The organism is Cumulibacter manganitolerans (assembly GCF_009602465.1).
GTDB lineage: Bacteria > Actinomycetota > Actinomycetes > Mycobacteriales > Antricoccaceae > Cumulibacter > Cumulibacter manganitolerans.
Map to the genome: position 1 here is coordinate 1 of NZ_WBKP01000015.1, position 56,454 is coordinate 56,454.

The 56,454-nt window shown below is 71.8% G+C and carries 51 protein-coding genes (1 of these 51 only partly in view); 26 read left to right on the forward strand and 25 right to left on the reverse strand.

All coding sequences use genetic code 11. From position 1 onward, the window contains the following. The first annotated feature begins 231 nt into the window (after positions 1 to 231). Positions 232 to 1,653 carry a sugar porter family MFS transporter gene (locus F8A92_RS07625; RefSeq protein WP_153504571.1) on the forward strand — a complete coding sequence of 474 codons (1,422 nt, stop codon included), beginning with the start codon at positions 232 to 234 and terminating at the stop codon, positions 1,651 to 1,653. Positions 1,654 to 1,725: 72 nt separating this feature from the next. Here the strand turns inward: F8A92_RS07625 and F8A92_RS07630 are convergent, their stop codons facing one another. Together F8A92_RS07630 and F8A92_RS07635 are read right to left on the reverse strand one after the other, a co-directional pair. Continuing rightward, positions 1,726 to 2,493 (reverse strand): enoyl-CoA hydratase-related protein, encoded by a 768-nt coding sequence (locus tag F8A92_RS07630; RefSeq protein ID WP_153504572.1) that lies wholly within the window; start codon positions 2,491 to 2,493, stop codon positions 1,726 to 1,728. Between the two features lie 9 nt (positions 2,494 to 2,502). Then, complete coding sequence (locus F8A92_RS07635) at positions 2,503 to 2,946, reverse strand: hypothetical protein (RefSeq protein ID WP_153504573.1); 444 nt, start codon at positions 2,944 to 2,946, stop codon at positions 2,503 to 2,505. Positions 2,947 to 3,195: 249 nt separating this feature from the next. On the opposite strand from F8A92_RS07635, the gene F8A92_RS07640 reads away from it, so the two are divergent. Next, complete coding sequence (locus tag F8A92_RS07640; RefSeq protein WP_153504574.1) at positions 3,196 to 5,028, forward strand: phosphoenolpyruvate carboxykinase (GTP); 1,833 nt, start codon at positions 3,196 to 3,198, stop codon at positions 5,026 to 5,028. Positions 5,029 to 5,133: 105 nt separating this feature from the next. On the opposite strand, the gene F8A92_RS07645 is transcribed toward F8A92_RS07640, so the two are convergent. Beyond that, positions 5,134 to 5,670 (reverse strand): MarR family winged helix-turn-helix transcriptional regulator, encoded by a 537-nt coding sequence (locus tag F8A92_RS07645; RefSeq protein ID WP_153504575.1) that lies wholly within the window; start codon positions 5,668 to 5,670, stop codon positions 5,134 to 5,136. Between the two features lie 95 nt (positions 5,671 to 5,765). Between F8A92_RS07645 and F8A92_RS07650 the strand changes: the two genes are divergently transcribed. The 5 genes from F8A92_RS07650 to fahA are packed head-to-tail and all read left to right on the forward strand — an operon-like array spanning position 5,766 to position 11,489. Then, a complete protein-coding gene (locus F8A92_RS07650) occupies positions 5,766 to 6,725 on the forward strand; it encodes an MBL fold metallo-hydrolase (RefSeq protein ID WP_153504576.1) in 960 nt (319 codons plus the stop codon). 3 nt (positions 6,726 to 6,728) lie between these two features. After that, positions 6,729 to 8,279 carry an FAD-dependent monooxygenase gene (locus F8A92_RS07655; RefSeq protein ID WP_153504577.1) on the forward strand — a complete coding sequence of 517 codons (1,551 nt, stop codon included), beginning with the start codon at positions 6,729 to 6,731 and terminating at the stop codon, positions 8,277 to 8,279. 16 nt (positions 8,280 to 8,295) lie between these two features. After that, the gene (locus tag F8A92_RS07660; protein WP_153504578.1) at positions 8,296 to 9,486 is read left to right on the forward strand and encodes a homogentisate 1,2-dioxygenase; all 1,191 of its coding nucleotides are present in this window, start codon (positions 8,296 to 8,298) and stop codon (positions 9,484 to 9,486) included. 16 nt (positions 9,487 to 9,502) lie between these two features. Continuing rightward, positions 9,503 to 10,291 carry a hypothetical protein gene (locus tag F8A92_RS07665; protein WP_153504579.1) on the forward strand — a complete coding sequence of 263 codons (789 nt, stop codon included), beginning with the start codon at positions 9,503 to 9,505 and terminating at the stop codon, positions 10,289 to 10,291. 43 nt (positions 10,292 to 10,334) lie between these two features. Continuing rightward, positions 10,335 to 11,489 (forward strand): fumarylacetoacetase, encoded by a 1,155-nt coding sequence (gene fahA, locus F8A92_RS07670; protein ID WP_153504580.1) that lies wholly within the window; start codon positions 10,335 to 10,337, stop codon positions 11,487 to 11,489. 30 nt (positions 11,490 to 11,519) lie between these two features. Here fahA and F8A92_RS07675 read toward each other — a convergent pair whose 3' ends face one another. Then, entirely contained in the window at positions 11,520 to 12,989 is a 1,470-nt protein-coding gene (locus tag F8A92_RS07675) for an MFS transporter (RefSeq protein WP_228389287.1), read from the reverse strand. Between the two features lie 66 nt (positions 12,990 to 13,055). On the opposite strand from F8A92_RS07675, the gene F8A92_RS07680 reads away from it, so the two are divergent. Next, the gene (locus F8A92_RS07680; protein WP_228389288.1) at positions 13,056 to 13,550 is read left to right on the forward strand and encodes a MarR family winged helix-turn-helix transcriptional regulator; all 495 of its coding nucleotides are present in this window, start codon (positions 13,056 to 13,058) and stop codon (positions 13,548 to 13,550) included. Between the two features lie 3 nt (positions 13,551 to 13,553). Here the strand turns inward: F8A92_RS07680 and F8A92_RS07685 are convergent, their stop codons facing one another. Together F8A92_RS07685 and F8A92_RS07690 are read right to left on the reverse strand one after the other, a co-directional pair. Continuing rightward, positions 13,554 to 14,462, reverse strand: coding sequence for a PAC2 family protein (locus tag F8A92_RS07685; RefSeq protein ID WP_153504581.1), 909 nt, complete (start codon positions 14,460 to 14,462; stop codon positions 13,554 to 13,556). Between the two features lie 61 nt (positions 14,463 to 14,523). Continuing rightward, a complete protein-coding gene (locus F8A92_RS07690; protein ID WP_153504582.1) occupies positions 14,524 to 15,459 on the reverse strand; it encodes a LysR family transcriptional regulator in 936 nt (311 codons plus the stop codon). A gap of 96 nt (positions 15,460 to 15,555) precedes the next feature. Here F8A92_RS07690 and F8A92_RS07695 point away from each other — a divergent pair, with 96 nt between their 5' ends. Beyond that, positions 15,556 to 16,521: an EamA family transporter gene (locus F8A92_RS07695; protein WP_153504583.1), complete on the forward strand. Its 966-nt coding sequence runs from the start codon at positions 15,556 to 15,558 to the stop codon at positions 16,519 to 16,521. Positions 16,522 to 16,644: 123 nt separating this feature from the next. On the opposite strand, the gene F8A92_RS07700 is transcribed toward F8A92_RS07695, so the two are convergent. Continuing rightward, entirely contained in the window at positions 16,645 to 17,556 is a 912-nt protein-coding gene (locus tag F8A92_RS07700; protein WP_153504584.1) for a hypothetical protein, read from the reverse strand. 140 nt (positions 17,557 to 17,696) lie between these two features. Between F8A92_RS07700 and F8A92_RS07705 the strand changes: the two genes are divergently transcribed. After that, complete coding sequence (locus F8A92_RS07705; RefSeq protein ID WP_153504585.1) at positions 17,697 to 18,938, forward strand: MFS transporter; 1,242 nt, start codon at positions 17,697 to 17,699, stop codon at positions 18,936 to 18,938. A 17-nt stretch (positions 18,939 to 18,955) separates the two neighbouring features. After that, the gene (locus F8A92_RS07710) at positions 18,956 to 19,255 is read left to right on the forward strand and encodes a thiamine-binding protein (protein WP_153504586.1); all 300 of its coding nucleotides are present in this window, start codon (positions 18,956 to 18,958) and stop codon (positions 19,253 to 19,255) included. 3 nt (positions 19,256 to 19,258) lie between these two features. Here F8A92_RS07710 and F8A92_RS07715 read toward each other — a convergent pair whose 3' ends face one another. Further along, a complete protein-coding gene (locus F8A92_RS07715; RefSeq protein WP_153504587.1) occupies positions 19,259 to 20,488 on the reverse strand; it encodes an MFS transporter in 1,230 nt (409 codons plus the stop codon). A 205-nt stretch (positions 20,489 to 20,693) separates the two neighbouring features. Here F8A92_RS07715 and F8A92_RS07720 point away from each other — a divergent pair, with 205 nt between their 5' ends. Further along, complete coding sequence (locus F8A92_RS07720; RefSeq protein WP_153504588.1) at positions 20,694 to 21,662, forward strand: asparaginase domain-containing protein; 969 nt, start codon at positions 20,694 to 20,696, stop codon at positions 21,660 to 21,662. Positions 21,663 to 21,759: 97 nt separating this feature from the next. Here the strand turns inward: F8A92_RS07720 and F8A92_RS07725 are convergent, their stop codons facing one another. Further along, entirely contained in the window at positions 21,760 to 23,058 is a 1,299-nt protein-coding gene (locus F8A92_RS07725; protein WP_153504589.1) for an acetyl-CoA hydrolase/transferase family protein, read from the reverse strand. A 198-nt stretch (positions 23,059 to 23,256) separates the two neighbouring features. Here F8A92_RS07725 and F8A92_RS07730 point away from each other — a divergent pair, with 198 nt between their 5' ends. Together F8A92_RS07730 and F8A92_RS07735 are read left to right on the forward strand one after the other, a co-directional pair. Then, entirely contained in the window at positions 23,257 to 25,554 is a 2,298-nt protein-coding gene (locus F8A92_RS07730) for a xanthine dehydrogenase family protein molybdopterin-binding subunit (protein WP_153504590.1), read from the forward strand. Between the two features lie 23 nt (positions 25,555 to 25,577). After that, positions 25,578 to 26,333: a siderophore-interacting protein gene (locus tag F8A92_RS07735; protein WP_153504591.1), complete on the forward strand. Its 756-nt coding sequence runs from the start codon at positions 25,578 to 25,580 to the stop codon at positions 26,331 to 26,333. Between the two features lie 91 nt (positions 26,334 to 26,424). Here F8A92_RS07735 and F8A92_RS07740 read toward each other — a convergent pair whose 3' ends face one another. Next, entirely contained in the window at positions 26,425 to 27,249 is an 825-nt protein-coding gene (locus F8A92_RS07740) for a shikimate 5-dehydrogenase (RefSeq protein WP_153504592.1), read from the reverse strand. A 108-nt stretch (positions 27,250 to 27,357) separates the two neighbouring features. Here F8A92_RS07740 and F8A92_RS07745 point away from each other — a divergent pair, with 108 nt between their 5' ends. The 4 genes from F8A92_RS07745 to pgm all read left to right on the forward strand — a co-directional run bounded on the left by F8A92_RS07745 (position 27,358) and on the right by pgm (position 33,643). Beyond that, positions 27,358 to 28,269 (forward strand): ABC transporter ATP-binding protein, encoded by a 912-nt coding sequence (locus F8A92_RS07745; RefSeq protein WP_153504593.1) that lies wholly within the window; start codon positions 27,358 to 27,360, stop codon positions 28,267 to 28,269. Continuing rightward, complete coding sequence (locus F8A92_RS07750) at positions 28,266 to 29,930, forward strand: ABC transporter permease (RefSeq protein WP_153504594.1); 1,665 nt, start codon at positions 28,266 to 28,268, stop codon at positions 29,928 to 29,930. The genes F8A92_RS07745 and F8A92_RS07750 overlap by 4 nt, the downstream gene beginning before the upstream one ends. Positions 29,931 to 29,999: 69 nt before the next feature. Continuing rightward, on the forward strand, positions 30,000 to 31,892 hold the full coding sequence (locus F8A92_RS07755) for an FAD-binding monooxygenase (RefSeq protein ID WP_153504595.1): 1,893 nt from the start codon (positions 30,000 to 30,002) through the stop codon (positions 31,890 to 31,892). A 110-nt stretch (positions 31,893 to 32,002) separates the two neighbouring features. Continuing rightward, entirely contained in the window at positions 32,003 to 33,643 is a 1,641-nt protein-coding gene (gene pgm, locus F8A92_RS07760) for a phosphoglucomutase (alpha-D-glucose-1,6-bisphosphate-dependent) (RefSeq protein WP_153504596.1), read from the forward strand. A 27-nt stretch (positions 33,644 to 33,670) separates the two neighbouring features. Here the strand turns inward: pgm and F8A92_RS07765 are convergent, their stop codons facing one another. Together F8A92_RS07765 and F8A92_RS07770 are read right to left on the reverse strand one after the other, a co-directional pair. Then, positions 33,671 to 35,197, reverse strand: coding sequence for a SpoIIE family protein phosphatase (locus F8A92_RS07765; RefSeq protein WP_153504597.1), 1,527 nt, complete (start codon positions 35,195 to 35,197; stop codon positions 33,671 to 33,673). A gap of 97 nt (positions 35,198 to 35,294) precedes the next feature. After that, on the reverse strand, positions 35,295 to 36,014 hold the full coding sequence (locus F8A92_RS07770) for a GAF and ANTAR domain-containing protein (RefSeq protein WP_153504598.1): 720 nt from the start codon (positions 36,012 to 36,014) through the stop codon (positions 35,295 to 35,297). A 226-nt stretch (positions 36,015 to 36,240) separates the two neighbouring features. Between F8A92_RS07770 and F8A92_RS07775 the strand changes: the two genes are divergently transcribed. Both F8A92_RS07775 and F8A92_RS07780 read left to right on the forward strand, forming a co-directional pair. Further along, positions 36,241 to 37,212, forward strand: a complete 972-nt coding sequence (locus tag F8A92_RS07775; RefSeq protein WP_153504599.1) for a phosphotriesterase family protein — start codon at positions 36,241 to 36,243, stop codon at positions 37,210 to 37,212. A 31-nt stretch (positions 37,213 to 37,243) separates the two neighbouring features. Then, the gene (locus tag F8A92_RS07780) at positions 37,244 to 38,389 is read left to right on the forward strand and encodes an NDMA-dependent alcohol dehydrogenase (protein ID WP_153504600.1); all 1,146 of its coding nucleotides are present in this window, start codon (positions 37,244 to 37,246) and stop codon (positions 38,387 to 38,389) included. An 83-nt stretch (positions 38,390 to 38,472) separates the two neighbouring features. Here the strand turns inward: F8A92_RS07780 and F8A92_RS07785 are convergent, their stop codons facing one another. Continuing rightward, positions 38,473 to 39,510, reverse strand: coding sequence for a GNAT family N-acetyltransferase (locus tag F8A92_RS07785; protein ID WP_153504601.1), 1,038 nt, complete (start codon positions 39,508 to 39,510; stop codon positions 38,473 to 38,475). Positions 39,511 to 39,629: 119 nt separating this feature from the next. Here F8A92_RS07785 and F8A92_RS07790 point away from each other — a divergent pair, with 119 nt between their 5' ends. Next, entirely contained in the window at positions 39,630 to 40,769 is a 1,140-nt protein-coding gene (locus tag F8A92_RS07790; RefSeq protein ID WP_153504602.1) for an NDMA-dependent alcohol dehydrogenase, read from the forward strand. A 97-nt stretch (positions 40,770 to 40,866) separates the two neighbouring features. Here the strand turns inward: F8A92_RS07790 and F8A92_RS07795 are convergent, their stop codons facing one another. Further along, positions 40,867 to 41,382 (reverse strand): hypothetical protein, encoded by a 516-nt coding sequence (locus tag F8A92_RS07795; protein ID WP_153504603.1) that lies wholly within the window; start codon positions 41,380 to 41,382, stop codon positions 40,867 to 40,869. 173 nt (positions 41,383 to 41,555) lie between these two features. On the opposite strand from F8A92_RS07795, the gene F8A92_RS07800 reads away from it, so the two are divergent. Together F8A92_RS07800 and F8A92_RS07805 are read left to right on the forward strand one after the other, a co-directional pair. Then, complete coding sequence (locus F8A92_RS07800; protein ID WP_153504604.1) at positions 41,556 to 42,746, forward strand: zinc-dependent alcohol dehydrogenase; 1,191 nt, start codon at positions 41,556 to 41,558, stop codon at positions 42,744 to 42,746. 11 nt (positions 42,747 to 42,757) lie between these two features. Next, complete coding sequence (locus tag F8A92_RS07805) at positions 42,758 to 43,828, forward strand: NAD-dependent epimerase/dehydratase family protein (RefSeq protein WP_153504605.1); 1,071 nt, start codon at positions 42,758 to 42,760, stop codon at positions 43,826 to 43,828. Here the strand turns inward: F8A92_RS07805 and F8A92_RS07810 are convergent. Next, positions 43,791 to 44,855, reverse strand: coding sequence for a threonine aldolase family protein (locus F8A92_RS07810; protein WP_194291405.1), 1,065 nt, complete (start codon positions 44,853 to 44,855; stop codon positions 43,791 to 43,793). The two genes, F8A92_RS07805 and F8A92_RS07810, sit on opposite strands and share 38 nt — an antisense overlap. Positions 44,856 to 44,923: 68 nt before the next feature. Here F8A92_RS07810 and F8A92_RS07815 point away from each other — a divergent pair, with 68 nt between their 5' ends. Next, positions 44,924 to 45,712: an arylamine N-acetyltransferase family protein gene (locus F8A92_RS07815; RefSeq protein ID WP_153504607.1), complete on the forward strand. Its 789-nt coding sequence runs from the start codon at positions 44,924 to 44,926 to the stop codon at positions 45,710 to 45,712. Here the strand turns inward: F8A92_RS07815 and F8A92_RS07820 are convergent. From F8A92_RS07820 to F8A92_RS07865, 10 genes are all read right to left on the reverse strand, one after another. After that, the gene (locus tag F8A92_RS07820) at positions 45,641 to 46,186 is read right to left on the reverse strand and encodes an SRPBCC family protein (RefSeq protein WP_153504608.1); all 546 of its coding nucleotides are present in this window, start codon (positions 46,184 to 46,186) and stop codon (positions 45,641 to 45,643) included. The two genes, F8A92_RS07815 and F8A92_RS07820, sit on opposite strands and share 72 nt — an antisense overlap. Before the next feature lie 147 nt (positions 46,187 to 46,333). Beyond that, the gene (gene mnhG / locus F8A92_RS07825; RefSeq protein ID WP_153504609.1) at positions 46,334 to 46,771 is read right to left on the reverse strand and encodes a monovalent cation/H(+) antiporter subunit G; all 438 of its coding nucleotides are present in this window, start codon (positions 46,769 to 46,771) and stop codon (positions 46,334 to 46,336) included. Continuing rightward, complete coding sequence (locus tag F8A92_RS07830; RefSeq protein ID WP_153504610.1) at positions 46,768 to 47,040, reverse strand: monovalent cation/H+ antiporter complex subunit F; 273 nt, start codon at positions 47,038 to 47,040, stop codon at positions 46,768 to 46,770. Before F8A92_RS07830 ends, mnhG begins: the two co-directional genes overlap by 4 nt. Then, positions 47,037 to 47,603 carry a Na+/H+ antiporter subunit E gene (locus tag F8A92_RS07835; protein WP_153504611.1) on the reverse strand — a complete coding sequence of 189 codons (567 nt, stop codon included), beginning with the start codon at positions 47,601 to 47,603 and terminating at the stop codon, positions 47,037 to 47,039. Before F8A92_RS07835 ends, F8A92_RS07830 begins: the two co-directional genes overlap by 4 nt. Beyond that, positions 47,603 to 49,246: a Na+/H+ antiporter subunit D gene (locus tag F8A92_RS07840; RefSeq protein ID WP_153504612.1), complete on the reverse strand. Its 1,644-nt coding sequence runs from the start codon at positions 49,244 to 49,246 to the stop codon at positions 47,603 to 47,605. The genes F8A92_RS07835 and F8A92_RS07840 overlap by 1 nt, the downstream gene beginning before the upstream one ends. Then, a complete protein-coding gene (locus tag F8A92_RS07845; RefSeq protein WP_153504613.1) occupies positions 49,243 to 49,797 on the reverse strand; it encodes a Na(+)/H(+) antiporter subunit C in 555 nt (184 codons plus the stop codon). Before F8A92_RS07845 ends, F8A92_RS07840 begins: the two co-directional genes overlap by 4 nt. Further along, positions 49,794 to 52,550, reverse strand: coding sequence for a Na+/H+ antiporter subunit A (locus tag F8A92_RS07850; protein ID WP_267130038.1), 2,757 nt, complete (start codon positions 52,548 to 52,550; stop codon positions 49,794 to 49,796). Before F8A92_RS07850 ends, F8A92_RS07845 begins: the two co-directional genes overlap by 4 nt. Positions 52,551 to 52,612: 62 nt before the next feature. Next, positions 52,613 to 52,948, reverse strand: a complete 336-nt coding sequence (locus F8A92_RS07855) for an MGMT family protein (RefSeq protein ID WP_153504615.1) — start codon at positions 52,946 to 52,948, stop codon at positions 52,613 to 52,615. Then, complete coding sequence (locus F8A92_RS07860; RefSeq protein WP_228389290.1) at positions 52,932 to 53,489, reverse strand: DUF488 domain-containing protein; 558 nt, start codon at positions 53,487 to 53,489, stop codon at positions 52,932 to 52,934. The genes F8A92_RS07855 and F8A92_RS07860 overlap by 17 nt, the downstream gene beginning before the upstream one ends. 10 nt (positions 53,490 to 53,499) lie before the next feature. After that, entirely contained in the window at positions 53,500 to 53,955 is a 456-nt protein-coding gene (locus F8A92_RS07865) for a universal stress protein (protein ID WP_153504616.1), read from the reverse strand. Positions 53,956 to 54,135: 180 nt separating this feature from the next. On the opposite strand from F8A92_RS07865, the gene F8A92_RS07870 reads away from it, so the two are divergent. Both F8A92_RS07870 and ilvA read left to right on the forward strand, forming a co-directional pair. Then, positions 54,136 to 55,524: a threonine/serine exporter family protein gene (locus F8A92_RS07870; protein ID WP_153504617.1), complete on the forward strand. Its 1,389-nt coding sequence runs from the start codon at positions 54,136 to 54,138 to the stop codon at positions 55,522 to 55,524. 10 nt (positions 55,525 to 55,534) lie between these two features. Continuing rightward, positions 55,535 to 56,454, forward strand: the 5' portion of a protein-coding gene (gene ilvA, locus F8A92_RS07875) for a threonine ammonia-lyase IlvA (protein ID WP_194291406.1). It continues 355 nt past the right edge of the window; the window shows 920 of its 1,275 coding nt (coding positions 1-920); it begins with the start codon at positions 55,535 to 55,537; its stop codon lies off the right edge, out of view.

Consider the following 56,454-nt stretch of genomic DNA (forward strand, 5'->3'; position numbering starts at 1 on the left):
GAGCCCGAGGGAGCGCCATCCGCGTCCCCGGCACCGCCGGCGGATCCGCCGGCACCGACCGGCCCGCCGACGTCGCCGGGCCAGTTCGGCCGGGCCTCCGGCGACGCGGCCGCACGGTTCGGCCGATTTCCCGAGGACGCCGACACCTGAGCCGATCGACCCCGGTCGGGGTGTGACGGGCGTAACATTCACCTTCGATCCGTGACTCACCAGGCGATTCGGGGGACGACGATGACCGCAGCAGCTGCCACCGATTCGCACGAGAGCTCCGGTGTCGTCCGGATCGCCTCGGTCGCCGCGCTGGGCGGCTTGCTGTTCGGCTACGACAGCGCCGTCATCAACGGGGCCGTGAGCGCGGTCCAGAACGAGTTCAAGGCGCAGCCCGGGCCGCTCGGGTTCGCGGTCGCAGCGGCCCTCATCGGCGCTGCGGTCGGCGCCTTCACGGGCGGTCGGGTCGCCGACCGGATCGGGCGCCTCGCCGTCATGAAGATCGCCGCGCTGCTCTTCCTCGTCTCGGCGATCGGCTGTGGCTTCGCGCCCAACCTCGCGCTCTTCGTGACCTTCCGGATCATCGGAGGCCTCGGCGTCGGTGTGGCGTCGGTGATCGCGCCGGCCTACATCGCGGAGATCTCCCCACCGCGGATCCGCGGCCGGCTGGGCTCGCTGCAGCAGCTCGCGATCGTCACCGGCATCTTCGTCTCCCTGCTCGTCGACTTCCTCCTCGCGCGAATCGCCGGCAGCTCGAGCGCGATGCTGTGGTTCGGGATGGAAGCCTGGCGCTGGATGTTCATGATGATGGCCGTCCCGGCGATCGTGTACGGCGCGCTGTCGTTCACCATTCCCGAGTCGCCGCGGTTCCTCGTCGCCCAGGGACAACCCGAGAAAGCGCAGCGCGTGCTCGCCCGGGTGCTCGGCGTCGGCGCCCAGGAAACCGTCGAGCGGATCCAGCAGAGCCTCGCCACCGACCGCAAGCGGTCGATGCGCGACCTGCGCTCGCCGCGTGGCGGAATCTTCCCGATCGTCTGGGTCGGCATCGGCCTGGCGGTCTTCCAGCAGTTCGTCGGCATCAACGTGATCTTCTACTACTCGAACGTGCTGTGGGAGGCGGTCGGCTTCACCGAGTCGAGCTCGTTCGTGATCACGGTGCTCACGTCGGTCACCAACATCCTGACCACCCTGATCGCCATCGCCGCCGTCGACAAGGCCGGCCGCAAGCCGCTGCTGATGATCGGCTCCACCGGCATGTTCGTCTCGCTGGCGGTGATGGCCTACATCTTCCAGACGGCGCCTCTGAAGAACGGCGCCCCGGTCCTCGAGGGCGCGGCCGGCCCGGTCGCGCTGGCCGCCGCCAACATCTTCGTCATCGCGTTCGGCATGTCGTGGGGCCCGGTCATGTGGATCATGCTCGGCGAGATGTTCCCGAACCGGCTGCGCGGTGCGGCGCTCGCCGTCGCCGGCTTCGCGCAGTGGGCCGCCAACTGGATCGTCACCGTGTCGTTCCCGATCCTGAAGGACATCAGCCTCGGCCTCGCCTACGGCCTGTACGCGCTGTGCGCGCTGCTCTCGCTGCTGTTCGTCTGGCGGTTCGTGCACGAGACCAAGGGGCTGGCGCTCGAGGACATGGAGGACGGGTTCGTCCCCGCCGGCCACTGAGCCGTTCTGCGGGGCAGCCGGTGACGCTCCGGGGCGCGCAGCGTTCGTGGCTGCCCCGCAGATCACCGTCCGCTAGGGCTTCGGCGCGTTGAAGGCGGCGACGCGGTCGCGATAGAACTCGCTGGCCGCCGCCCGACGCACGAGATCGCCGAGGTCGACCTCCGGCGCGCCGGCGACCGGCTGGTCGATGACGAGCTTCGCCGCCTCGATCGTGAGCGCCGACCGGTCGATCAGCAGCGCCACCAGCGACTGGACGGCGGCGTCGAGCCGGTCCTCGGGCAGGACGTCGTGCGCCAGACCGATCCGGGCGGCGTGCGCGGCGTCCATCAGCTGCGACGTGAACAGCACGTGCTTGGCCCACGCGGGGCCGACGATCGCGGCCAGCCGCCGCGTCGAGGCGGCGCTGTAGACCAGCCCGAGCTTCGACGCGGTGATCCCGCAGCGGACGGTCTCGCTCATCAGCCGGAAGTCGCACGCCAGCGCGAGCTCGAGACCGCCGCCGATCGTCGATCCGCGCAGCGCGGCGATCGTGGGGACCGCCAGGCCGGCGAGCGCCGCCTCCGCCGAGTCGACGAGCGCGCGGTAGCGCTCGGCCGCCTGCGGCGTCCCGCGGGTCCGCTCGAACTCCGCGATATCGGCACCTGCGCAGAAGTGCGCGCCGCTGCCGCGCAGCACGAGCACCCGCACGTCGTCGCGGGCGGCGATCTCGCCCAGGATCTCGGTCAGCGCCTGCCACATCCGCACCGACATCGCGTTGCGCTTGTGCGGTCGGTCGATCGTCACCGTGGCGAGCCCCGCGTCGATCGACGCGGCGAGCTCACGCACCGGGCTGCGCACCACTGCGCGGCTCTAGAAGTCCTCGACGGGATTGCGCCGGGCGGCGTCCTCGAGGAGGTTGAAGCCGAGCCAGCCCGCGCTGCCCAGGAGGCAGGCGATCAGGAAGGTCGAGCCGAGCGTGCTGTCGACGTACAGCGCCGTCAGCGCGAGCGGGAGGTTCAGCAGCGCCGCCAGCCAGGGAGCCGAGAGGCTGCCGAGGTGCCCGATCACCGTCATCGCGATCGCCAGGAGGGCGACGAAGAACGGGATCCAGAACAGGTAGTACGTGTTGACGAAGAAGTCCGAATGCGCCGCGATGGCGAGGTACGCGTACACCCCCGCCACCATCAGCTGGGTGGCCCCGATCAGATACAGCGCGCGCTGGGTGCCGGCGCCGTGCCGGTCACTGCTCGGGAGCGCCGGCCAGTGTGCCCGCGGGAGGGGAATGCGACGGGACAGCGGACGCGTGGAGACCATGGCGAGACCTTCGAAGCCGGGGAAGAGCTACGGATGCAGTGCGCCTAGAATACGGCCGCCGTCCCGAAGATCACAACTGTTTCAACAGCCCCAACAGTCACAATTGCAACACGTCGTGACACCGCGCGGTGGGCGCCGTAGGGCGCCCTGTGTGAGCACTCTCGCGCCGTTTGCGCATACGCACGCGAACCTCTCAGGCTTATTGTGGATAGACCAGGTGTCATCCCAAAACTCCAAGGAGCACGAGACGTGACTTCGCCAGATTTCCCCGCCCTGCAGGACGCCCCGACCAAGCACAAGGAGCTCCTTGCCTGGGTCGCCGAGGTCGCCAAGCTGACGCAGCCCAAGGACATTCGCTGGGTCGATGGTTCCGATGCGGAGTGGAAGCAGATCACCGACGCGCTCGTCGAGGCCGGCACCATCGTGCGGCTCAACGAGGAGCTTCGCCCCAACTCCTTCTGGGCGATGTCCGACCCGTCCGACGTGGCGCGCGTCGAGGACCAGACCTTCATCTGCTCCGAGAAGGAGGAGGACGCGGGCCCGACCAACAACTGGATGGACCCGGAGAAGATGAAGGAGACCATGAGCGGTCTCTACGCGGGCTGCATGCGCGGCCGCACGATGTACGTCGTGCCGTTCTGCATGGGGCCGATCGACGCCGACGACCCGAAGTTCGGCGTCGAGATCACCGACTCCGAGTACGTCGTCCTCTCGATGCGCATCATGTGCCGCACCGGCCAGAACGTCCTGGACGCCATGGGCTCCGACAAGGCGTTCGTGAAGTGCCTGCACTCGGTCGGCGCCCCGCTGGCCGACGGCCAGGAGGACGTCTCGTGGCCGTGCAACACCACCAAGTACATCAGCCACTTCCCCGAGACCCGTGAGATCTGGTCGTTCGGCTCCGGCTACGGCGGCAACGCGCTGCTGGGCAAGAAGTGCTACGCGCTGCGCATCGGGTCGGTCCTCGGCCGGGACGAGGGCTGGATGGCCGAGCACATGCTCATCCTCAAGCTGACCTCGCCCGAGGGCAAGGTCCACTACATCACCGGCGCGTTCCCGTCGGCGTGCGGCAAGACCAACCTGGCGATGCTCGAGCCCACGGTCGAGGGCTGGAAGGTCGAGACGCTGGGCGACGACATCGCCTGGCTGCGCTTCGGCGAGGACGGCCGGCTGTACGCCGTCAACCCCGAGTTCGGCTTCTTCGGCGTCGCCCCGGGCACCTCGTACCAGACCAACCCCAACGCGATGCGCACGATGGACGCCGGCAACTCGGTCTTCACGAACGTGGCGCGCACCGACGACGGCGACGTGTGGTGGGAGGGCATGACCGAGGAGAAGCCCGCGCACCTGATCGACTGGCACGGCAACGATTGGACGCCGGACTCCGATCGGCTGTCCTCGCACCCCAACAGCCGCTTCTGCACGCCGATCGAGCAGTGCCCGGTGCTGGCCCCCGAGTACAACAGCGAGCCCAACGGCGTGCCGATCTCGGCGATCATCTTCGGCGGCCGCCGCAAGACCACGATCCCGCTGGTGACCGAGTCGCGCGACTGGCAGCACGGCGTGTTCATGGGCGCGACGACGTCGTCGGAGACCACGGCCGCCGCGACCGGCGCGGTCGGCGTCGTCCGCCGCGACCCGATGGCGATGCTGCCGTTCATCGGCTACAACGCCGGCGACTACATCAACCACTGGATCGAGATGGGCAAGAAGTCCGATGCGGCGAAGATGCCGCGGATCTTCTACGTCAACTGGTTCCGTCGTGACGAGGACGGCGGGTTCCTGTGGCCCGGGTTCGGCGACAACAGCCGCGTCCTGAAGTGGATCATCGAGCGCCTCGAGGGCACCGCGGACGCGGTCGACACCCCGATCGGCCTCGTGCCGGCCGAGGGCGCGCTCGACACCGAGGGGCTCAACATCGACGCCGAGCAGCTCGCCAAGGCGTCGGCGGTCAACGTCGACGAATGGCAGGCGGAGGTGCCGCTCATCGAGGAGTGGTTCGCCAAGCTCGGCGACCGGCTGCCGTCGACCATGCACGACGAGCTGGACACCCTGAAGACCAACCTCGAGAACGCCAAGTAGCACGCAGCACGACGACCGCGGCCCGTCACCGGAAGGTGACGGGCCGCGGTCGTTGTGCCCCTGCCCCTCGCGCGCCTGCCCGGCAGGCCGCTCGATGAGCCGGGCCTACCGGTGCGCCACCCAGTCCTGCCGGCCGATCTCGACGAGGCGGCGCAGGAACGCCATGCCGCCGGCGCGTTCGGCGTCGCTGAGCTGGTCCACCCAGCGCACCTCCCGCCGGTTGTGCGCGCGGAAGACCTCCTCGAGCCGTTCCCGCCCGGCGTCGGTGAGCTCGAGCACCCGCCCCCGGGCGTCGCCGGCGAGGTCGGACCGGGTCAGCGAACCCTGCTTCTGCAGCGTGTTCGCCAACGACGTCACCGCCGGCTTGCTCATGCCCGTGCGGCTGGCCGCGGCACGCAGCTCGAGCGGGCCGTCGACCCACAGGGTGAAGCACAACCGGAACGCCGACCAGCTCCAACCGGCGGGCCGGTGGACGGTCGACTCGATGTCGTAGACGATCGCGTTGGACACTCGATACAGCAGCAGGACCAGCTGCATGGCGTCGATGTCGACGTGCGCCATGCGTTCCTGGATGGCCGTGCGCGCATCGGCGATCAGCGACAGGGAGGCGCCCGGCTGCTCGGGGCTCGGATCGTGCGGCATGGCGACCTCCTCGTCCGGACCCTTTACAGACCCGGTGTCGAGTCCTACACTACCTTAAACGTTAAACCTTTAATGACCCATCTAGGGGGCATCACATGGCCAAGGCATTCGCCTCCAGCGCCGATCTGGGACAGAAGACCGAGTCACTGGAGGTTCTCGCCGACGGCGTGTACGCGCTGACGGCCGAGGGTGATCCGAACATGGGCGCGATCGAGGCGGAGGACTTCGTCGTCGCGTTCGAGTCGCGGGCCACTCCCAAGGCGACCCGGGACTGGCTGGAGCAGCTGCGCGAGCACACCGACAAGCCGGTGCGCTACTGCGTGCTGAGCCACTACCACGCGGTGCGGGTGCTGGGCGCGTCGGCGTACGACGCGGAGTCGATCATCACGCACGAGACGACGCGTCGGCTGATCGACGAGCGCGGGCAGGCCGACTGGGACAGCGAGTACGGCCGGATGCCGCGGTTGTTCCGCGAGCCGGAGACGATCCCGGGCCTGACGCATCCGGACCTGACGTTCACCGAGTCGCTGGTCATCCCGTTGGGCGGGGACCGCGGCGACCTCGAGCTGCATTACTGCGGCCGCGGGCACACCGCCGGTGACGTCATCGCCTGGGTACCCAAGCACAGGGTGCTGTTCGCCGGCGATCTCGTCGAGGCGCAGGCCGCGCTGTACACCGGCGACGCGTTCCACTTCGACTGGGCGGACGCGACCCTCGAGCGGGTGAAGTCGTTCGGGGCCGAGGCGCTGGTCGGCGGCCGGGGCGCGGTCGCGCTCGGCCGGGACGCGACGGACGCCGCGATCGAGCAGACCCGGCGGTTCCTGCGCGGCATGATCGAGAACGTCGGTGCCGTGCACGGCCGCGGCGGCTCGCTGAAGGAGGCGTTCGACGCGACGCACGCCGCCCTGGCCCCGGACTTCGGCCAGTGGCCGATCTTCGAGCACTGCCTGCCGTTCGACGTCAAGCGGCTCTGGGACGAGTACGACGGCAAGGACTGGCCGGAGATCTGGACGGCCGAGCTCGACCGGCAGGTCTGGGACCAGCTGCAGGACTGAGTGATGACCATCCCGCTCGACGTCCCCCGGCACGAGGGCCACGCCGACCTTCCGGTCGCCGTCGTCGGCGCCGGGCCCGGCGGCCAGACCGCCGCCCTCGCGCTGGCCCGCTGGGGCCTGGACGTCCGGTTCTTCGACAAGCGGGCCGAGCGCGACCCGATCGGGTCGAAGGCGATCTGCCAGGCGCGCGACGTCCTCGACGTGTGGGGATCCCTCGGCGCCGGCACCGTGCTCGCGGACGAAGGGGTCACCTGGACCACCGCCCGCACCTACTACCGCGGGCGCGAGATCGACTCCTGGCGGTTCGCCGACTCCGGCCGGTCGCCGTACCCGCCGTTCGTGAACATCTCCCAGCAGCGCACCGAGGAGGTGCTCGACGACTGCCTGGCGCGGCTGGGCGTGCGCTGCCGCTGGGGCGTGCGCATCGAGGAGGTCACCCAGGACGCCGCCGGGGTGACGCTGCGGATCGACGGCGAGCCGCAGCGGTTCAGCCACGCGGTCTTCGCGACCGGCGCCCGGGGCGTGATCCGGGAGGTGCTCGGGCTGGCGTTCGAGGGACGGACCTTCGACGACGCGTTCCTCATCTGCGACATCGAGGCGACGCTGCCCGGGTGGGAGACCGAGCGGCGCTTCCACTTCGACCCGGAGTGGAATCCCGGCCGCCAGGTGCTCATCCACGCGTGCCCCGGCTCGCAGTACCGGATCGACTGGCAGGTCCCCGAGGACTACGACCTCGTCGAGGACGAGCGCACCGGCGGCCTCGATCGCCGCATCCGGCAGATCATCGGCGAGCACACGCCCTACCGCATCGTCTGGAAGTCGGTCTACCGCTTCCAGTCCCGGCACGTCGAGCAGATGGCCGTCGGACGGATCCTGCTGGCCGGGGACGTCGCGCACCTGGTCGCGCCGTTCGGCGCGCGCGGGCTGAACACCGGCGTCCTCGACGCCGACAACCTCGGCTGGAAGATCGCCTTCGACGCCTACGGCTGGGGCGGTCCCGGGCTGATCGACTCCTACTCGGTGGAGCGGGTCGCCGCCGCGCGCGAGAACGCCGAGGTCGTGGACGCGACGATGGCCGTGCTCGTCCCGCAGGACGACGCGGCGCGCGCCCGCCGGACGGCGCTCCTGGAGGCGGCCGCGTCCGGGTCGGGAGCGCCGATCGACTCCGGCCGGTTCGCCGAGCCGTTCTGGTACGTCGACTCGCCGCTGACCACCCCCGACGAGAGCCGGCCGTTCGCCGGACGCCCGCCCAAGGGCACGGTGCCGCCGCCCGGCCCGGGCATCATGCTCCCCGACGTCCGGCTCGCCGACGGCTCCCGGCTGCGCGACGCGGCGCGGCTCGCCATCACGGTGATCGGTCCGCGGGAGGTCGCGACCGACGTGCGCTGTCCGGTGGCCCACATCCCCGCGACCGGCCTCGGCGACGAGGCGCGCACGGCACTCGGGTACCGCGACGGCGAGTGGTGGGTGCTCCGACCCGACTGCTACGTCGCGGGCATCGCGACCGCCCCCGGGCAGGTCGCGCCCGTCATCCGCAAGACCCTCGGTTTCTGACACAGGAGGCTACGTCATGGCTTACTACCGCGCCGTCGGCGACATCCCGCACAAGCGGCACACCCAGCACCGCGACGAGAACGGCCGGCTCTACTTCGAGGAGCTGATGGGCGAGGAGGGCTTCAGCTCCGACTCGTCACTGCTCTACCACCGCTACATCCCGTCGACCATCACCGACGCGCGTCCCTGGGAGCTCGGCACGCACAAGACGATGCCGAACCATCCGCTCAAGCCGCTGCACCTGAAGCTGCACAGCCTGTTCACCGACGAGGAGGCCGACAGCATCGACGCCGTACGCGGACGCCGGCTCGTGCTCGGCAACGGCGACGTGCGCATCTACTACGCGATGTCCTCCATCCCGTCGCCGGTCTACCGCAACAGCGTCGGCGACGAGCTCGTCTACATCGAGGCCGGGTCCGGCCGGCTCGAGACCGTCTTCGGCGAGATCGACTACCGGACCGGGGACTACATCGTCATCCCGCGGGCCACGAACCATCGTTACGTCCCGGCCGAGCGGACCCGGTTCTACATCATGGAGGCCAACAGCCATATCGTTCCGGCGCACCGGTACCTCTCGAAGTACGGGCAGCTGCTGGAGCACTCGCCGTTCTGCGAGCGGGACCTCACCGGTCCCAGCGAGACGCTGCTGAAGGACGAGGAGAACGTCGAGATCTACGTCAAGCACCGCACCGCCGACGGCATCGTCGGCACGGTGTTCACGACGCCGTACAGCCCCTTCGACGTCGTGGGGTGGGACGGCTGCCTGTACCCGTACACCTTCAATATCAGCGACTACGAGCCGATCACCGGTCGGGTGCACCAGCCGCCGCCGGCCCACCAGGTCTTCGAGGGCGCCAACTTCGTGGTGTGCAACTTCGTGCCGCGCAAGGTCGACTACCACCCGCTGTCGATCCCGGTCCCGTACTACCACTCCAACGTCGACTCCGACGAGGTCATGTTCTACTGCGGCGGCAACTACGAGGCACGCAAGGGATCCGGCATCGGCAACGGCTCGATCTCGCTGCACCCGGGCGGGCACGCGCACGGACCGCAGCCCGGCGCCTACGAGCGGTCGATCGGCGCGGAGTACTTCGACGAGCTCGCGGTCATGGTCGACACGTTCCGGCCGCTGGAGATCGGCGAGGCGGGCCTGGCCGCCGACGACGAGAGCTACGCCTGGAGCTGGTCGACGAACGCCGGCGCGTGACCCCGGGAGAAGAGCGATGACCGACACCCTGCTGCACGGCCTGGTGGACGACGCGGGGCTGTTCCCGCCGACCGCACTGCCGATGCGCGATGCCCTGGCCCGCAATGCGAAGGACCGCGCGGCACGCGACCCCATGCTCACCCAACGGTTCCTGGTGCCGACCGAGCTGCTCGACGAGCTGCTCGGCCTGCTGCCGGAGGGCTCCGGAATCGAGCTGGGACTGATCCACGCCGGATCCGGCGCGGAGCTCCTCGACGCCCTGGCGCGCGCCGAGGGCCGCGTGCGCCACGTCGAGCTGAAGGGCGCCGCGGCGCTGTCCGACGTACCGGACGACCTGCCGGTGTACGTCGAGCCGCTGCGCTTCGACGCCCTGCCCGGGGTGATCGAGGCGGTGCGCTCCGCGGGGCGGATCGGGCCGACCGGCGTGAAGGTCCGGTGCGGCGGCATCCGCGCCGACCTCTTCCCGACCGTCGATCAGCTCGCCGAGGCACTGCGTGCCGTGGTGTCGGCGAGCCTGCCGATGAAGGCGACCGCCGGGCTGCACAGCGCGATCCGCAACACGAACCCCGAGACCGGTTTCGAGCACCACGGCTTCCTGAACCTGCTGACCGCCATCGACGCGGCGCTGTCCGGCGGCGACGTCGCCGCCGTGCTGGCCGAGCGCGACCCAGCCCGGGTCGCCGAGGCGATCCGCGCGATGGACGAGGACCGGCGCCGCGCCGTCCGCCACGTGCTGGTCAGCTACGGCTCGTGCAGCACGTCGTCGCCGGTGCAGCAGGCCGCCCGTCTCGGGTTGCGCCCCTGACCGAGCACGCATCCACCCCTTCCCCTGTGAGGAGCAAGACCTGATGCCCCAGAACGGCTTCGGACTGGCCAATCTGCCGTACGGCGTGTTCAGCACGCCGGACCGATCGCCCCGAGTCGGCGTCCGCTACGGCGACGGCGTGCTGGACCTCGCCGAGGCCTTCGGCGAGACCTACTTCGCGACCGCGACGTTGAACGAGCTCATGGCGCAGGGCCGGCAGGTGTGGGACCGCGAGCGCGCGCGGATCACCCGGCTGCTGTCCGAACGTGCGCCCTCGCTCGTGCCGATCGAGGACGTCACGATGCACCTGCCGATCAAGGTCGCCGACTACGTCGACTTCTACGCGTCGGAGCACCACGCGAGCAACGTCGGCCGGATCTTCCGGCCGGACGCCGAGCCGCTGCTGCCGAACTGGCGGCACCTGCCGGTCGGCTATCACGGCCGCTCGTCGACGATCGTGGTCTCCGGGACCGACATCGTCCGCCCGTCGGGCCAGACGAAGGGGCCGCAGGACGACGCTCCGACGTACGGCCCGTGCCGACGGTTGGATGTCGAGGTCGAGGTCGGCTACATCGTCGGCGTCGGCGCGCCGATGGGCGGTCGCGTGTCCGGCGCCGAGTTCGCCGACCACGTCTTCGGCTGCGTGCTGCTGAATGACTGGTCCGCGCGTGACATCCAGGCGTGGGAGTACGTGCCGCTCGGGCCGCACCTGGGCAAGTCGTTCGCGACGTCGATCAGCCCGTGGGTGGTGCCGCTCGCGGCGCTGGAGCCCGCCCGGACGGGGCCGCCGGCCCGGACCGTCCCGCTGCTTCCCTACCTGCAGGAGGGCGAGGACTGGGCGCTGCGGCTCGAGCTGGAGCTGGAGCTCAACGGCGAGACCGTCAGCCGGCCGCCGTACGACACGATGTACTTCACCGGCGCGCAGATGCTGGCCCACCTCACCGTCAACGGCGCCGCGCTGTCCACCGGCGACCTGTACGGGTCGGGGACGGTCAGCGGCCCCGAGCCTGACCAGCGTGGCTCGTTCCTCGAGCTGTCGTGGGGCGGCACGGAGCCGCTCACGCTGGCCGACGGCAGCCAGCGCACCTTCCTGCAGGACGGCGACACCGCGACGATCCGCGGCACGTTCACCGGCGCCGGCGGCGAGCTGTGCTCCTTCGGAGAGGTGACCGGCCGGATCCTCCCGGCGGCCGGCTGACGGTCTGCGCCGCAGCTCGCGGCGGTGGAGTCAGCCGACTGGCGTCGGGGTCACCGGCTCCGGGCGCGGGGTGGCGGCGAGCGCCGCGGCGCGGCGCCGGGGCACCAGCAACGCGATGCACGCGCCGGCGATGGCCGCGGCGGCGCCCAGGATGAAGCACAGCCGGAAGGCCCACTCCGTCGGGACCGGCGGATAGCCGTCGGCCATCACCACGGTGCTGCCCGAGAGGACGGCGCCCATGACCGCGCCCGAGACCGTCGTGCCGATCGAGCGCATGAGGCTGTTGACGCCGACACCGGAGGCCGCCTCGGACGCCGGGACGTTGTCCATGATCAGCGACGGCATGGCCGCGTAGCCGATGCCGACCCCCGCCGACGCCACGCAGGAGGCGAGCATCAGCTGCCAGGGCGCGTGCATCAGGAACGCCGCGACGACGTACCCGCCGGCGAGCACCACCGCGCCGATGGCGAGGGTGAGCCGCCCGCCGATCCGGTCGAGCAGCCGGGAGGACACCGGCGCGAACAGCATCATCACGATGCCGCCCGGCGCCATCCACAGCCCGGCCTGCAGGATCGATTGCCCCAGCCCGTACCCGGTCGCCGCCGGCATCTCCAGCAGCTGGGGGACGACGATGGCCTGGGCCATCATGCCGAAGCCGATCAGCAACGCGGCGAGGTTGGTCATCAGCACGGGGCGGCGGGCGCTGACCCGGAGGTCGACCAGCGGGTCGTGGTGGCGCACCTCGTACCGCGCCCACAGGGCCAGCACCGCGGCGCCGCCGATGATCGCGCCGAGGGTGCTCGGCTCGCCCCAGCCCCACGACGACCCCTTCGACACGCCCACGAGAAAGGCGACGAGGCCGACGGCGAGGCCGAGCGCACCGACGATGTCGAAGGACGCCGGATGCTCGTCGCGGACGTGCGGGATGACGACCAGCGTCAGCCCCGCGACGATCGCGGCGAGCACCGCCGACAGCCAGAACAGCATGTGCCAGTCGTAGTTCTGCGCGATGAGCGCCGACAGCGGCAGGCCGATCGCGCCGCCGACGCCGAGGGTCGCCGACACGGCGGCGATGGCGGTGGAGGCCAGCCGCGGCGGGGTGACCTCGCGGACGAGGGCGATCGCCACCGGGATGAAGCCCATCGCCAGGCCCTGCAGCACGCGGCCGCCGAGCATCGGCAGCAGGTTGTCGGAGACCGCGCACAGCAGGGACCCCACCACCAGGACCCCGGCCGAGATCACCAGCACCGGCTTCTTGCCGAAGATGTCGGCGAGCCGGCCGGTCACCGGCATGGCGACGCCGCCGGCCAGCAGGGTGGCCGTGACCACCCAGGACGCGTTCGAGGCCGTGGTGCCCAGCAGGGCGGGCAGCTCGGACTGGATGGGGATGACCAGCGACTGCATGAGCGAGGCGCAGAGGCTGCCGAAGCAGAGCGCTGCGACGATCAGCCCGGGCGGTACGGAGGTGCGCGGCACGCTGCCGCCGGGAACGGTGCTCACAGAGCGTTCTCCTCGAATCGAGAGGATATGTAGCTTACATATCCGCGGTATGTAAACTACATACCCATGAACGCCGAGGTCAACGCGGGACGCCGCCGAGAGACCAGTGACACAGTGCCGCGCGGGCTGCCCCCGGAACGCGAGCTGGCCGCGCTGGTGCTGAAGATGGACGCCGCACGACGGGTCGTGGAGCAGAATGCGCGGCTCGGGACCGCCGATATGCGGCTGCTGTGGATGCTCGCCGACGGCCGGGCCCGCACGCTGCGCGAGATCGGCGACGAGCTCTGCCTGGAGCAGTCGACGGTCAACCGCCAGGTCAACGCGGCCCTGCGGGCCGGGCTGCTCGAGCGGATCCGGGCCGCCGAGCAGCCGGCCGCGCTGATCGCCCCGACCGCCGTCGGACGGACGGCCTTCGAGACGGAGGTCGCGGCGATCCTCGGCTACTTCGAGGACGGGCTGGCCGCGCTCGGGGAGCGTCGCGGCGAGTTCCTCGCGCTCCTCCGCGGCTTCGTCGACGCGTACGACGAGCGGGTGCGGCGAGCGACCGGCCGGCCCGGCTAGGGCCTACTCCTCGTCGAGGGTGCGCAGGAAGGCCTCGGCCTCCGCGGCGATCTCGTCGGCCGTCGGCAGGTCGGTCTCCACCTCGGCGGCCGGCAGCGAACGGCGCTCCTGGGCACCGGCGTACGCGTCGTACTGCTGCTCGAGCGCCGCGACGACCTCGGCGACGTCCTCGCGACCGCTGAGCTCCTCGCGCAGGCCCGCCTCGGCCTGGGCCGCCGCCTGCGCGAGCTCCCGGCGATCGATCCGCAGGCCGGTCGCTCCGGCGATGCGGTCCAGCGCGACGACGGAGGCCTGCGGCATCGGCATCTGCGCGAGGTAGTGCGGCACGTGCACCGAGTAGCCGATGGCGTCCTTGCCGGCCTTGCCCAGCCGCAGCTCGATCAAGCCCTCCAGGCTGCCGGGCACCATGACCTTGCCGAACGGGCTCTGCGCACCGCCGGTCAGGCTGGGGTCCGTGGCGTGCGCGGTGACCCCGATCGGACGGGTGTGCGGCACGCCCATCGGGATCCCGTGCGCGAGCACCGTCAGCGTGACGCCGAGCTCGTCGCCGATCCGCTGCACCGCGGCCACCACCTTCTCCCACTGGTAGTCGGGCTCGACGCCGGTGAGCATCAGGAACGGCGTGCCGTCGAGGTCGTAGACGCGGTGCAGCTCCAGCGAGGGGGCGGCGTACGACGTGTACCGGTCGCTCTCGAAGGTGAGCATCGGACGCCGGCTGCGGTAGTCGATCAGCCCGTCGACATCGAAGCTCGCGATGACCTCGTGGTCGTGCCGGCTCAGGATGTGCTCGACGAGCAGCCGCTGGGTGTGGCCGGCGTCGACGAACCCACCGAGCGCGATGAGCATGACCGACGCCTGGGCATCCTCGGGCGCCAGCCCGTCGCGGTAGCTGTAGATGTCATTTGTCTGCATGAGCGGTCCCTCTGCCGTCGTGGGGAAGGTTGTTCACGCTTCAACGTCCGGCCGGCGCGGACTATTCCGCGCGCAGCTCCGCCGGCACCGACGCCCGCAGCGCCTCGCGCACGGCGCGGATCGCGGGATGGCCGGCGCTGCCTCGGCGTACCGCCGTGACGACCCGCCTGCGCAGCGGCTTGCCGGGGATCGGGAACAACGCCGCCTTCGGCTGGTGGACCAGCCACATCAGGTCCGGCACCACGGCGACGGCGTGCCCGGACTCGACCATCCGCAGCTGCGAGAGCACGTCGACCGACTCGTAGCGCGTATCCGGCATGAAGCCTGCGCGCAGGCACAGGTTCTCCACCCAGGTGCGCGGCGACTCGGGCTTCGGGTCGAGGATCCACGGCTGGTCGGCGAGCAGCGCGAGGTCGCGGATCGTCGTCCGCCCGGACCACGCCTCGCGCACCCGTCCGGCGAGGTGCGGTGGAACCGCGACCGACATGCCGTCGCGGCAGAGCTCCTGGAAGGACAGGCCGGGCGGCGTCGGCAGCGGCTCACCGGGATACTCCTCGCGCAGCGCGAGGTCGACGTCGTGGGTGAGCAGCATCTCGGCGCCGATCGACGGCTCGCGCTCCTCGACCTCGACGCGCAGCTTGGGGTGGGCCGTCTGCAGCGCCTCGAGCGCGTCGGGCAGCAGCGCGTGCAGCGCGCTCTGGAACATCGCGATCCGGACCCGGCCGGAGACCTCGTCGCGTGAGCGGGCGAGGTCGGCCTCCGCCTCGTCGAGCTGGTCCATGATGATGTCGGCATGACCGACGAGCACCTCGCCCTGCCGGGTGAGGCGGACCCGGCGCCCGACCCGCTCGAGCAGCGGCACACCGGCCTCGCGCTCGAGGACGGCGAGCTGCTGGGAGACGGCCGACGGCGTGTAGCTCAGCGCCTGCGCCACGGCCGAGATGGTGCCGCGCAGCCGCAGCTCGCGCAGCAGCCGCAACCGGTGCACGTCGAGCATCCGCCGGCCCCTTCCTCGATGTTTCACAAATCCTAAATGAAAGGGCCTAGAAACATTCGCTGGAATACATCGCTGCGGCGGCGCAGACTGGATGCCATGACCAGCGCCACGCGACCGGCGGCGTCCCCGACCACGACGTCCCCCGGCGGGGCCACCCGGCCGCGCGCGGGGCTGCTGCCGGTGCTGCTGGTGATGGGCTCGATCGTCTCGCTGCAGGTCGGCTCGGGCTACGCCACCACGCTGTTCGACCGGGCCGGGTCGACCGGCGTCACCACGCTGCGGCTCGGGCTGGCCGCGCTCGTCATGCTGCTGGTCACCCGCCCGCGGCTGCGGTCGTGGTCGCGCCCGCAGTGGCGGGTCGTGCTGATGTTCGGGCTGTCGCTGGCCCTCATGAACAGCTTCTTCTACGCCGCCATCGCGCGCATCCCGTTCGGCATCGCGCTGGCCTTCGAGTTCCTCGGGCCCCTCGGGCTCGCCGCGGCGCTGTCGCGCCGGCCCCGCGACTTCCTCTGGGTCGCGCTCGCGCTCGCCGGCGTGGCCACCATCGGGGTGCACAACGCCGACGCCGGATCGCTGGATCTGCTCGGTGTCCTGTTCGCGCTGCTCGCGGCGTCCGCCTGGGCCGCGTACATCGTGCTGGGGGCGCGGGTGTCGACCGTCGTACCGGGCCACCAAGGGCTCGCCGCCGCGCTCGCCACGGCCGCGGTCATGCTGCTGCCGTTCGGCATCGTGACCTCGGGCGGCGCGGTGCTCAGCCTCGGGCTGCTGCTGCCCGGTCTCGCCGTGGCGCTCTTCTCCTCGGTGCTGCCGTACACCTTCGAGATGCAGGCGCTGAAGACGATGCCCAAGAAGATGTTCTCGATCCTGCTGGCGCTCGAGCCCGCGGCCGGCGTCCTCACCGGGGCGCTCATGCTCGGCCAGCACCTGGACCCGCTGACCATCGCGGCGATCGGTGTCGTCGTCGTGGCCGGCATCGGCGCCACCCTCGGGCGCCCCGACCGGCCGGCGCGCCGGGGGCTGCGCCGCCGCCGGGCCAACCCCGGCGACGCCGTCCTCACCTGACGGCCTTCGGCGCGGGGGCGCCGAAGCGGGCTCTGTCGGCAAGAGCGGGGAAGTTTCCCCGCTTTCGCCGTCGAACCCCGCTTTCGGTAGGGGCCGCCTTCGTCGCGGCGCCCCGTCCAGAGGCTAGGGGCAGCTGGTCTCGGTCAGGCCGGCGTCCGCGCTGCCCGCGTACGCCTTGAACTGCACGCCCTGCTGCTGCAGGGTCTTGCCGGCGGCGCAGGCCTCCTGGATCGAGGTGTACGGACCCAGGGCCAGCACGACCTCGTCGCGGACGTCGGAGTTCGCCACGCAGCCGGCCGGGATGGTCGAGAGCTTGCTGCCGGGGAACTTGGCCTCCGCGGCCTTGGGATCGGCGAGCAGCTGCTCGGTCGACTCGCCGGTCTGGACCATCACGTACGAGGACCCCATGCAGAGCACCTGGGGAAGCGACTCGGCGTTCACCGGCGTCGGCTTCGCCGACGTGGACGCCGTCGCCGCCGCCGAGCTCGAGGCCGCGGAGCCGCCCTTCGGTTCGTCGCCGCCGCTCGCGAGCGCGACGACCAGCCAGATGATCAGCCCGAGGACGACGACCCCGGCGACCGCGATCATCCAGCCCGGCACCCGGAACGACGAGCCGGTGGCGGCGTGCCGTCGGCGCTCGGCGGGCGCCGCGGACGCCTCGTCGTCGCGCTGCGCGTCACCCGGCGCGTCGCCGGGCACGGGATCGGACCCCGCGAGCGGGACGCCGTCGGCGGGTGGGTCGCCGTCCAGCGGAGTCGATCCCGCCACCGGGACGCCGTCGACCGGTACGTCGGCACCGAGCGTCGGATCGGCCGGTCGGACGTCGGCGGCCGATCCGGGCCCGCTCTCGCCGTCCGGCTGGGCGGGCAGATCGCCGCTCGGCGGACCCGCGTGCCGGCCCCGTCGCGAGGAGGAGTCGGACGGCGCCGCCGGGGCGGTCTCCTCGTCGTCCGGTGCGGCGTGGCGGCCGAGCCGTTCGCGCGCGGAGTCCGTGTCCGACGGATCGCCCTGCCCCGGCTCGCCAGGTCCTGTCATCGGTGATGGCCTCCCGTGTGCCAGACGACTTCTGCTGAGCCTCCACGGTACCGTGCCGGGGCAGCCGTGCCCGGACGCCGCCGCCGCACCACCGCCGCGCGGACGGCGACCATCGGCTAGCGTGTTTTCGTGGTGATCGCGTGCTAGGCCCCTACCGCGAGGTCCTGCGCACCCCGCGCACCGGCGTCATGGAGCTGTTCGGTTTCATCGGTCGCCTGCCGCTGTCGATGGTCGGTCTCGGTTCGGTCTTCCTCGTCGTCGGCGCGTACCCCGGCTCGTCGTACGGCCTCGGTGGCACGGTGGCCGCCGTCGGCGCCGTCGCCACCGCCTTCCTGGGCCCGGTCCTCGGCCGGCTGGCCGACCGGTTCGGGCAGCGCAAGGTCCTCATCCCGGTGGTCATCCTCTTCGGCTCCGGTGCCGCCATGTTCATCGTCGCGGTGCAGAATCACGCCCCCACCTGGGTGCTGTACGTCGCGGCGGCCATCGCGGGCGGGTTCATCCCGCCGGTCGGCTCGATGCTGCGCGCCCGCTGGTCCTATCTCCTGGAGGGCTCCACCCGGCTGCCGACCGCGCTGGCGATGGAGTCGGTGATCGAGGAGCTCTGCTTCATCCTGGGCCCGGTCCTGGTGACGTTCCTGTCGACGACCGGTCACGCGCCGCTCGGCATGACGGTGGCGGCGGGGCTGGCGGTCGTCGGCAGCGTGCTGCTGGCCTCGCAGACGGCGACCGAGCCGCCCCCGGGCCGCGACGAGGTCCCGCACGGCACCCGCTCGCCGATCCGCATCCCCGGGCTGATGATCCTGTGCGTCGTCGGGCTGGCCATGGGCGTCGTGCTCGGCACGTTCGAGCTGGTGCTCACGGCGTACGCCAGGACGCAGGGCCACAGCGAGATGGCCGGCGTGCTGATCGCCGCGCTCGCCATCGGCTCGATGGTGGCCGGGATCGTGTGGGGCACCATCGACTGGCTGGCGCCGCTGAACCGGCGCCTCGCCCTGCTGCTGTCGGCGCTCACCGTAGCCACCCTCCCCACGCTGATCATCCCGAACGTCTGGTTGATGGCGGTGTTCGTCGCGCTGTGCGGCGTCGCGGTCTCTCCCACGCTGATCACGTCGTTCACGATCTGCGAGATCATCGTGCCCCGCGAGCAGACCAACGAGGGGTTCACCTGGATCGGCACGATGATCGCGCTCGGCGTGGCCGTGGGGACCTCGATGTCCGGCCTGGCGACCGACAGGTACTCCGCGAACCTGGCCTTCGGAGTCGCCACTACCGCTGCCGGCCTCACGGCGCTCGTCGTGTGGGCCGGACGGCGGCACCTGCAGCCGCGCGGCCGGCACGTCACCGCGGACGCGTCGTACGGCTATCCAGAGCTCGACGTCTAGAGATACGGAGTCCCACCATGATCGTCGCCTTCTCGCTGTCACCCATGTCGACCGACCCCGACGGGTCGGTCACCGACGCCGTCGCCGCCGCGGTACGCGTCGTGCGCGAGAGCGGACTGCCGTGCGAGACCAATGCGATGTTCACCAACATCGAAGGTGAGTGGGACGAGGTGATGGCCGTCGTCAAGCGCGCCGTGGACGTCGTCACCGCCGCCTCGCCCCGGGTCGGCCTGGTGCTCAAGGCGGACATCCGCCCGGGCTACACCGGGCAGCTCACCGCGAAGGTCGACCGGATCGACCGCGCGCTCGAGGAGTAGCGGCTACCGGCTGCCGGCCCGCGTCGCCGGCATCCGCTCGTCGCCGGCCGAGCGCCGCAGGATCGCTCGGCCGGGGCCACCGAGGAGCGCCGCGATGACCAGGGCGACGACGCCGTGCACGACGATGGTCGATCCCTTCTCGAGCGACTCCTTGCCGGCGATCAGCGCGAAGATGGTCGGCACCATGAACCCGAAGTACACGACGATGTAGAACATCGACACGAGCGCGCCGCGCCGGTCGGGCGGCGCGAGGAGGTCGGAGACCATCAGCCCGCCGGTCATCGCCAGGCCGCCGGAGAAGCCGATCAGCAGGGACGCCGGGACGAGCCACGGCCATCCGCCGGGCAGCACCGAGAAGTAGCCGCAGAAGCAGCCGAGCGCGCACAGCAGCCCGGCCAGCCAGCCGGACGTCGTGGCACCCCACCGGCGGGCGTAGATCGCCGCGAGCGCGGCGCTGCCCTGCACGAAGAACAGCGAGACCCCGGCGAGCACGTAGATGACCGTCACGCCGGTCTTGGCGATCTGCAGCGGGAAGATGGTCAGCGCCAGCATCGCGGGGGTGTACACCAGCAACGCGATGGGCAGCAGGTAGACGAAGAAGCCCGCCCGCGCGGTGGCCGGCACCCCGATGCGGATCCGTCCCTCCCGACGCTCGGTCACCGTCTCGGGGACCGAGCGCAGGAGCAGCAGCGAGATCATCAGCAGCAGCGCCGGCAGCAGCATCGGGACGATCTTCGGCCAGGGCACCCACTGCACCAGCACGCCGGAGACCAGCGGTCCGCTGGCGAACCCGGCCGCCATCACTCCGCTGGCGACCATCGCGGCCCGCTGCGCGAGATGTGCGCCGGCGAGCTCGCGCAGCCACACGGTGCCGACCGTGAACACCGCGCCGGCGGTCAGGCCCTGGAGGAACCGCGCCAGGATCAGCGCGGTCTCCCCGAAGGCCGCGGCGGCCTCGACCGCACCGACCGCGCACACCACCAGGAAGACCGACGGCAGCACGACCGCCCGTCGTCCGATGCGGTCCGAGTGCGCGCCACCCAGCAGCAGCGCGGGCACCAGCCCCAGCGCGTAGACCGCGAAGAACACGGTGAGCATCGTGCCGGACAGCCGCAGGTCGTTGGTGTAGTACAGCAGCAACGGGGACACCGCCTGCGACGACATGGCGACCGCGAACAGGGTGAACGCCAACCGTGCCGTGGTCGCCGTGATGAGCCGTTCACTCTGCGCCATAAGGGGAGGCTAGTGGATCACGCCGCCGGGCTCGTAAATTGGCGGTGAGGTGTGCTAGATGCCCGCGGGCCTGTGGAGCGGGCGACCCGATGAGGTCTACACTTGGCACGCATTCGAATGCAGCCTCTCGGGCGCTGCACCCCGGACCCCCCGCCGTAGGTGCCCCGTCGCCCGAGAGGCGTTTTCGATTCCTAGGCTATTTCGCATGCCTCGCGTTCACGTGATCTCCCTCGGCGGCACGATCGCCTCCACCGCTCCCCGGCCCGGATCACCCACCGGCGTCAGCCCCGGCCTGACCGGCGCCGACCTCGTGGCGGCAGTCCCGCAGCTCTCCGGGATCGCCGAGATCACGACCGAGCAGCTGGCCCAGGTCGGTTCGTCCAGCCTCACGATCGACCTCGTCGTGGACGTCGCTCGGGCCGCCGCGCGCGCGGTCGCCGACGGCGCCGACGGCGTCGTCGTCACGCAGGGCACCGACACGCTCGAGGAGACGGCGTATCTGCTGTCGCTGCTCAACGCGGCCGAGCGACCCGTCGTGGTGACCGGCGCGATGCGCAACCCCACCCTCGCGGGCGCCGACGGTCCGGCCAACCTGCTCGCCGCGGTGACCGCCGCGGCGGACGACGCTCTGGCCGGCGTCCGCGCGGTGGTCGCCTTCGCCGACGAGCTGCACGACCCGCTGTGGGTCCGCAAGGCGCACGTGGCCAGCATCGCGACGTTCACCTCGGGCCCGCAGGCCGGTCCGCTCGGCTGGGTGCACGAGGGCGCCGTCCGGCTCGGCTACCGGCCCGAGCCGGCTCCGCCGATCGCGCTGCCCGACGGTCCCGTGCCGCCGGTCGCGCTGGTCCAGGCGTCGCTCGGCGAGGACCTGCGGATCCTCGACGCGGTGCCCGGCGCCGGCTACGCGGGCGTGGTCATCGACGGCGTGGGCGGCGGGCACGTCAGCGCCGACGCCGTCGAGCGCGTCGCGGCGCTCGCCCGGCAACTGCCGGTCGTCCTGGCCTCCCGCACCGGATCGGGCCACATGCTGGCTCGCACCTACGGCTACCCCGGCAGCGAGATCGACCTGCTGTCGCGCGGCCTGCTGTCCGCCGGACCCCTGGCCGGGCGCAAGGCCCGGCTGCTGCTCGCCCTGCTGCTGGCGAACGACGCTCTCGCCACGTGGCCCTACTGACCAGGCCGGCGGCCGACCGGCGCCGCCGAGCCGGCCGGCGTCGCTGAGCCGACCGGGCCGCTGAGCCGCCCGTCGCGCCTCGGCCGACGGACCGCCGCTACCGGGACTGCTGCGCGACGGACTGCGACAGCGCCTCGCGGTGATCCGGGTGCGCGATGGCGATCAGCCGCGCGGGCCGCTCGCCGAGCGGGACGCCGCGGAGGTCGGCCACGCCGTGCTCGGTGACGAACAGGTCGGCGTCCGCGCGCGGGGTCGTCACCACGCCGTCCGCGAGCCGGGAGACGATCCGCGACACGGTCCCCTTGGCGGCCGCCGCCGGGAAGGCGATGATCGATCGGCCGCGGTCCGAGGTCATGGCCGCGCGCACGTAGTCGAGCTGGCCGCCGATGCCGCCGGCGTACGCGCCACCCATCAGCTCGGCGTTGACCTGCCCGTAGAGGTCGACCTCGATGGCCGAGTTGATCGCCCAGAAGTCGTCGAACGCCGACAGCGCCCGGACGCCGTGCGTGTGGTCCAGGCAGCGCACGCCGAGCTCGCGGTTGTCGTCCGCCCACCGGGCCAGCCGGTCGCTGCCGAAAACCAGGCCCGTCACCGTCACGCCCGGATCGATCGGCTTGCGGGCGTTGGTGACCACGCCCGCTTCGATCATGTCGAGGACGGCGTCGGTGATCATGCCGGAGTGCACGCCGAGGTCGCGCTTGCCGTGCAGCGCCGAGGCCATGGCCTCGGGGACCGCGCCGATGCCCAGCTGGATCGTCGCCGCGTCGGGCACCCGCTCGGCGATGAGCTCGGCGATCCGTCGGGCTTCGTCGCTCTGCCGCGCGGCCGGCCACTGCATCAGCGGACCGTCGCTGCGCACCACGACGTCGAGGTCGCTCCACGCCACCTGGGTGTCGCCGTGGGTGAACGGGACGTTGGGGTTCACCTCGCCGACGACCACTCGGGCGCGACGGATCACCTCCTGCAGCATGTCGCCGATCAGGCCGGTCGAGCAGACGCCGTCGCGCGGCTCGCTGAGCTGCACGAACACGACGTCGAAACGCAGCAGGCCCTGCCGGATCAGCTGGGTGACGCTGCCGAGCCGGATCGGCAGCACATCGATCGCGCCGACCTTCGACAGCCGGGAGGTCTCGCCCAGGCCGCCCAGCCCGAAGTAGCGGAAGCAGTCGGTGTGCTCGACCGTGAGCGTCCCGCCGCGCGTGACGCCGAGGAAGATGTTCAGCCGCTCGCCGTCCCCCACGATGCCGGCCCGCTGCGCGACCAGGGCGTTCGTGAGCGCGGTCGGCTCGGCCGTGCCCTGCCCCCACACCAGCGTGTCGCCCGGGCGGACGATGCCGGTCAGGTCGAGGTCGCCGGCATCGAGCTCACGGGGTTCGGTGGCGCGGTCGCGCAGCATGCAGGCCTCCAGGTCGCTCTCGCGGCGACCCAGGGTGCCGCCGGGGCCAGCCTACCCAGCAGCCGCACCGCGCACCCGCGGCGTACGTCGGTACCGATCCGCCGCCGTTTCGGTACCGAAGCACGCCGCAGGTCGCGTTTCGGCGGGCGAAAGCGGTCCCGTGTTGATGGCGCGGGGGAAATGGGACAGGATGACCCGGTGAGCATCCTCGGAACCCGCGTCCTCCGGACCGAGGACCCCCGCCTGCTGACCGGCGCCTCGACGTACACCGCGGACGTCGTCGACGACCGCCTCGCGGGCTCCCTGCACGCGCATTTCGTGCGCTCGAGCATCGCGCACGGCGAGATCGTCTCGATCGACACGACGGCCGCCCGGCAGCTCCCCGGCGTGGTCGCCGTCTACACCGCCCGCGACCTGCCGATGCTCCCGATCCCGCCGCAGCTGCGGCCCCTCGAGCGCAACATGAACCGCAACGCCCTCGCGACGGACCGGGTCCGCTTCGTCGGCGAGCCGATCGCGCTGGTCGTCGCGACCACCGAGGCGGCGGCGATGGACGCAGCGGAGTACGTCGATGCCGACATCGCGTGGCTCGACCCGATCGTCGATCCCAAGGTCGCGCGCGACGGCACCGACTACCTCTTCCCCGAGGCCGGCACCAACGTGACGGTGGCGCACGGCTTCGACGAGCCGACCGACCCGGGCCTCTTCGACGGCTGCGAGGTCGTCGTCGAGCAGGAGATCGTCAACCAGCGGCTGGCCGTCGTCCCGCTCGAGGGCCGGGCCGGCGCCTGCGTGTGGGACGACGACGGGCGGCTGACGATGTGGCTGTCCAACCAGGGCGCGCAGGCGGCGCAGGCCGAGCTGGCGATGATGCTCGGCATCGACAAGGCCAAGGTGCACGTGCTGACCCCCGACGTCGGCGGTGCTTTCGGCGCGAAGTTCCGCAGCGAGCCCGAGCACGCCGTGATCGCGTCGGCCGCGCGGGTGCTGAACCGCCCCGTGACGTGGATCGAGCACCGCACCGAGAACCTGGTCGGCATGGTGCACGGCCGCGGCCAGATCCAGACCGTCCGGATCGGCGGCGGCGCCGACGGGAAGATCAAGGCGTATTCGTTGGAGATCCTGCAGGACGCCGGGGCGTACCCGCGGATGGGCGCGATGTTGCCGATGGGCACCCGGCGCATGGCGCAGGGCTGCTACGACATCCCGGCCGTCGAGAGCCGCGCCGAGTCGGTCGTCACGAACACCTCGCCGGTGGGCGCCTACCGCGGCGCGGGGCGCCCGGAGGCCGCTGCCGCGATCGAGCGGGCGGTCGACATGTTCGCCGCGGAGATCGGCATGGACCCGGCGGAGGTGCGGCGGCGCAACTTCATCCGGCCCGGCGCCTTCCCGTTCACCGTCAAGAGCGGGGCCGTCTACGACTCCGGCGACTACGAGGGCTCGCTGCAGAAGGTGCTCGAGGTGGCGTCGTACGACCGGCTGCGCGACGAGCAGCGCCGTCGCCGGGCGGCCGGCGACCCGGTGCAGCTCGGCATCGGCCTCGCGACGTACGTCGAGATCACCATGGGCGGCGACATGGAGAACGCGACCGTCGAGCTGCACCCGGACGGCACGGTGACGGTGCTGACCGGCACCTCCCCGCACGGCCAGGGCCACGCGACGTCGTGGGCGATGATCGTCAGCGACCAGCTCGGCGTACCGGTCGAGAAGATCACCGTGCTGCACGGCGACACCGATCTGATCCCGCACGGCGGCGGCACCGGCGGCTCCCGCTCGCTGCAGCTCGGCGGCACGGCCGTGCACGCCGCCACCGAGGACCTCGTCGAGGCGATCAAGAAGCGGGCGGCCGACCTGCTGGAGGCCGACCCGCGGGACCTGCAGATCGACAAGGAGCGGCAGGCCGTGATCGTCCGCGGGGCCGCGGCGTCCGCCTCGGTGCCCCTCACGCAGCTGGCCGACGGCGACCCCCTGTCGGCGTACCGGGTGTGGAACGGCGTGGGCCCGACCTTTCCGTTCGGCGCCCACCTCGCCGTCGTGGAGGTCGACACCGACACCGGCGGCGTCCGCGTGCGCGAGATGTATACCTGCGACGACGCCGGTCGCATCCTCAACCCGATGCTGTTCGACGGGCAGCGGCACGGCGGCATCGCGCAGGGCATCTCCCAGGCGCTCTACGAGGAGTTCGTCTACGACGAGTCCGGCAACCCGCTGACCGCCTCCCTCATCGACTACACGATCCCGACGGCGGCCGACCTGCCCAGCTTCACGCTGAGCACCCAGGAGACCGAGACGACGTACAACCCGCTCGGCGCCAAGGGCATCGGCGAGGCCGGCACGATCGGCGCGACGCCCGCGGTCCAGAACGCCGTGATCGACGCGCTGTCGCCCTACGGCATCCGGCACCTCGACATGCCGCTGACCCCCGAACGCGTCTGGCGCGCGATCAGGCAGGCGCCGCCCGCCCGGCGCGCCGCGGAGGACTACACGGTCGACTAGTGGCCCCTGCGACAATCGGGACCATGGACCGCACCACCACCACGTACTTCGCCGACGTCGTGAGCAACGCGCTGCTCACCCCGCACATGCGCCGCGTCGTCCTGGAGGTGCACGGCGACTGGGCGTCGTCCGGAATCGCCGACGAGTGGGTGCGGCTGTTCTTCCCCACGCCGGCCGGCGAGCCCGCCGTGCTGCCGGTCAGCCAGGGCAAGGGATGGTCGTTCCCGGACGGCGTGCCGCGGGAGGGCCGCTGGTACTCGGTGCGGGCCGTCGAGGGGGCCCGGCTGACCATCGACGTCGTCGTCCATGAGGCCGGCGTGGCCGCGGAGTGGGCGCGCACCGCGACGCCGGGCTCACGCATCGCGATCAGCGGCCCGGACGGCCGCTACGGCGCCGAGGGGCCCGTCGACTGGGAGCTGATCGTCGCCGACATGACCGGCCTGCCCGCGGCCCTGCGGATCCTGGGCGAGCTGCCGGCGGGCCGGCGCGCGGTGGCGATCCTGGAGGTGCAGTCCGCCGACGACGAGCAGGAGGTCGTCTCCGCCGCGGACGTCGCCGTCTCGTGGGTGCACAATCCCGACCACGGCCACGCCGCCAGCCTGCTGCCGGCCGCGGTGCGCGAGGCCGCCTGGCTCCCGGGAGCGCCGTACGTCTGGATGAGCGCCGAGGCTGCCGCCACCCGCGACATCCGCTCGTTCGTGCGTCGCGAGAAGAAGGTGCCGAACGGGTACGCCGACGTCGTCGGCTACTGGAGCATCAAGCGGAACACCGCCCGGTAGCCGCGGCCGGCGCGCTCGCAGTGTCTGGCGGTGGGTTGCACCCCGCTATCGGGCCCGCAGCGGGGCACAACCCACCGCGAGAGGGTCACTGTCACGGGGCGCGGGAGTAGGCGCTCGCCCGCGCGACCTGCTCGGGCGTCGGCCGGACGCCGGTGTACAGCGCGAACTGCTCCGCGGCCTGCAAGGCGATGATCTCGGCGCCGGTGATCGTGACCAGGCCGCGCTCGGCCGCCGCGGCCAGGAACGGCGTGACCTCCGGCGTCGCGACGACGTCGAGCACCGCGGACGCCGCCGCGATCCGCTCCTCCGCGAACGGCAGCCGTCCCTCGTTGCCGCCGTCCATCCCGATCGGCGTGGCGTTGACCAGCAGGTCGACGTCGCCGAGGACGTCCTGCCGCCAGCGGAAGCCGTACTGTTGCGCCAGCGCGCGCCCGTTGGTCTCGTTGCGCGCCACCACGGTGCCGTTCGTCATGCCGTGATCGCGCAGCGCCGCGACCACCGCCTTGGCCATGCCACCGCTGCCGACCACGGCGAAGCTCATCGCCGGGTCGATCTGCTTCTGCCGCAGCAGCAGCTCGACCGCCTGGAAGTCGGTGTTGTACGCCGCCAGCCGGCCGTTGGTGTTGACGATCGTGTTGACCGCGCCGATCGCCGCCGCCGAGTCCTTCACGACGTCCACGAGCGCCAGGCAGTCCTCCTTGAACGGCATCGAGATCCCCGCGCCCCGGATGCCGAGCGCCCGGATCCCGCCGACCGCGGCCTCGATGTCGTCGGTCGTCATCGCCTTGTAGACGAAGTCCAGCCCGAGCTCGGCGTACAGGAAGTTGTGGAAGCGGGTGCCGATGTTCGACGGACGTCCGGACAGCGAGATGCACAGCCGGGTGTCCTTGCTGATCCGATTGACGCTGTCGCCCACGTGCCCTCCCGCCGCGATGGTTCTCTCGACGGTAGCGCCCGGGAGCGGGGACCGCCCGGGGCCGTCGCGCAGTGGTGCGGACCGATCGCCGGTTCGTATTCTCGTCTCATGAGCAGCGCCATCGAGATCCGCGGGCTCGTCAAGCGGTTCGGGCAGCACGTCGCCCTCGACGAGCTCGACCTGACGGTCGCGGCCGGCGAGGTGCACGGCTTCCTCGGCCCGAACGGCTCGGGCAAGTCCACCACCATCCGCGTGCTGCTGGGCCAGCTGGGCAAGGACGCCGGCGAGGTCCGCATCCTGGGCCTCGACCCCTGGTACGACGCGCCGCAGGCGCACCGGCAGATCGCCTACGTGCCGGGCGATGTGGCGCTCTGGCCCACGCTGACCGGCGGCGAGACGATCGACCTGCTCGCGCGGTTGCGCGGTGGGGTCGACGCCCGGCGGCGCGCCGAGCTGATCGATCGCTTCGACCTCGACCCGACCAAGAAGGCCCGCGCCTACAGCAAGGGCAACCGGCAGAAGGTCGCCATCATCGCGGCGTTCAGCAGACCGGCGGACCTGTTCGTGCTGGACGAGCCGACCGCCGGCCTCGACCCGCTGATGGAGAAGCACTTCCAGGACACCCTCGTCGAGGCGCGCGCCGACGGTGCCACCGTGCTGCTGTCCAGCCACATCCTCTCCGAGGTCGAGCACGCCTGCGACCAGATCTCGATCATCCGCGCCGGCAGGATCGTCGAGAGCGGCTCGATGGCCCAGCTGCGGCACCTCACCCGCACCTCCATCCACGCCGTCGTGGACGGCGACCCGCAGCGGCTCGCCGCGCTGCCCGGAATCCACGACCTGCGCATCGACGGCCGGCGCGTCGAGCTGGACGTCGACGACGCCGACCTGCAGCAGGTGGTGCGGGCGCTGTCCGATCTCGGGGTCCGCTCCCTCGAGTCGCAGCCGCCGTCGCTCGAGGAGATCTTCCTGCGGCACTACGGCGACGCGCCCGCGCCCGGGCCGGCGACCGCGAGATGACCTCGCGCACGGCGGCGCGCGCGTCGCACCCCACCCCCACGCCGGGCCCCGGCCGCGACCGTCCGCGTGGTGTGCTGGTGGGGACGCCGACCCTGGTGCGGCACAACCTGCGCCAGGACCGGGTACGGATCCCCGCCTGGATCCTCGCGCTGCCCGCCCTCGCCTTCGGCACGGCCAATGCCTACGTGGCCCTGTACCCGTCGGTCGCCGACCGCCAGAATCTGGACGTGCAGTTCGGCACGAACAAGGCGATCGCGCTCGTCACCGGCCCCGTGCACGGGCTGAGCACCCCCGGCGGCTTCACCGAGTGGCGGCTCGGCGGGTCCCTGGCCACCCTGGTCGCGCTCATGGCGCTGTTCCTCGTCGTCCGGCACACCCGCGCCGACGAGGAGAAGGCCCGCTCCGAGCTCGTCACGGCCGGACAGGTGGGCCGGCTGGCGCCGCTGGCCGCCGCGCTCATCACGAGCATCGGCAGCTGCCTGCTGCTCGGCGTCGTGCTGGCCACGGCGATGGTCGCCGCAGGCACGCCGCCGACCGGTTCCGTCGCCTTCGGGCTCGCGAGCGCGTTGTGCGGGGTGGTGTTCGCGGCCCTGGCCGCGGTCACCAGCCAGCTGTCCACCTACAGCCGGGCGGCGTCCGCCCTCGCCGGCACGGCCCTCGGTGCGGCGTACGTCCTGCGGGGTCTCGGCGACTCGGCGGACGCCGTCGCGTGGCTGTCGTGGCTCTCACCCGTCGGCTGGGCGCAGCAGCTGCGCCCGTACAACGGCGAGCGGTGGTGGGTGCTGGGCCTCAGCGTGGCGCTCGCCGTCGTGCTGCTCGCGGTGGCCGCCGGCCTGCAGCTGCGCCGCGACGTCGGGGCCGGGATCATCGAGCGGTCGACCGGTCCCGCCGCGGCGGCCGCCCGGCTGCGGAGCACCACCGCCCTCGCCTGGCGCCAGCACCGCGCGGCGTGGGTCTCCTGGCTGCTCGGCGGGATCGTCTTCAGCCTGCTGTTCGGCTCACTCACCGATGCCGTCTCCCAGATCGCGACGACCAGCCCGCAGATCCAGATCATCCTGGAACGGATGGGCGGCTCGAAGACGATCGTGCAGACCTTCATCGGCACCGCCGTCGGGATGATCGCGATGATCGTCGGCTTCTACGTCGCGCAGGCGTTCGCGCGCGTCTACGACGAGGAGCAGTCCGGCCGCGCCGAGCAGCTGCTGGCCACGCCGGTCCCCCGGCTGCGCTGGCTGGCCGGGCACGTGCTGGCGGCGTACGCCGGGATCGGCACGATCATGCTGGGCTGCGGGCTGGCGGTCGCATCGTCCGCGTCGCTGTCCACCCCGGACGCCTCGTTCGGCAAGGTCCTCGGGAGCGCCGCCGCGCAGATCCCGGCGCTGTGGATCATCGCCGGCGCCTGCCTGTGCGCGTACGCCTGGCTGCCGCGCTTCGGCGCGCTGGTATGGATCATCGTCGGGGTGGCCCTCGCGATCGCGATGTTCGGCGGCCTGCTCAACGCACCGGACTGGTTGCTGAGGATCTCGCCGTACACGACGGCCCCGGCCGTCACCGACGGTCCGTTCGCCTGGGGAACAGTCGCCCTGCACCTGGCGATCGCCCTGGTGCTGCTCGTGGTGGGCGCGTACGGCGTACGGCGGCGGGACGTCGTCTCCTCGTGAGGGTCGCCGCGGCCGGTCCGCCGCGCTATATTATCAGGAGTCCTGATATTCCAGCGCGGGGAGAACGACGTGCAGTTCTATCGTGACGGCTTCTACACCGGCGATCCGCGCCTCCACCCGGCCGCTCCGGACGCTCCCGGCGACCGCTCGGAGGTCGACGTCCTGATCGTCGGATGCGGGCCGGCCGGCCTGGTCCTGGCCGCCCAGCTGGCGGCCTTCCCCGACATCCGCACGCGGATCATCGAACGCAAACCCGGCCCTCTGCAGCTCGGCCAGGCGGACGGCGTGGCGTGCCGGTCGGTCGAGATGTTCGAGGCGTTCGGCGTGAGCGAGCCGATGCTCGCCGAGGCGTACTGGGTCAACGAGACCGTGTTCTGGCGCCCCGACGAGACCGACCGCACCCGGATCGCCCGCAGCGGCCGGATCCGCGACACCGAGCCGGGCCTGTCCGAGATGCCGCACGTCATCGTCAACCAGGCCCGCGTGCACGACTACCTGCTGGACGTGATGGCCACGTCGCCGACCCGCCTGCGGCCGGACTACGGGCTGGCCCTCACCTCACTCGGCGTCGATCACGCCGCGGAGCACCCGGTGACGGTCGTCGCGGCGGCGGCCGACGGCACGAGCGAGACGATCCGCGCGAAGTACGTCGTCGGTTGCGACGGAGCCCGCAGCGCGGTCCGCGAGGCCATCGGGCGGCGGCTCGGCGGCGACGCGGCGAACCAGGCGTGGGGCGTGATGGACGTCCTGGCGGTGACCGACTTCCCCGACATCCGGCTGAAGGCGGCGATCCACTCGGCCGCCGAGGGCAACATGCTGATCATCCCGCGCGAGGGCGGCTACCTCGTCCGGCTCTACATCGAGCTCGACGAGCTGGCCCCCGGCGAGCACGTCGACCGCGACCGCGTCACTCCCGAGAGCCTGGCGCAGACCGCGCAGCGCATCCTGCACCCCTACACGCTCGACGTGAAGGAGGTCGCATGGTGGTCGGTGTACGAGATCGGCCAACGGCTGACCGACCGCTTCGACGACGCCTCCGACGACGGCTCGCGACCTCCGCGGGTGTTCATCGCCGGCGACGCCTGCCACACGCACAGCGCCAAGGCCGGGCAGGGGATGAACGTCTCGATGGCGGACGCGTTCAACCTGGGCTGGAAGCTCGCCGGGGTCCTGCGCGGCACGCACGCGCCCGAGCTGCTGCGCACCTACTCCGAGGAGCGGCAGGCCATCGCGCAGGAGCTGATCGACTTCGACCGGGAGTTCGCGGCCATGTTCAGCGCGGCGCCGAGCACCGGCGAGGACGCCGGCGGCGTCGACCCGTCGGCGTTCCAGGCGTACTTCCAGCAGCAGGGTCGCTTCACCGCGGGCACCGCGACCCGGTACCGGCCGTCGCTGATCACCTCCGCAGGCACCGCGCACCGCCACCTCGCCACCGGCTTCGCGGTGGGCATGCGCTTCGCGTCGGCGCCGGTGATCAGGCTGGCCGACGCCAGAACCGTCGAGCTCGGGCACGCCGCCCGGGCGGACGGCCGCTGGCGGCTGTACGCCTTCGCCGACGCCGCGCCGGTCGCCGATCCGCGTTCGCGGCTGGTCGCACTGTGCGAGCGGCTGAGCGCCCCGGCGTCCGTGCTGCGCCGCGAGGCCGAGCAGGATGTCGACGCCGTGCTCGACCTGCGCGCGATACTGCAGCAGCCGCACCGCGACGTCCCGCTCGAGTCCCTGCCGGCGCTGCTGCTGCCGCGCACCGGCCGCTACGGCCTCATCGACTACGAGAAGGTGTTCTGCCCGATGGGCGGCGACTTCCCGGGACCGGACGTCTTCACCCAGCGCGGCATCGACCGGCAGGCCGGCGCGCTCGTCATCGTCCGCCCCGACCAGTACGTCGCCGCGGTGCTCCCCCTGGACGCCCACGACGAGCTCGACGCGTTCTTCGACCCGATCCTGCCGACCGCCGCCCGGTAGCCGCACCGGCCGGGAAACACGGTCCCACCAGGCGATATGGTCACGTACTTGCACGCCGCTTCGCCGTAGCGGAAAGATGATGCAGGTACCAACCGCGAAGAGGGTGACGCATGACGAACGATCCACGTGCCGGCAAGAAGGCGACGAAGAAGGACCTGGTCAACGTAGAGGAGCTCATCGCCGCCTACTACGAGCGCCAGCCGAACATCGCCGTGCCGGGGCAGAAGGTGTCGTTCGGGACGAGCGGGCACCGCGGCTCGTCGCTGAAGACGTCGTTCAACGACGCCCACATCGCCGCGACCGCGCAGGCGATCTGCGAGTACCGCGCCAAGGAGGGCATCACCGGGCCGATGTTCATGGGCAAGGACACCCACGCCCTGTCCGGCCCGGCCAAGCAGACCGCCATCGAGGTGTTCGCGGCCAACAACGTCCGCGTGCGGGTCGACTCCCGCGGCGGATTCACCCCGACCCCCGCGATCTCGCATGCGATCCTCACCTACAACAGCAGCGGCCGCTCGGACCGGGCCGACGGCGTGTGCGTGACGCCGTCGCATAACCCGCCCGGCGACGGCGGCTTCAAGTACAACCCGCCGGACGGCGGGCCGGCCGGCTCGGACATCACCAGCCGCATCCAGGACCGCGCCAACGAGCTCATCGCGACCGGCCTCGGCGGCGTCAAGCGGGTGTCCATCGACGAGGCCCGCTCGGCCTCCACGACGGGCGTGTTCGACTACCTCGACAGCTACGTCTCCGACCTCGAGTCGGTCATCGACATGAGCGCGATCAAGGAGGCCGGCGTCCGGATCGGCGCCGACCCGCTCGGTGGTGCGTCCGTGGCGTACTGGCGCGAGATCGCCGCCCGGTACGACCTCGACCTCACCGTCGTCAACGAGCAGGTCGACCCAACGTGGTCGTTCATGACGCTGGACTGGGACGGCAAGATCCGGATGGACTGCTCGTCGCCCTACGCCATGGCCTCCCTGGTGGCCAACAAGTCGAAGTTCGACATCGCGACCGGCAACGACGCCGACGCCGACCGGCACGGCATCGTCACGCCGGACGCCGGGCTCATGAACCCGAACCACTACCTCGCCGTCGCGATCAAGTACCTCTTCGAGAACCGGCCGGGCTGGCCATCGAGGGCCGCGGTGGGCAAGACCCTCGTCTCGTCGTCGATGATCGACCGCGTCGCCGAGTCGCTCGGCCGCCGGCTGATCGAGGTACCGGTCGGCTTCAAGTGGTTCGTTCCCGGCCTCGTCGACGGCTCGATCGGGTTCGGCGGCGAGGAGTCCGCGGGCGCCTCGTTCCTGCGCCGCAACGGCAAGGTGTGGACCACCGACAAGGACGGCATCATCCTGGCGCTGCTCGCCTCCGAGATCAAGGCGGTCACCGGCAAGACGCCCTCCGAGCTCTACCAGGAGCTGGTGGAGCAGTACGGCTCGCCGGCGTACGCGCGGATCGACGCCGCCGCGACGCCCGAGCAGAAGGCCAAGCTGGGCAAGCTGAACCCGAACGCCGTGTCGGCGACCGTCCTGGCCGGCGAGCCGATCACCGCCAAGCTCACCGAGGCGCCCGGCAACCGCTCGCCGATCGGCGGCCTGAAGGTGACCACCGAGACCGGCTGGTTCGCCGCCCGGCCCTCGGGGACCGAGGACGTCTACAAGATCTACGCCGAGTCGTTCAAGGGCGAGGCCACCCTCGCGAAGATCCAGGACGAGGCCAAGAAGGTCGTCGACAACGCCATCGGCTGAGGACCGCCCACAGGCCGCGGCCCAGAGCTACGCGTTCGATACGTGCGGGACGGCGGCGATCTCCAGGACGCGGTGCGCGGTCGTGTCCGCCGGCGCGACCAGCAGGATCGCCTCATGATGCGCCGCGGTGAACTGATGCAGCACACGCACCGCGCCGCTGGAGATGTGCGTCACCGTTCCGACGTCCACCACGGCGATGTGCACGCCGCTGTCGCTGAGCCGCGACAGCTCGGCGCGCAGGGTGTCCGCGACGTAGTCGTCGATCGGTCCGTGCAGCCGCACCGCGTGGTTCGCGTCGTCGACCTCCACGGCGAACTCCTCCGCGTCGCGGACGGCCGGCGTCGCGGCGCCGGGCAGCGCGGTGAGCAGGTCGGCCTCCCGGGTGAGCCGGAACCGCGCGTTCACCGCCGTGCCGTCGTCCCGGCGGTCCAGGCGCAGCTCGTCGGCGAGCCCGGCGACGATCTGCAGGCCCCGCTGGGACCCGCCGCGGGCGGCGGGCGCCTGCCAACGGCCGTGGTCGTCCACCGCGATGTCGATCCGCCCCTCGGCGTCGATCGACATCCCCAGCTCGATCGGTCCCGGGCGGCGGTCGGCGTAGGCGTGGTTGATCGCGTTGGTGACGAGCTCGCCGACGACGTGCTGGGCGGCGACCCGGTCTGCGGCTCGCAGATGGGCGTCGTGCAGCCACCGGGCCGACGCGTCCATCGAGGCCCTCAGGGCATCGGCGCCGCGCTCCGTGCTGACGATCGCGTGCCGCAGCGGCGCGGTCGGCAGCTGCCGCTCGGCCGCCAGCACGGTCACGTCGTCGCGGTGGCCTCCGGAGCGCATCAGCCGCTCGAGGGTGATCGCGCAGGCCCGCTCGACGGGCCGGCCGGAGGCGCCGGGGCCCGACGCGCCGCGCACCGCCGCTTCGGCGACCTCCCGCAGCTCGTCGATACTGGCCTGGAACGACCTTCCGGGGCGCTCGATCAGCCCGTCGGAGTACAGCAGGAGCACATCGCCGACGGCGAGCCGAGCCGACCGCGTGCGGCGGACGGCGTCGGGCGTGCCGAGCGGTGGACCGCCGGTCAGCGGCAGGAAGTCCGCGTGCCTCCCTCCGACCAGCAGTGGCGCCGGGTGGCCGGCCGTGAGGTACTCCAGCGCCCCGGTGCGCGGATCGAGGTCGGCGATGCACAGCGTCGCGCGCGCGTCACCGTCGGCCAGGTCGGCGAGGTAGCGTTCGGCCGATGCCGCGGCCTCGAGCAGCCCGACGTTCTCCCGCAGTCGTTCGTGCAGGACCGCGCGCAGCTGGCCCATCGTCGCGGCTGCGCGCATCCCATGCCCGAGCACGTCCCCCACCACGAGGGCCACGCCGCCGCCGGCACGCGGGACGGCGTCGAACCAGTCGCCGCCGGCGGACGTCCCGTCCTCGGCGAACAGGTACCGGCCGGCCAGGTCGACGCACGGCAGCACCGGGAGATCCGCCGGCAGCAGCGTCTCCTGCATCGCGAGAACGGTGCTCAGGGTGGCCACGGGTGCGCGGCGTGATGCGGACTGCGGGAACTCGGTGGACACCTGGTCCTCCTCGGAGTCGCTGATGGCACCTCGGATGCTGCTCGCAGATGCCCGGCTGCCGCGGTGCGGCTGGGCGACGCTCGTGCCGCCTAGGACGTCACATCCCTTCCTGCGCGTCCGGGGTGAGCAGCTCAGGGATCGCGCGGGTCTGCACGATCTCCCGGGCGACCTCGCGCAGCTTGCGGTTCAGCGACTGGGAGAGCCGCCGCAGGAACGCGAACGACTGATCCACCGTGAGGTCGTACCGCTCCATCACGATCCCCTGCGCCATCCCGATTTCGTGCCGGGTCCCGATGGCCGTCTCCAGACCGGTCACCAGCCGCGCCGCGCTGAGCGCGTTGGTGGCGTGGATGGCGTACAGCAGCGCGAACTCGACCTGGTCGCGGTCCCCGAACGCGCTGCGCTCCTTCGAGTAGAGATTCAGCGCACCGAAGATCTCGTCGGCGGCACCGAGCCGGACGCTGAGCATCGAGTGCACCCCGTGCTCGGCGGCGAGCGGCCCCCAGCGCGGCCAGCGGGGATCGGCCGGCAGGTCGCCGCTGCGGAACCACTCCCCGCTCTCGGCGGTGTCGACGCACGGTCCCTCGTCGAGCGCGTACTGCGCCTCGTCGAGCGCCCGGGCCTCCTCGTGGGTGGCGCCCAGCGTCTTGTAGGTGTGCCGGCGGGCCCGCAGGGTCAGGCTGGCCATCTGCGCGTCGTCGATCATCGCCAGCGCATTCTCGAGCACCGCACCGGCGGTGATCCCCTCGTTGGGCTGCGCCTGGAGCTCGGCGGCGAGCCTGGCCATGCTCTCGGCGTCGAACGCACTCGACTGCATCTCGGCCTCCCTAGATACTTCCCATGAAGCCGCGCGGCCGCGGACTGGACCGTTGAGCCCAGGCTAGCATCGCGGCCCGGCCGCGGCGGTCGAGCGCATGTCGTCGCCGGCGCCCGACGGAGCGGCTGTCCGCGGAACGCATTCTCTGCAGAAAGCCTCTTCACCATGTGGCGGCGGTCACCTAGGGTGGGACCTGATCCGAATGTCATCTTCGCCCGGAGGCTTCATGGCCAAGCAGGTGTCCACCGTCCGCGGAATGGTCGATCCCGACGATCTCGGCACGACGCTCATGCACGAGCACGTCTTCATCGTCGACCCCGACATCCTGCGCAACTACGGCGAGCACTGGGACGAGGAGCAGCGGATCACCGACGCCGTCCAGAAGCTGACCGCCGCGAAGGAGGCCGGCATCGACACCATCGTCGATCCGACCGTGGTGGGCCTGGGCCGGTACCTGCCGTGGGTGCAGCGCGTCAACGAGCAGGTCGACATCAACATCGTGCCGGCCACCGGCATCTACTCCTTCGGCGAGATCCGGCACTTCTTCGAGCACCGGGGCCCGGGCCAGCTGCTCGACATCCCCGAGCCGATGACCGAGCTGTTCGTCCGCGACATCCGGGAGGGCATCGCCGGGACGGGCGTCAGGGCAGCCTTCCTCAAACACGTCGTCGAGGAGTCCGGCCTCACGCCCGGCCAGACCCGTATCGCCACCGCGGTGTGCGAGGCGCACCAGGAGACCGGCGTCCCGATCACGGTGCACACCAACGCCGCGCACGAGATGGGGCGCGTCGCGATCGAGTTCTACGAGAAGCACAACGTCGACCTGACGAAGGTGGTGATCGGGCACGCGGGCGACTCCAACAACCTCGACTATCTGCGCTACATCGCCGACAAGGGCGCGATCATCGGGTGCGACCGATTCGGTCTGGACGTCTACAACACGACCGACCAGCGGATCGCCTCGATCGCCGCGTTGTGCAGGGAGGGCTACGCCGACCGCATCGTGCTCTCGCACGACGTGTCGTGCTACCTCGACTACTTCCCCGGCGAGCAGCAGGCCGCCATCGGCCAGGTCGCGCCCAACTGGCATCTGCTGCACATCACCAACGACGTCCTGCCCGCACTGCGCGAGCAGGGCGTGACCGACGACCAGATCAACCAGATGCTGGTCGAGACCCCCAAGCGTTACTTCAGCTAGATCCGTACACCCAACTAGGTTAGGAATGCACATGAAGGTCAAGGCAGCAGTACTCGCGGCACCGGACGCCGGCAAGTGGGACATCCAGGAGATCGAGGTCGGCGACCCGGTCGCCGGCGAGGTCCAGGTCAAGCTGACCGTTTCCGGCCTGTGCCACTCGGACGAGCACCTGCTCACCGGGGCCACCCCGGTGCCGTTCCACCCCGTGCTCGGCGGCCACGAGGGCGCCGGCGTGGTGACCAAGGTTGGCGACGGCGTGACGGGCCTGAAGGAGGGCGACCACGTCGTCCTGGCGTTCATCCCGGCGTGCGGCAAGTGCCGCCCCTGCTCGAAGGGCCTGCAGAACCTGTGCGACCTCGGCGCCGGCCTGCTCACCGGTGAGGCGATCGCCGACGGCACCTTCCGCTACACCACCGCCGACGGCAAGCCGATCATGCCGATGTGCCTGCTGGGCACCTTCTCGCCGTACGTCACGGTGCACGAGGCGTCGGTGGTGAAGATCGAGGACGACGTCCCGCTGGACAAGGCCGCCCTCCTGGGCTGCGGCGTGTCGACCGGCTGGGGCTCGGCGACCGAGATCGGCGGCACGAAGGCCGGCGACACCGTCGTCGTCATGGGCTGCGGCGGCGTCGGCATGAACGCCGTCCAGGGCGCCGCGGCCGCCGGCGCGCGGTACGTCGTCGCCGTCGACCCGGTCGAGTCCAAGCGCGAGAAGGCGATGGAGATGGGTGCGACGCACGCGTTCGCGTCCATGGCCGAGGCCATGCAGCCGGTCGCCGACATGACCTGGGGAACGATGGCCGACGTGACCATCGAGACCGTCGGCGACGTCCAGGGCGAGGACATCAAGGCCTGCACCGACATCACCGGCAAGGGCGGCACCATCGTCGTCACCGGCATGGGCGATGCCTCGAAGGAGGACGTGAAGCTGTCGCTGTTCGAGCTGACCCTGCTGCAGAAGCGCGTCCAGGGCGCCATCTTCGGCGGCGTCAGCCCGCGCACCCAGATCCCGCACCTGCTGAACATGTACCGCTCCGGCCAGCTCAAGCTCGACGAGCTGATCACCAAGGAGTACAAGCTCTCCGAGATCAACGAGGGCTACCAGGACATGCGCGACGGCAAGAACATCCGCGGCATCATCCGCTACACCGAGGAGGACTACGCCGGCGTGAAGTAGCCCCGGCGCTCCGAAGGCATCGCTCGCGGCGTACTTCGGTACCGAAATCACCCGATTTCGGTACCGGAGTACGCCGCAGGTCGTTACCCGCCAGGGTGGACGTCGACGTGGCGGTGCCAGGTGTACGTCGTGTACGTCGTCCGCCAGCCCATCGAGGTGTAGAGACCGTCGGCGCCGGTCGGCGACTCGGCGTCCACCTCGAGCCCGACGCGGTTGCGTCCGCGGGCGGCGGCGTCGCCGATGACGGCGTGCAGCAGCGCCTTGGCGACGCCGTGCCCGCGCGCGTCGCGGTGGACTCCGATGTAGTCGATGTACGTGCCTTCGCACCCGCTCGCGTCCGCGGGCGTCACGGAGGACACCACGGCGCCGGCCGGCGCCTCCGCGCCGTCGCGGGCGATCGTGGCGATCCACCAGTGGTCCCAGCGGTGCCCCGGATCCTCGCGCAGCCGCATCACGAACTCCGGGAAGCTCTCGCGGTAGGAGCTGAAGTGGTCCTGGAACGACTCCTCGAGCAGCCGGTGCACGATCTGCAGGTCGCCGGCGACCGGCAGGCCGTCCGCGTGCTGCTCCACCCTCCGCACGGTGACCCCGGGACGCGGTGCCGGAACCGCCGAACCCCGCTCGACCGGTCGGGACATGTGCCACCAGGTGCGCACGCACCGGTAGCCCGCGCGCTCGAGCCATCCGCGCTGCCGCGCGTCCCCGTCGTACGACGAGGAGTCGAGCATGCCGCTGCGCAGTCCACGCAGCACGGCGATCTCCTGCGCGAACCGCTCCGCGGCCGCGAACAGGCTGGCCGCCAGCGGGTCGGCGACCGCCCCCGGCAGGTCGGGATGCAGCACCGCCTCGACCACCGTGCGACCGGCCGCGCGGTCGTGCACCGAGAGCCGGGCGACGAGCCGCCCCGCGCCGTCCTCGACGAGCAGCTGCCGCCGCGTCCAGGACCCGATGCCCGACGTCTGCAGCCGGACCATCTGCTCGTTCGCGCCGCCCGTGCTGCCCCGGGCCGCTCGCTGGTAGGCCGTCTCGAGCTCGGTCAGGGCGCTCGCGTCGTCCACCGTCGGTACCCGGCTCGACCATCCGGCCGGTAGCCCGGCGATCTGCAAATCCGTGTTGGCCATCCCTCCAGCGTTTCATGCGCGGCCCCGACGTCCGCCGCGGACCGACCGGACGCAGCGCTCGGAGGGAGGCATGCCACGATGTTTCTATAGAGAACGTCACGCGTGGTGAGGGAGACGGCATGAAGATCAAGGCGGCGGTGCTCGGCGGTGTCGGGCAGGACTGGGAGGTTCGGGAGATCGAGCTCGGTGACCCGGTCGCCGGCGAGGTCCAGGTCAAGCTGACCGCCTCCGGGCTGTGCCACTCCGACGAGCACCTGCGCACGGGCGCGTCGCCGGTTCCCTTCTTCCCGGTCATCGGCGGGCACGAGGGCGCCGGCGTGGTGACCAAGGTCGGCCCGGGTGTCACCGATCTCGCGGTCGGCGACCACGTCGTCCTGGCGTTCATCCCGGCGTGCGGCAAGTGCCGGATGTGCGCCAAGGGTCTACAGAATCTCTGCGACCTCGGCGCCGGGCTGGTCAAGGGCAAGGCGATCAGCGACGGCACCTTCCGCTGCACGGTCGAGGGGAAGCCGGCCATCCCGATGTGCCTGCTGGGCACCTTCTCGCCGTACGTCACGGTGCACGAGGCGTCGGTGGTGAAGATCGAGGACGACGTCCCGCTCGACAAGGCCGCGCTGCTCGGCTGCGGCGTGTCGACCGGCTGGGGCTCGGCGACCGAGATCGGCGGCACCAAGGCCGGCGACACCGTCGTCGTCATGGGCTGCGGCGGCGTCGGCATGAACGCCGTCCAGGGCGCCGCGGCCGCCGGCGCGCGGTACGTCGTCGCGGTCGACCCGGTCGAGTCCAAGCGCGAGAAGGCGATGGAGCTCGGGGCAACGCACGCGTTCGCGTCCATGGCCGAGGCCATGCAGCCGGTCGCCGACCTCACCTGGGGAACGATGGCCGACGTCACGGTGATCACCGTGGGGGATCTGCAGGGCGAGGACATCAAGCCCGCGACCGACATCACCGGGAAGGGCGGCACGGTCGTCGTCACCGGCATGGGCGGCTACGCCAACCAGGACGTGAAGCTCTCGCTGTTCGAGCTGACCCTGCTGCAGAAGCGCGTCCAGGGCGCCATCTTCGGCGGGATCGGCCCCCGTGAGCAGATCCCGCAGCTGCTGAACATGTACCGCGCGGGCCACCTGAAGCTCGACGAGCTGATCACCAAGGAGTACAAGCTCTCCGAGATCAACGAGGGCTACCAGGACATGCGCGACGGCAAGAACATCCGCGGCATCATCCGCTACACCGAGGAGGACTACGCCGGCATCGAGTAGCGGAGCCTCCTGCCCGACGACACGCGCCCGCGGCGTACTCCGGTACCGGAATCACCCGATTTCGGTACCGGAGTACGCCGCAGGTCGTCGCGGGAGGCTACGAGGCGGCGCTGCGGAACGCCCTCTCGCGGACCCACTCGTGCAGCTCGCTCAGGTCGTCGATCTGCCGGCGCGCGATGGTGATCAGCGCGTCCACCTGCTCGGTGGAGATCTCCAGCGCGTCGGAGTAGGTGCGCAGCGTCTGCCAGCCGCCGATCTTGCCGAGGACGGCCGAGCGCATCACCTCCGCCTCTAGCAGCGGGGTCATCGGCGAGGTGCCCAGCAGCCGCCCGTTGAGCTTCAGCCGACCGAGCTGCTCGAAGACCGCCGCCGCCACCTGCCGGTACGGGCGGATCGACAGCTCCTTGCGCCGCATCGTGTCGCGCAGCAGCTCCCGCTCCTCGTAGAGCTCGTTCGCGATGAGCGAGAGCTTGCCGCCGTACGGCGAGTCGGCGTAGTCCTTGGCCATGCGGCTCACGCGGGCGATCCCGGCGGTGGCGCCGCTGACGTGATCGCTGAGGTACAGCCCCAGAAGGGCCCAGTCGATGTCGTTCTGCTCGGGTGTGCTCGTCATGGCGCCACGGTAGCCCGCGATCGGGTCATGGGGAGCCGCTTCCGCCGACCGAGCGCGGACCGGCCCCTCGTGGCCGAATCGGCATAGGGTGGGCCGAACCGGGCACCCCGCCCGCGACAACGCAGCGGCTGAGCGACCACGCCCTGTGCTATCTCCTACCGAAGGAGCACAGCATGCGCGCACTCACATGGCAGAAGAAAGGCGAAGTGGCGATCGAGGAGGTCGCCGATCCCGTCGTCGAGCACCCGACCGACGCCGTCGTCCGGCTGACGTCCACCGCACTGTGCGGCTCCGACCTGCATCTCTACACCGTCCTCGCGCCGTACCTCAGCAAGGGTGACATTCTCGGGCACGAGGGGCTCGGCGTCGTCGAGTCGGTGGGGGACGCCGTCTCGCACGTCGCCCCGGGCGACCGGGTGGTGATTCCCTTCAACATCTCCTGCGGCACCTGCCGGATGTGCCGCGCCGGGTTGCAGTCGCAGTGCGAGACCACGCAGGTGACCGCCGAGGGCAAGGGCGCCGCGCTGTTCGGCTACACGCGGCTGTACGGCGCGGTTCCCGGCTGCCAGGCGGAACGCGTTCGGGTACCACACGCCGACTACGGCCTGGTGAAGCTCGCGGACGATGCTCCGGACGAGCACTACCTGTACCTCTCCGACATCCTGCCGACGGCGTGGCAGGCGGTCCAGTACGCGGGTATCGAGCCGGGCAGCACCGCCGCGATTATCGGCCTCGGCCCGGTCGGTCAGCTCGCCGCCGCCTGCGCCCAGCACCTCGGTGCCGGCAAGGTGATCGGGGTCGACCTCGTCCCGGAGCGGCTCGCCCGCGCCGCTGCGCGAGGAGTGCACACCATCGATGTCAACCAGGTCAAGGATGTCGCCTCGGCGGTGCACGACCTGACCGACGGCCGTGGCGCGGACGGCGTCGTCGACGCGGTGGGCATGGAGGCGCACGGCAACCCGATCGCGCACGCCGCCATCTCGGCGACCAGCAGCATGCCGGCCCCGCTGGCACGGGCCGCGACCGAACGGTTCGGGATCGACCGCCTCAGTGCGCTGCACACCGCCATCGCCAGCACGCGCCGCGGCGGAACGGTGTCGATCAGCGGCGTCTACGGCGGCATGGCCGACCCGATGCCGATGATGCAGATGTTCGACAAGCAGCTCACGGTGCGCATGGGCCAGGCCAACGTGCGCCGGTGGACCGACGAGCTCCACGGTCTGCTGGCGAACGGCGCGGATCCCTTCGGCGTCGACGATCTACGCACGCATCGACTGCCGCTGAGCGAGGCGCCGGCGGCCTACGAGATGTTCCAGAAGAAGCAGGACGGCTGTATCAAGGTCGTCTTCGATCCGACCAGTTAGCGGTGGTGAGCATGCGCGTCGCGGTAGTGGGTGCGAGCGGGAACGTCGGCACGGCAGTACTTCGGGCCCTCGCCGCCAGCGAGCAGGTGGACGGTGTCGTGGCGATCGCTCGCCGGATCCCCGACGTGACGGCAGAGCCGTACCGCTCGGCGACGTGGCACTCCATCGACATCGCCACCGCGGAGTCGGCGCGCACGCTCGAAGAGGCCTTCGCCGGCGTGGACGCCGTCATCCATCTCGCGTGGCTCATCCAGCCGAACCGGCAGCGCGAGCTCCTGCGTCGCGCGAACGTCGACGGCACCGCGAGGGTGGCGACGGCGGCGGCCGCAGCCGGCGTCCGCACCCTGGTGGTCGCCTCGTCGGTCGGCAGCTACTCCCCCGCGCGGGACTGCCTTCCGCACGACGAGGGCTGGCCCACTGAGGGGATCGCGTCGTCCGACTACAGCGTCGACAAGGCAGCGCAGGAACGGTTCCTCGACAAGTTCGAGGCCGACCACCCCGGCATCGCGGTGTCGCGGATGCGCACCGCGCTGGTGTTCCAGGCCGACGCGGGTGCGGAGATCCAACGGCTGTTCCTCGGCCGGCTGCTGCCGTCGCGCCTGCTGCGGCGTTTCACCCTTCCCGGAATTCCGCTCCCGCAGGGGATCCGGCTTCAGGTGGTGCACGCCGAGGACGCCGCGCAGGCCTATCTGCTGGCGGCGCTCACCGGGCCGCGCGGCGCGTTCAACATCGCCGCCGATCAGGTGCTGGCGGCCGAGGACCTCGCGGCCGCGCTGCGGGCCCGGCGGCCGTGGCCGGTGCGGCCGGCGATCGCCCGCGCGGCGATGAGTCTCGCGTACCGCGCGCACGTCATCCCGGCGGGCCCCGGGTGGCTCGACATGGGTATGCAGGTGCCGGTCATGGACTGCGCTCGCGCGAAGGCGACGCTGCGGTGGAACCCGAGGCGGACGGCGCGCCAGGCGCTGGACGATCTTGTCGGCGGCATGCGGGCGCACCGGGGCACCGCGTCGCCCGCGCTGCGCCCCGAGGACACCTCGATGCCTACTACCCGGCCGGATCCGAACCGGCAGCCGCACTCGTGACGACCCTCCGCACCGCCTCGGCGGCCGGTTCGACGTCCTCGTCGGCGATGTCCAGGTAGAACACCGCCCGCACGGCGCGGGGTCCGCTCGGGAGCATGTGCACTCCCGCCGCGTGCAGCCGCTCGCAGAAGGCGCCGCTGTCGCCATCGGTCAGCTCGAACCGGACGATGTTCGTGGCCACGTGCGCGGGGTCGATCTCGATCCCCGGCATCGTCGCGATCTGCTCGGCGAACCGAGCCGCCATCTCGTGCGTGCGGCGCAGCAGCGGCCGGTGCTCGCGCAGGGCGTACAGCGCCCCCGCGGCGATGATCCCCGCCTGACGGAAGCCACCGCCGAGCTGCTGCTTGTAGCGGCGCGCTCGGGCCACCAGCTGCTCCGGCCCGGCGAGGGCGGACCCGACAGGCGCGCCGAGCGCCTTGGAGAAGCACACGCTAACGGTGTCGAATCCGGCGGCGAGCTGCGACTCGGCGGTGCCGACGGCCAGGGCGGCGTGCCACAGCCGCGCACCGTCCAGATGGCTCGGCAGCCCCCGCTCGGCGGCGACCGCGGGAATCTCGGCGAGCCGGTCCGCGGGCCACACCGCGCCACCACCGTTGTTGTGGGTGTTCTCGGCCCACACGACCGCCGGCGGGGGGCCGACCGTGCGCGGGAAGAACCGGTGGGCCGGCGCGAATGCCGCCCGCACCGCGTCGGCATCGTACACGCCGCGCTCGTGGGCCACCGGGATCGTCGTGACGCCGCTCAGGCCGGCGAGCGACGCCGCCTCGACGGTGACCACGTGGGCCAGCGGATCCGTCACCACCGCCTCGCCGGGCCGCGCGTGCAGCCGGACCGCGATCTGGTTGGCCATCGTCCCACTCGGCACGTAGACGGCGTCCTCCTTGCCGAGCAGCTGCGCGGTGGCCGCCTCGAGCTCGCGCACGGTCGGGTCGTCACCGAAGAGATCGTCGCCGACCTCGGCGTCGGCGATCGCGCGACGCATCGCGGACGTGGGTCGTGAGCAGGTATCCGAGCGCAGGTCGATCACGCCCGCCATTCTCGCGCACCGGCGCGACCGTCACCCGTAGGCCCTCGGCGGGTGCAAGACTGAGGTGCATGAGCTCCTCGGACGTCGTACGCCGATATCTGGCCCGCCTCGACCTTCCCGAGCCGCCGCCGGTCTCGGCGAAGGGACTGCGCGCCGTGCACGAGGCGCACCTGCGGACCGTGCCGTTCGAGAACCTGTCGATCAACATGGGCGAGGACATCCCGCTGCGCCACCGGGCGTTCGCGGAGAAGGTCGCGCTGCGTCGCCGCGGCGGGATCTGCTATGAGCTCAACGGCGCGCTGTACTGGCTGCTGAAGAAGCTGGGCTTCGACGTGGTGCTGGGCTCGTGCCGCGTGTGGGCCGACGGGAGGCTGACGCATCCGGGTGATCACATGATCGTGCTGGTCACCCTCGACAGCCGCAGCAGCGACGTGCGGATCGCCGACGTCGGCTTCGGCGCGCACGCCGTGAAGCCGCTGAGGCTGGGCGAGGTGGGCGAGCAGCGCGACAGCACCGGGACGTACGTCGTACGGCCGGTCGGCGCCGGCGGGTTCGACGTCCTGCACGACGACCGGCCCGTGTACCGCATCGAGCCCGGGCACCGGTCGTTGGAGGACTTCAAGGCGGTGTACTGGTGGCAGCGCACGTCGCCGGAGAGCCGCAACACGCAGCGCACCGTGTGCTCGCTGCCGACCGACGACGGCCGCATCACGCTCAGCAACAACGAGCTGACCCGCACGGCCGGCGGCACCAAGGAGGTCCGGGAGCTGGACGACGCCGCGGTGCTAGCCGCCTATCACGACTACTTCGACATCGTGCTCGACCAGGTCCCGCGGCCGAGGCTGCCGCCGGCCTGAGGGCGGCAGCAGCAGCCGCAGCAGCCGCGCGTACGCCGACCCCCGCGCCGGCCTGTGCACGCGGCCGCCGACCGCGCGTTCGAGGTTGTCGAGCAGCTCCTCGATCAGCGCGTTGTGCAACGGCCGGACGACGAGGACCCACGCGATGCGCAGCCGACGGCTCGTGCGCGCCTCGAGGGTGTGCCGGACGACGCACGCCAGGCCGTCGGGGTGCACGACGAACCGGTGCTCGCCCTGCATCCCCTTCGGATCGGTGAACCGGAAGACGATCTGGCGCTCGCACGCCGACTCCACCACGTAGCCGATTCGGCCGTGGCCGCCGGCCGAGCCGACCACCGGGCCGCGGTCCAGGCGCAGTGCGGGCCAACGGTCGGCCGGCCACACCGGATCCTCGGCGGTGCCGAGCGCGTCCAGGACGCGCCGTGCCAGCGGAGCCTGCACGGGCAACCGGCGAGTGTGCGTGTTCGTGATCATGACGGTGTCCTTCCGTGGCCCGTCATCCAGCCTGCCCGGCGGACGGCGTCGGCGAATCAGCCCAAAGGGTGATTCGCGGGTCCTCCCCAGGGACGACTCGACCCGCCCATCGCGTTCCCTCGGCGACTGCCGACGCGCGGCTCGCGATCAGTCGCGCTCGGGATCCGTCGCGTCGCCCGGCGGGCCTTCGCGCGGCGCGCCGCCCCGCCGCGGGCTCTCGGCCGTGCCGGCGTCGCGCTCGGCGCGTTCGAGGGCGTCGGCGAGCTCGTCGAAGTCGAACTGCTCACGATGCACCAGGCCGGCGCGGTAGGCGGCGCGGCTGAGCATGTGCGCGGACACCGGAGCGGTGAGCGCCTGGGCGATCGCCACGAGCAGCAGGGTGCCGAGCGCGTTCCAGGTGCGCAGCGTCAACGCCAGCCCCACCAGGATGAGCAGCAGCCCGAGGGTCTGCGGCTTGGTCGCGGCGTGCATGCGCAGGTACAGCGACTCGAAGCGCACCAGGCCGATCGCGGCGATCAGCGTGAGGAGCGCACCGCACAGGATCGCCACCGCGCCCGCGACGTCCAGGGTCGTGGCCCAGCTCATCGGCCGCCCCCGCTCTCGCGGTCGACGAGGAACCGCGCGACGGACACCGCGCCCAGGAAGCCGATCAGGCTCAGCGCGACGAGGATGGGCAACGCGGAGACCGACCGGGTGGCGACGACCACCACGGCGAGGCCGCAGACCACCACCACGACGATCACGTCGGAGGCGAGGATGCGGTCGGCGTTCGAGGGCCCCTTGGCCATCCGGACCATGGCGATGAGGACGGCGAGCACCAGGATGACGATGGCGATCACGTAGACGACGATCATCGGTCCGCCTCCTCGACGAGCGCGATCTCCTCGGCGGTGCCGATCGCGCGGACCAGCCGGCGCTCGATCGCCAGCACGGCCCGGCGCTGCTGCTCCAGCGTCACGGCGTCCACGGCGTCCACGTCGTGCACGAACAGCACGCCCGCGCGCCGCCGCGCCTCGATCACCACCGAGCCGGGCACCAGCGCGACCTGCACGGCGACCAGCGTCAGGTACAGGTCCGAGCGGGTGCGCAGCTGCACCGCCACGATCGATCCACGGGGTGGGTCGGAGCGGCGCAGCGCGAACACCGCGACGTGGATCGCCGCGCGCACCAGGTCGCCGAGGAACCGCGCAAGCAGCGCGGCGACCCGCAGTGGCCGCGGCCGGCCGAAGTACACGATCGGCGGCAGCGGGAACACGAACGTGACCAGGAACCCGACCAGCAGGCCGTTGATCAGGTTGCCCCACGACAGCCGGTCCCACATCAACGTCCACACCACGGCGATCGCTATCGCGGTGCGCGGCTGGAAGCCACCTCGACGGGTGGTCCGGGTCGCGCGGCTCGAGGCGTCCACGCTCATCAGCGCACCCCCGCGGGCAGCACGGCGTCGATGTAGGGGGTGCGCTGCAGCATGTCGCGGGCGGCGTTGTCGGCGTAGCCGAACATCGGGCCCGCGAGCAGCGTGATCGCCAGGCTGACCACGATCATGGCGGTCGCGGCGCCCATCATCGCGGTCGGCAGCGCCCGGCTCGGGGTCTCCCCGGCCCGGCCGGTGTCCTCCTCGTCGTCGAGCGCCTCGGCCGGCTCCCGCGCGGAGAGGTCGTACTGCAGCACGACGCCCTCGCGTCGCGCGGCGGCCTCCGGGTCGAGGTCGGGGCGGCGGGCCATCACCGACGCGAGCGCCTCGCTCGGCGTCCGCCAGAACGCCTGCGACCACGTCTTGGCCATCACGTAGAGGGTCAGCAGGCTGGTCACCAGCATGCCGGCCACGAGGACGTAGGCCAGCGGCGTGCCCAGGCCGACGGCGGCCTGCAGCAACCCGGTCTTGGCGATGAAGCCGGACATCGGCGGGATGCCGCTGAGGTTCATCGCGCCGGCGAAGAACAGGATGCCCAGCGCGGGGGAGATCGCGGCCAGCCCGCCGAGCTTCTCGAGGGACGTGGTGCCGCTGGCCCGGTCGATCAGCCCCGCCACGAGGAACAACGCCGTCTGGATCGTGATGTGGTGCGCGACGTAGAACACCGCGCCCGACAGTCCCGCTCGGTCCGCGAGCGCGACGCCGAAGATCATGTAGCCGATGTGGCTGACGAGGGTAAAGGACAGGATCCGCTTGATCCCGGTCTGCGCCACGGCGCCGAGGATGCCGACGACCATCGTCAGCAGCGCCACCCACATCAGCGGCGTCGTCAACGGCGAGTCCGGGAACAGCAGCGTCTGGGTGCGGATGATCGCGTACACGCCGACCTTCGTCAGCAGCCCGGCGAACACCGCCGTGACCGGTGCCGGGGCGGTCGGGTAGCTGTCGGGGAGCCAGGCGGACATCGGGAAGACCGCGGCCTTGATCCCGAAGACGGTCAGCAGCAGGATCTGCAGCACCAGCGCGACGTGCGGGTCGATGTCGCGCAGGCGGAGCGCGAGCTGCGCGAGGTTCGTGGTGCCGGCCGCGGCGTACACCGCGGCGATCGCGACGAGGAACAGGAACGACGACAGCAGGCTGACGACGACGTACGTGGTGCCGGCGCGGATGCGCGGGCCGAGGCCGCCGAGGGTGAGCAGCACGTAGGAGGCGAACAGCAGGATCTCGAAGCCGACGAAGAGGTTGAACAGGTCTCCGGCGAGGAACGCGTTGGAGACGCCGGCGGACAGCACGAGGTAGGTCGGGAAGAACACCGTCAGCGGGGTGTCGCCCTCCCCGTCGGCGATGCCCTGCCCGATCGAGAAGACCAGGACGACCAGCACCACGATCGAGGAGACGAGCAGCATCAGGGCCGTCAGCCGGTCGGCGACGAGCGCCACCCCGAGCGGCTCCTCCCACGCCCCGAGCCACAGTGCCAGCGGGCCGCCGTCGGCGGTGATCAGGATCAGGGCGGTCGCGACCGCCACGGTCGCCAGCAGGACCGCGAAGCTGACGATGCGCTGGGCGCGGGCGGAGCGGCGCAGCACGAGGCACAGCGCGGCGCCGAGCAGCGGCAGCAGCACCGGCAACGGCAGCAACCAGGTCATCGCGGCGTCGCCTCCCCGCCGCCGTGCTCGGCGGCGGACGTCCCGGCCCGCGCGCCGCCCGTCTCGACCGGGACACCGGCCGCCTCGTCGACGGCGTCCGGGTCCTCCTCGGCGTCGGTGGTCGTCGAGACGTCGGTGTCGTAGGTCTCGGAGGTCTGGTCCTCCTCGGCGAGCCGCTGGACCAGCGCGTCCTCGGCGTCGTCGGGGACGTCGTCGCTGCCGGTGAGCTGCCACTGCCGGTACGCCAGCGCCATCACGAACGCGACGGTGGCCAGCGAGATGACGATCGCCGTCAGCACGAAGGCCTGCGGCAGCGGGTCGCTCATCTCGCTCGCCGGTCGCTCACCGAGCAGCGGCGCGCCCTTGGCCTCGCCGCTGATCACGAGGTAGAGCAGGGCCACCCCGTTGCTCATCAGCACGATGCCGAGCAGCAGACGAGCCAGCGAGCGTTCCAGCAGCAGGTAGACGCCGGTCGCCACGAGCACCGCGACGACCACGATGAGCGTCAGGTTGGGGCGCAGCGTCGCTGCTCCGTCGGCGAGCGGGCTCATGCGGCCGCCTCCTCTCTCTGGCGGTCGACGCCACTGCCGAGGCTGCGTCCGATGTCCAGCAGCAGACCGATGACGATGAGGTATACCCCGATGTCGAAGAACAGGGCGGTCACGAGGTGGACGTCGCCCCAGACCGGCAGGTGGAAGTCGAGCACCGTGGTCTGCAGGACGGTCCCGCCGAAGGCCAGCGGCAGCAGCGCCGAGGCGACGACGACGAACAGCCCGATCCCGACGAGCAGGCCGGCGTCGATGGGCGCGGCCTCGTCGAGCTCGTACCGACCGCCGGCGAGGTAGCGCACCAGCAGTGCGAGACCGGCCACCAGGCCGCCGGCGAAGCCGCCACCGGGATGGTTGTGCCCGACGAACAGCAGGTAGAGCGAGAAGGCGACGACCACGTGGAACAGCAGCCGGGTGATCACCTCGAACATCACCGACCGGCGTTCGGGTCGCAGCGCGCGGTCCCCGGCGGCCCGGGCGAGGCGCGCGTTGCGGGTCCGCACGAAGACCAGGCTCGCGACCCCGGTGGCGGCGACCACGAGCACCGACACCTCGCCGAGGGTGTCCCAGGCCCGGACGTCGACCAGAGTCACGTTGACCACGTTCTTGCCGTGCCCGAAGGCGTACGCCGCATCCGGCAGCGCGACCGAGATCGGCAGCGCGACCCGGGCGCCGGTCGCGACGATCGCCACGATCGCCACGGTCACGCCGGACGCCGCGGCGAGCGCCATCCGCCAGTACCGGCTGGCGCGCAGCGGCCGTCCGCTGAACCGGCGCGGCAGCCGGCGCAGCACGAGCACGAACACGACCAGCGACACCGTCTCGACCAGCATCTGCGTCAGCGCGATGTCCGGCGCCCCGTGCAGCAGGAACAGCAGGGCGCAGCCGTATCCGGTGACGCCCACGAGGATCACCGTCTTGAGCCGCTTGCGGGCCCGCGCGGCGAGCACCGCCGCGACGATCATCACCAGCGCGATCGCGCCCTGCCCGGGCGTGTCCCACAGCACCGGGTCGACGTCGGCCAGCGCGAGCAGCCCGGCGCCTCCGGTGGCGGCCACGACGACCAGCAGGATGGTCGCGAGGTAGATCGGCAGCGAGCCGCGTTGGCTGATGGCGGTCGCCTCGACCGAGCCGCGCTCGACGGCGCGGATCACCCAGTTGTAGGACCGTTCGCCGTCCACCAGCGCAGGCACGCGGTCCTGCGCGCGGGCGACGCCGTCCCGCCACCGGAACAGCCCCAGCCCGAGCGCGAGCGAGACCAGCGACATCGCCAGCGCGCCGGTGAACCCGTGCCACAGCGGCAACCGGGAGTACGGCGCGTCGTCCGGCAGGGTGCCGGCGTACGGCGCGATCATCGCGCTGAGGCTGCCGCCGAGGAAGCCGAGCACCAGTGAGCAGCCGGCGATCAGCACCGGCACGGCCACGAACGGCGCGGCGGGCCGCGTGATCGCGCTCGGCTCGACCCCCGGCTTGCCGGCGAACGCGCCCCACAGGAACCGCGCGGTGTATGCGACGGTCAGCACCGACCCGGTGAGCAGGACGAGGGCGAGCAGCACGCCGGCGCCACCGAGCGGCGCGGCGATGCTCGCCAGGGCCGCCTCGAAGGCGGCCTCCTTGGCGACGAACCCGAGCATCGGCAGCACGCCGGCCATCGACAGCCCGGACAGCACTGCCACGACGGCGAGCAGCGGCATGCGCCGACCGAGGCCCGACAGCTCGCGCAGGTCGCGGGTGCCGGTGGCGCGGTCGATGATCCCGACGGTCAGGAACAAGGTGCTCTTGAACAGCGCGTGCGCCATCACGAGGGCGACGGCGGCGAGGGCGGCGGCTCGCGTGCCGATGCCGGCCATCGCGGTCAGGAAGCCGAGCTGGCTGACCGTGCCGTAGGCCAGCAGCAGCTTGATGTCGTGCTGGCGAAGCGCGCGCCAGCCGCCGACCAGCATGGTGAACGCGCCGAGGCCGATGGTGATCGGCCGCCAGCCCGGGTAGCCGCCGAAGACCGGCGCGAGCACCGCCACCAGGTAGATGCCGGCCTTCACCATCGCCGCCGCGTGCAGGTAGGCGCTGACGGGTGTCGGGGCGGCCATCGCGCCCGGCAGCCAGAAGTGGAACGGGATCTGCGCGGACTTGGTCAGCGCCCCGACGAGCATCAGGATGGCGGCGGTGGCGAGGACCGGGGTCGCCGGCGGCCTGGCGGCGACGAGCTCGCTGATCCGGTAGCTCGCGCTCTGGCCGATCATGATGATCCCGGCCAGCATCGCCAGGCCACCGAACGTCGTGACGAGCAACGCCTGCATCGCCGCGCGACGGTTGGCCGAGCGCACCGGGTTGTGGCCCACCAGGAGGTAGGAGAAGACCGTGGTCAGCTCCCAGAACACGTAGAGCATGATCAGGTCGTCGCTCAGCACGAGGCCGAGCATCGCGCCCGCGAAGAGGGTGAAGACCGCGCCGATCCGCCACAGCGTGGTGTCGTCGCGCCGGAAGTACCAGGCGCAGTACACCAGGATGAGCGCACCGACACCGGTGACCAGGAGCGCCAGCACCCACTGCAGGCTGCCCATCCGCAGTGCGAGCTCGATGTCGAGGGACGGGATCCAGCGCACCCGCTCGGTGACCGCCTCGCCGGCGCGCACCGCGCCGGTCTGTGCGACGACCCACCCGAAACCGCTGGCCGGGGCGAGCGCGAGCGCCAGGAACGCTCGGCGGCCGAGCCACCGGCTGAGGGCTGGAGCCAGGACGCCTGCCACAAGATGCACGAGCAGCAGGACAGACAACGACAGGCCCCTCACGGGTCGGTGCGGACCAGTTTACCGAATTCTCACAGCCCGGCGGTCGGCTCGGCGGCGGTGGGCGTCGGCCCGCCGGGACCCCGGCGGCGGTCGTCGCGGAGCTCCGCCCAGCTCACCTTCGCGCCGGCGAACGGCACCCGCTCCTGCCGGAGGAGCTCGGCGGCCCCGCCGTCGTGGCAGGTGGCCGGCGAGCCGTCGGCGAACACGATGCGCCACCACGGGATCTCGTCGGTGATGGTCGCGACGATCCGCCCGACATGGCGCGGATGCAGCCCAGTCGCCCGGCCGATCTCCCCGTAGGTCATGACGGCCCCGGCGGGGATGGCGTCGGCGACGGCGCGGACACGCTCACGGGCGGCCGTCATCGCGGTCGTCCTCCTTCGGGTAGCTGATCTCCTCGCCGTCCACCCGGGCGAACGGAGTGAGCGCGGCCTCGCGGGTCAGCGTCTCGGACATGATGTCGAGCACCTCGACGCCGCGGACCAGCAGCGCGTCCGTGATCAGCCGCCGGTGGCAGCGCCACGGCACGGCCTCGCTGCACATGATCGCCGGGACGTCGTCGGCGGCGGCCTGCAGCAGCCTGCGCAGCCCGGCGTGGAACTCGGGGGTCGCCATGTAGTCGGCGTAGCTGCGGAAGGCCTTCACCCGCCAGCCGTCGTTGGCGCTGACGACGCCGGCGGGCGTGTGCCTGCGGCCGCCGAGCTCCCGGATCCACTCGTAGCCCATCCGGTCGCCCAGCGACGCGACGATGGCGTCCTGGTTCCACTGCGGGAAGGCGCGCGACGACGGGTACGAGCGGACGTCGACCAGCCGCGTGACGTCGTTGGCCTGCAGCATCGCCAGCACCTCGTCGAGGTCCCGGGTCGAGTGCCCGATCGTGAAGACTCGCGTGGGCCGGCCGGCCACGGCGAGCCGGCTACCGGTCGTGCTTGGCGCGGGCCTCGTGCTTGCCCCGGATGACCACCACCGGGCACTCCGCGTGCGCGACGACGTGCTGGCTGACCGACCCGAGCACCAGCCCCGTGAAGCCGCCGTGGCCGCGCGAGCCGACCACGACCAGGTCGGCGTTCTTGGAGGCCTCGGTCAGCAGGTAGGACGGATGGCCCTGGTCGACGATCCGCTCCACCGCACCGGCGGAGTCGCCGAGCGCCTCGGTGAGGGCCTCCTCGAGGGCCTGGGTGGCGTTGGCCTTCCAGTCGACGGCGTCCTCACCGCCGAACGCCACGCCGTACGACGCGGGAATGGACCAGGCCGTGACGGCGACGACGGTGCTTCCCGTGAGCGCCGCCTGACCGGCTGCCCAGCGAATGGCGTCGATCGATGCCGGCGATCCGTCGACTCCGACGACGATGCGACCCGTGCGGTCGGTCATGGCCTGCCTCCCTGCGTGTGGTTTCTGCTTCACCTTCACGATAGCCCCGCCACGCTGGGCATCTGCGCGCGAGGCACCCGTGGGGCGAGGGCGGCCGCGGTCGGCGATCGGGCCGCCACGGCGGCGCGAAACGGCCCTCGGGTGGCCGGTGCGCCGGCGGCCTGCGGCACAGTGGAGGCCGTGAAGAACAGATGGCTGATGCGGGCCGCCGACTCGATCCGGCCGCGGGTCGCGCAGCAGGAGACCGGGGACGGCGAGACGGATCTCGAGCGGCTGACCGAGCGGCGTGTCATCGATCTGGCGATGCGGGTCGCCGAGACGATGCTGACCGTCGGCGCGTCGGTCAACGACGTCACCCTCGCGGCGCTGCACATCCTGAAGCGGTACGGCGTGCATCCCGCGCACGTCGACGTCACCTACACCTCGATCACCGTCTCCTACTACCGCGGCCCGCGCGAGGACCCGCTCAGCGTCACCCGCGTCATCCAGGCGCGGACGACCGACTACACCCGCCTGCAGCGGCTCGCCGAGCTCACCTCGCGGATCGACGACGGCTTGGGGCTCGACGAGGCGCGCGCCCAGTTCGCGGGGATCAGCGCCGCCCCGCATCCCTACCGCCGCGCGGTCGTCACGCTGGCCAACGGCGGGATCGCCGGCGGCGTCGCGATCCTGCTCGGCGGCCAGCCGCTGATCGTGCTGGCGGCCGTGTTCTCGACGATCCTGATCACTGTGCTGCAGCACTCGCTGGGCAAGCGGCTGCTGCCGACCTTCTTCACCCAGGCGCTCGGCGCGCTCATCGTCACCGGCATCACGATGGTCATGACGGCGCTGGCGAAGGACCACGGCTGGTTCGGCGAGGTCCGGCCGTCGATCATCGTCGCCGCGGGCATCGTCGTGATGCTCGCGGGGATGTCCGTCGTCGGCGCGGCGCAGGACGCGATCGACGGGCACTACGTGACGGCCGGGGCCCGGGGCCTTGAGGTGGTGCTGCTGACCCTCGGCATCGTGATCGGGATCGCCGCCGGCCTGCGGCTGGGCTCGCGCGTCGGCTACGGCTTCCTGCTGTCGACCTCCGCCCCGAGCCTCGGTTCGCTGCAGGAGCAGCTCGTCGGCGTCACGGTGATCGCGGCCAGCTACGCCGTGGCGACGTACGCCGGGGCCCGCGCCGTCCTGCTCGCCGCCGCCATGGGGCTCATCGGCTGGGGCTTCTACCTGCTCGGCACCTGGGCGCAGCTCGGCCCGGCGGCCGCGAACGGGCTGGGCGCTCTCGCCGGCAGCTTCATCGCAGTGCTGATCAGCCGGTGGCTGCGGGTGCCCGCGCTGGCGCTGACCACGGCCGCGATCGTGCCGCTCGTGCCCGGCGCGACCATCTTCCGCGGTCTCCTGCAGCTGATCGACGCCAACGGCGCGCCGTACGACATGATGAACGGCGCGTCCACCCTGCTCGCCGCCGCCGGCGTAGCGGTCGCCATCGCCGCGGGCGTCTCCCTCGGTGCCTGGTTCGGCCGCCCGACCCGCGACACGATCACGATGGCCGCGCGCCGGCTGCGCCGGGACGGCGCTGCGTAGCATCGGGTGAGTGACCGACGCTCCTTCGCCGCATCCCGTAGAGGCCCCGCCGACGGCCGCCGACGTGGCGTACGCCGCCGCACGGCTGCGCACCGTCGTACGCCAGACCGCCCTCGAGCCCAGCGAACGGCTGAGCCGCCAGGCCGGCGTGCCGGTGCTGCTGAAGCGCGAGGACACCCAGCTGTGCCGGTCGTACAAGGTGCGCGGCGCGTACAACTTCATCTCCTCGCTGTCGCCCGAGGAGCGGCGCCGCGGCGTCGTCTGCGCCAGCGCGGGCAACCACGCGCAGGGCGTCGCGTACGCCTGCCGCGAGCTCGGCATCCACGGCAAGGTGTTCCTGCCGACCAACACGCCGCGGCAGAAGCGCCGGCGCATCGAGCAGATCGGCGGCGAGTGGATCACGCCGGTGATCGTCGGCCGCTCGTACGACGAGGCGAACCGCGCGGCGGTGGCCGACAGCCGCGAGACCGGCGCACTGTTCGTGCACCCCTTCGACGCGCCGCGCACCATCGCGGGACAGGGCACCGTCGCTGTCGAGATCCTCGAGGCGCTGCCGGAGGTCGACACCATCGTCGTGCCGGTCGGGGGCGGCGGGCTGCTGGCGGGCGTCTGCCTGTGGGTGCGGGAGAACCGGCCGGGCGTGCGCATCGTCGGCGTCGAGCCGGCCGGCGCGCCCAGCATGCAGGCCGCGCTGGACGCGGGCCTCCCGGTGGCGCTGCCCGAGATCGACACCTTCGTCGACGGCGCCGCGGTCGGGCGCGTCGGCGACACGTCGTTCGCCGTCGCGGCGGGGCTCGTCGACCAGATCGTGTCGGTGCCCGAGGGCGCGGTCTGCACCGAGATGCTGGAGCTGTACCAGAACGAGGGCATCATCGCCGAGCCGGCCGGCGCGCTGGCGTCGGCCGCGCTGCGCGGCTACCTCGACCACCG

Coding starts and splice junctions, on each gene's coding strand:
- F8A92_RS07655 (WP_153504577.1), top strand. CDS start 6,729: ATGACCATCCCGCTCGACGTCCCCCGGCACGAGGGCCACGCCGACCTT.
- F8A92_RS07785 (WP_153504601.1), bottom strand. CDS start 39,510: ATGGCCAACACGGATTTGCAGATCGCCGGGCTACCGGCCGGATGGTCG.
- F8A92_RS07625 (WP_153504571.1), top strand. CDS start 232: ATGACCGCAGCAGCTGCCACCGATTCGCACGAGAGCTCCGGTGTCGTC.
- F8A92_RS07720 (WP_153504588.1), top strand. CDS start 20,694: ATGCCTCGCGTTCACGTGATCTCCCTCGGCGGCACGATCGCCTCCACC.
- F8A92_RS07865 (WP_153504616.1), bottom strand. CDS start 53,955: ATGACCGACCGCACGGGTCGCATCGTCGTCGGAGTCGACGGATCGCCG.
- F8A92_RS07815 (WP_153504607.1), top strand. CDS start 44,924: ATGAGCTCCTCGGACGTCGTACGCCGATATCTGGCCCGCCTCGACCTT.
- F8A92_RS07795 (WP_153504603.1), bottom strand. CDS start 41,382: ATGACGAGCACACCCGAGCAGAACGACATCGACTGGGCCCTTCTGGGG.
- pgm (WP_153504596.1), top strand. CDS start 32,003: ATGACGAACGATCCACGTGCCGGCAAGAAGGCGACGAAGAAGGACCTG.
- F8A92_RS07770 (WP_153504598.1), bottom strand. CDS start 36,014: ATGCAGTCGAGTGCGTTCGACGCCGAGAGCATGGCCAGGCTCGCCGCC.
- F8A92_RS07635 (WP_153504573.1), bottom strand. CDS start 2,946: ATGGTCTCCACGCGTCCGCTGTCCCGTCGCATTCCCCTCCCGCGGGCA.
- mnhG (WP_153504609.1), bottom strand. CDS start 46,771: ATGAGCTGGGCCACGACCCTGGACGTCGCGGGCGCGGTGGCGATCCTG.
- F8A92_RS07680 (WP_228389288.1), top strand. CDS start 13,056: ATGAACGCCGAGGTCAACGCGGGACGCCGCCGAGAGACCAGTGACACA.
- F8A92_RS07745 (WP_153504593.1), top strand. CDS start 27,358: ATGAGCAGCGCCATCGAGATCCGCGGGCTCGTCAAGCGGTTCGGGCAG.
- F8A92_RS07735 (WP_153504591.1), top strand. CDS start 25,578: ATGGACCGCACCACCACCACGTACTTCGCCGACGTCGTGAGCAACGCG.
- F8A92_RS07690 (WP_153504582.1), bottom strand. CDS start 15,459: ATGCTCGACGTGCACCGGTTGCGGCTGCTGCGCGAGCTGCGGCTGCGC.
- F8A92_RS07710 (WP_153504586.1), top strand. CDS start 18,956: ATGATCGTCGCCTTCTCGCTGTCACCCATGTCGACCGACCCCGACGGG.
- F8A92_RS07685 (WP_153504581.1), bottom strand. CDS start 14,462: ATGCAGACAAATGACATCTACAGCTACCGCGACGGGCTGGCGCCCGAG.
- F8A92_RS07780 (WP_153504600.1), top strand. CDS start 37,244: ATGAAGGTCAAGGCAGCAGTACTCGCGGCACCGGACGCCGGCAAGTGG.
- F8A92_RS07790 (WP_153504602.1), top strand. CDS start 39,630: ATGAAGATCAAGGCGGCGGTGCTCGGCGGTGTCGGGCAGGACTGGGAG.
- F8A92_RS07845 (WP_153504613.1), bottom strand. CDS start 49,797: ATGAGCCCGCTCGCCGACGGAGCAGCGACGCTGCGCCCCAACCTGACG.
- F8A92_RS07830 (WP_153504610.1), bottom strand. CDS start 47,040: ATGATCGTCGTCTACGTGATCGCCATCGTCATCCTGGTGCTCGCCGTC.
- F8A92_RS07775 (WP_153504599.1), top strand. CDS start 36,241: ATGGCCAAGCAGGTGTCCACCGTCCGCGGAATGGTCGATCCCGACGAT.
- F8A92_RS07805 (WP_153504605.1), top strand. CDS start 42,758: ATGCGCGTCGCGGTAGTGGGTGCGAGCGGGAACGTCGGCACGGCAGTA.
- F8A92_RS07645 (WP_153504575.1), bottom strand. CDS start 5,670: ATGCCGCACGATCCGAGCCCCGAGCAGCCGGGCGCCTCCCTGTCGCTG.
- F8A92_RS07725 (WP_153504589.1), bottom strand. CDS start 23,058: ATGCTGCGCGACCGCGCCACCGAACCCCGTGAGCTCGATGCCGGCGAC.
- F8A92_RS07750 (WP_153504594.1), top strand. CDS start 28,266: ATGACCTCGCGCACGGCGGCGCGCGCGTCGCACCCCACCCCCACGCCG.
- F8A92_RS07665 (WP_153504579.1), top strand. CDS start 9,503: ATGACCGACACCCTGCTGCACGGCCTGGTGGACGACGCGGGGCTGTTC.
- F8A92_RS07835 (WP_153504611.1), bottom strand. CDS start 47,603: ATGAGCGTGGACGCCTCGAGCCGCGCGACCCGGACCACCCGTCGAGGT.
- F8A92_RS07660 (WP_153504578.1), top strand. CDS start 8,296: ATGGCTTACTACCGCGCCGTCGGCGACATCCCGCACAAGCGGCACACC.
- F8A92_RS07715 (WP_153504587.1), bottom strand. CDS start 20,488: ATGGCGCAGAGTGAACGGCTCATCACGGCGACCACGGCACGGTTGGCG.
- F8A92_RS07820 (WP_153504608.1), bottom strand. CDS start 46,186: ATGATCACGAACACGCACACTCGCCGGTTGCCCGTGCAGGCTCCGCTG.
- fahA (WP_153504580.1), top strand. CDS start 10,335: ATGCCCCAGAACGGCTTCGGACTGGCCAATCTGCCGTACGGCGTGTTC.
- F8A92_RS07650 (WP_153504576.1), top strand. CDS start 5,766: ATGGCCAAGGCATTCGCCTCCAGCGCCGATCTGGGACAGAAGACCGAG.
- F8A92_RS07700 (WP_153504584.1), bottom strand. CDS start 17,556: ATGACAGGACCTGGCGAGCCGGGGCAGGGCGATCCGTCGGACACGGAC.
- F8A92_RS07840 (WP_153504612.1), bottom strand. CDS start 49,246: ATGACCTGGTTGCTGCCGTTGCCGGTGCTGCTGCCGCTGCTCGGCGCC.
- F8A92_RS07855 (WP_153504615.1), bottom strand. CDS start 52,948: ATGACGGCCGCCCGTGAGCGTGTCCGCGCCGTCGCCGACGCCATCCCC.
- F8A92_RS07695 (WP_153504583.1), top strand. CDS start 15,556: ATGACCAGCGCCACGCGACCGGCGGCGTCCCCGACCACGACGTCCCCC.
- F8A92_RS07800 (WP_153504604.1), top strand. CDS start 41,556: ATGCGCGCACTCACATGGCAGAAGAAAGGCGAAGTGGCGATCGAGGAG.